The organism is Ideonella alba (assembly GCF_018069875.1).
Classification (GTDB): domain Bacteria; phylum Pseudomonadota; class Gammaproteobacteria; order Burkholderiales; family Burkholderiaceae_C; genus Ideonella; species Ideonella alba.
The window spans coordinates 169,514-225,475 of record NZ_JAGQDF010000008.1 but is presented as its reverse complement, the minus strand read 5'-3'; the positions used below and the strand labels follow the sequence as shown (position 1 = coordinate 225,475).

General features: G+C 70.5%; 51 protein-coding genes and 1 pseudogene (2 of these 52 only partly in view). 25 read left to right on the top strand and 27 right to left on the bottom strand.

Translation table 11 applies throughout. The annotated features are described in order from the left end of the window. Positions 1-482 carry the beginning of a YbdK family carboxylate-amine ligase gene (locus tag KAK07_RS15360; RefSeq protein WP_210861689.1) on the bottom strand. 634 nt of this gene lie to the left of the window's left edge, so only the first 482 of its 1,116 coding nucleotides appear in the window; its start codon is at positions 480-482; its stop codon lies beyond the left edge, outside the window. Between the two features lie 14 nt (positions 483-496). Next, the gene (locus KAK07_RS15355; protein ID WP_210861687.1) at positions 497-1,681 is read right to left on the bottom strand and encodes a cation:proton antiporter; all 1,185 of its coding nucleotides are present in this window, start codon (positions 1,679-1,681) and stop codon (positions 497-499) included. Positions 1,682-1,928: 247 nt separating this feature from the next. Between KAK07_RS15355 and KAK07_RS15350 the strand changes: the two genes are divergently transcribed. Further along, positions 1,929-5,528 (top strand): indolepyruvate ferredoxin oxidoreductase family protein, encoded by a 3,600-nt coding sequence (locus KAK07_RS15350; RefSeq protein WP_210861678.1) that lies wholly within the window; start codon positions 1,929-1,931, stop codon positions 5,526-5,528. 7 nt (positions 5,529-5,535) lie between these two features. On the opposite strand, the gene KAK07_RS15345 is transcribed toward KAK07_RS15350, so the two are convergent. Next, positions 5,536-6,135, bottom strand: coding sequence for a DJ-1/PfpI family protein (locus KAK07_RS15345; RefSeq protein ID WP_210861676.1), 600 nt, complete (start codon positions 6,133-6,135; stop codon positions 5,536-5,538). Positions 6,136-6,185: 50 nt separating this feature from the next. Beyond that, a complete protein-coding gene (locus KAK07_RS15340) occupies positions 6,186-7,925 on the bottom strand; it encodes a putative bifunctional diguanylate cyclase/phosphodiesterase (RefSeq protein WP_210861661.1) in 1,740 nt (579 codons plus the stop codon). Between the two features lie 188 nt (positions 7,926-8,113). Between KAK07_RS15340 and KAK07_RS15335 the strand changes: the two genes are divergently transcribed. Further along, a complete protein-coding gene (locus KAK07_RS15335; RefSeq protein WP_210861659.1) occupies positions 8,114-8,908 on the top strand; it encodes a CsgG/HfaB family protein in 795 nt (264 codons plus the stop codon). Between the two features lie 146 nt (positions 8,909-9,054). On the opposite strand, the gene KAK07_RS15330 is transcribed toward KAK07_RS15335, so the two are convergent. After that, complete coding sequence (locus tag KAK07_RS15330; RefSeq protein WP_210861657.1) at positions 9,055-10,443, bottom strand: TAXI family TRAP transporter solute-binding subunit; 1,389 nt, start codon at positions 10,441-10,443, stop codon at positions 9,055-9,057. Positions 10,444-11,107: 664 nt separating this feature from the next. Continuing rightward, positions 11,108-11,554, bottom strand: coding sequence for a hypothetical protein (locus KAK07_RS15325; RefSeq protein WP_210861655.1), 447 nt, complete (start codon positions 11,552-11,554; stop codon positions 11,108-11,110). A gap of 146 nt (positions 11,555-11,700) precedes the next feature. Between KAK07_RS15325 and yghU the strand changes: the two genes are divergently transcribed. Together yghU and KAK07_RS15315 are read left to right on the top strand one after the other, a co-directional pair. After that, entirely contained in the window at positions 11,701-12,561 is an 861-nt protein-coding gene (gene yghU, locus KAK07_RS15320; RefSeq protein ID WP_210861653.1) for a glutathione-dependent disulfide-bond oxidoreductase, read from the top strand. Then, positions 12,558-13,205, top strand: a complete 648-nt coding sequence (locus tag KAK07_RS15315; RefSeq protein WP_210861651.1) for a glutathione S-transferase family protein — start codon at positions 12,558-12,560, stop codon at positions 13,203-13,205. Before yghU ends, KAK07_RS15315 begins: the two co-directional genes overlap by 4 nt. A gap of 165 nt (positions 13,206-13,370) precedes the next feature. Here KAK07_RS15315 and KAK07_RS15310 read toward each other — a convergent pair whose 3' ends face one another. From KAK07_RS15310 to KAK07_RS15300, 3 genes are read right to left on the bottom strand one after another with little or no spacing between them, the layout of a single operon-like run. Further along, positions 13,371-14,492 (bottom strand): MFS transporter, encoded by a 1,122-nt coding sequence (locus KAK07_RS15310; protein ID WP_210861649.1) that lies wholly within the window; start codon positions 14,490-14,492, stop codon positions 13,371-13,373. After that, complete coding sequence (locus KAK07_RS15305; RefSeq protein WP_210861648.1) at positions 14,489-15,118, bottom strand: 3'-5' exonuclease; 630 nt, start codon at positions 15,116-15,118, stop codon at positions 14,489-14,491. The genes KAK07_RS15310 and KAK07_RS15305 overlap by 4 nt, the downstream gene beginning before the upstream one ends. Further along, positions 15,115-16,029, bottom strand: a complete 915-nt coding sequence (locus tag KAK07_RS15300) for an amino acid ABC transporter substrate-binding protein (RefSeq protein ID WP_210861646.1) — start codon at positions 16,027-16,029, stop codon at positions 15,115-15,117. Before KAK07_RS15300 ends, KAK07_RS15305 begins: the two co-directional genes overlap by 4 nt. Before the next feature lie 190 nt (positions 16,030-16,219). Here KAK07_RS15300 and KAK07_RS15295 point away from each other — a divergent pair, with 190 nt between their 5' ends. Then, positions 16,220-16,390: a hypothetical protein gene (locus KAK07_RS15295; RefSeq protein ID WP_210856901.1), complete on the top strand. Its 171-nt coding sequence runs from the start codon at positions 16,220-16,222 to the stop codon at positions 16,388-16,390. An 18-nt stretch (positions 16,391-16,408) separates the two neighbouring features. Here the strand turns inward: KAK07_RS15295 and KAK07_RS15290 are convergent, their stop codons facing one another. The 6 genes from KAK07_RS15290 to KAK07_RS15265 form a co-directional block, all read right to left on the bottom strand. Then, complete coding sequence (locus KAK07_RS15290) at positions 16,409-17,317, bottom strand: hydroxymethylglutaryl-CoA lyase (RefSeq protein WP_210856900.1); 909 nt, start codon at positions 17,315-17,317, stop codon at positions 16,409-16,411. 5 nt (positions 17,318-17,322) lie between these two features. After that, on the bottom strand, positions 17,323-19,347 hold the full coding sequence (locus KAK07_RS15285) for an acetyl/propionyl/methylcrotonyl-CoA carboxylase subunit alpha (RefSeq protein WP_210861639.1): 2,025 nt from the start codon (positions 19,345-19,347) through the stop codon (positions 17,323-17,325). Between the two features lie 10 nt (positions 19,348-19,357). Continuing rightward, positions 19,358-20,035 carry a DUF4126 domain-containing protein gene (locus tag KAK07_RS15280; RefSeq protein WP_210861637.1) on the bottom strand — a complete coding sequence of 226 codons (678 nt, stop codon included), beginning with the start codon at positions 20,033-20,035 and terminating at the stop codon, positions 19,358-19,360. After that, positions 20,026-20,805 (bottom strand): enoyl-CoA hydratase/isomerase family protein, encoded by a 780-nt coding sequence (locus KAK07_RS15275; protein WP_210861635.1) that lies wholly within the window; start codon positions 20,803-20,805, stop codon positions 20,026-20,028. The genes KAK07_RS15280 and KAK07_RS15275 overlap by 10 nt, the downstream gene beginning before the upstream one ends. A 112-nt stretch (positions 20,806-20,917) precedes the next feature. Next, complete coding sequence (locus KAK07_RS15270) at positions 20,918-22,540, bottom strand: carboxyl transferase domain-containing protein (protein WP_210861633.1); 1,623 nt, start codon at positions 22,538-22,540, stop codon at positions 20,918-20,920. Positions 22,541-22,552: 12 nt separating this feature from the next. Continuing rightward, the gene (locus KAK07_RS15265) at positions 22,553-23,725 is read right to left on the bottom strand and encodes an isovaleryl-CoA dehydrogenase (RefSeq protein WP_210856895.1); all 1,173 of its coding nucleotides are present in this window, start codon (positions 23,723-23,725) and stop codon (positions 22,553-22,555) included. A 149-nt stretch (positions 23,726-23,874) separates the two neighbouring features. Between KAK07_RS15265 and KAK07_RS15260 the strand changes: the two genes are divergently transcribed. Beyond that, on the top strand, positions 23,875-24,573 hold the full coding sequence (locus KAK07_RS15260) for a TetR/AcrR family transcriptional regulator (protein ID WP_210856894.1): 699 nt from the start codon (positions 23,875-23,877) through the stop codon (positions 24,571-24,573). A 7-nt stretch (positions 24,574-24,580) separates the two neighbouring features. Here KAK07_RS15260 and KAK07_RS15255 read toward each other — a convergent pair whose 3' ends face one another. Further along, a complete protein-coding gene (locus tag KAK07_RS15255) occupies positions 24,581-25,648 on the bottom strand; it encodes a calcium:cation antiporter (protein WP_210861631.1) in 1,068 nt (355 codons plus the stop codon). 64 nt (positions 25,649-25,712) lie between these two features. Here KAK07_RS15255 and KAK07_RS15250 point away from each other — a divergent pair, with 64 nt between their 5' ends. Next, a complete protein-coding gene (locus tag KAK07_RS15250; protein ID WP_210856892.1) occupies positions 25,713-26,558 on the top strand; it encodes an arylamine N-acetyltransferase family protein in 846 nt (281 codons plus the stop codon). 84 nt (positions 26,559-26,642) lie between these two features. Next, positions 26,643-28,013 carry a sensor histidine kinase gene (locus tag KAK07_RS15245; protein WP_210856891.1) on the top strand — a complete coding sequence of 457 codons (1,371 nt, stop codon included), beginning with the start codon at positions 26,643-26,645 and terminating at the stop codon, positions 28,011-28,013. Here the strand turns inward: KAK07_RS15245 and KAK07_RS15240 are convergent, their stop codons facing one another. Both KAK07_RS15240 and KAK07_RS15235 read right to left on the bottom strand, forming a co-directional pair. Further along, positions 28,014-28,202: a DUF2783 domain-containing protein gene (locus tag KAK07_RS15240; protein WP_210856890.1), complete on the bottom strand. Its 189-nt coding sequence runs from the start codon at positions 28,200-28,202 to the stop codon at positions 28,014-28,016. A gap of 23 nt (positions 28,203-28,225) precedes the next feature. Then, positions 28,226-29,923, bottom strand: a complete 1,698-nt coding sequence (locus KAK07_RS15235) for an FAD-dependent oxidoreductase (protein WP_210861629.1) — start codon at positions 29,921-29,923, stop codon at positions 28,226-28,228. 183 nt (positions 29,924-30,106) lie between these two features. Here KAK07_RS15235 and KAK07_RS15230 point away from each other — a divergent pair, with 183 nt between their 5' ends. From KAK07_RS15230 to KAK07_RS15155, 17 genes and pseudogenes are all read left to right on the top strand, one after another. Then, on the top strand, positions 30,107-31,147 hold the full coding sequence (locus KAK07_RS15230) for a TRAP transporter substrate-binding protein (protein ID WP_210861627.1): 1,041 nt from the start codon (positions 30,107-30,109) through the stop codon (positions 31,145-31,147). Positions 31,148-31,234: 87 nt separating this feature from the next. Beyond that, positions 31,235-32,266 (top strand): TRAP transporter substrate-binding protein, encoded by a 1,032-nt coding sequence (locus KAK07_RS15225; protein ID WP_210856887.1) that lies wholly within the window; start codon positions 31,235-31,237, stop codon positions 32,264-32,266. 9 nt (positions 32,267-32,275) lie between these two features. Beyond that, the gene (locus KAK07_RS15220; protein WP_210861625.1) at positions 32,276-32,815 is read left to right on the top strand and encodes a TRAP transporter small permease; all 540 of its coding nucleotides are present in this window, start codon (positions 32,276-32,278) and stop codon (positions 32,813-32,815) included. After that, positions 32,812-34,143: a TRAP transporter large permease gene (locus KAK07_RS15215; protein ID WP_210861618.1), complete on the top strand. Its 1,332-nt coding sequence runs from the start codon at positions 32,812-32,814 to the stop codon at positions 34,141-34,143. Before KAK07_RS15220 ends, KAK07_RS15215 begins: the two co-directional genes overlap by 4 nt. 7 nt (positions 34,144-34,150) lie before the next feature. Then, positions 34,151-34,633 carry a MarR family winged helix-turn-helix transcriptional regulator gene (locus KAK07_RS15210; RefSeq protein WP_210861616.1) on the top strand — a complete coding sequence of 161 codons (483 nt, stop codon included), beginning with the start codon at positions 34,151-34,153 and terminating at the stop codon, positions 34,631-34,633. Positions 34,634-34,661: 28 nt separating this feature from the next. Next, positions 34,662-36,686 carry a ribonuclease catalytic domain-containing protein gene (locus KAK07_RS15205; RefSeq protein ID WP_210861614.1) on the top strand — a complete coding sequence of 675 codons (2,025 nt, stop codon included), beginning with the start codon at positions 34,662-34,664 and terminating at the stop codon, positions 36,684-36,686. 5 nt (positions 36,687-36,691) lie between these two features. Beyond that, a complete protein-coding gene (locus tag KAK07_RS15200) occupies positions 36,692-37,573 on the top strand; it encodes an energy transducer TonB (protein ID WP_210861612.1) in 882 nt (293 codons plus the stop codon). A gap of 11 nt (positions 37,574-37,584) precedes the next feature. Continuing rightward, entirely contained in the window at positions 37,585-38,430 is an 846-nt protein-coding gene (aroE, locus tag KAK07_RS15195) for a shikimate dehydrogenase (protein ID WP_210861610.1), read from the top strand. Then, the gene (locus KAK07_RS15190; RefSeq protein ID WP_210861608.1) at positions 38,427-39,188 is read left to right on the top strand and encodes a transglycosylase domain-containing protein; all 762 of its coding nucleotides are present in this window, start codon (positions 38,427-38,429) and stop codon (positions 39,186-39,188) included. The genes aroE and KAK07_RS15190 overlap by 4 nt, the downstream gene beginning before the upstream one ends. Positions 39,189-39,207: 19 nt before the next feature. After that, positions 39,208-39,810, top strand: a complete 603-nt coding sequence (locus KAK07_RS15185) for a hypothetical protein (RefSeq protein WP_210861606.1) — start codon at positions 39,208-39,210, stop codon at positions 39,808-39,810. Then, complete coding sequence (locus tag KAK07_RS15180) at positions 39,807-40,319, top strand: TlpA family protein disulfide reductase (RefSeq protein ID WP_210861605.1); 513 nt, start codon at positions 39,807-39,809, stop codon at positions 40,317-40,319. Before KAK07_RS15185 ends, KAK07_RS15180 begins: the two co-directional genes overlap by 4 nt. A 338-nt stretch (positions 40,320-40,657) precedes the next feature. Further along, a complete protein-coding gene (gene accB, locus KAK07_RS15175; RefSeq protein WP_210856877.1) occupies positions 40,658-41,125 on the top strand; it encodes an acetyl-CoA carboxylase biotin carboxyl carrier protein in 468 nt (155 codons plus the stop codon). A gap of 124 nt (positions 41,126-41,249) precedes the next feature. After that, on the top strand, positions 41,250-42,599 hold the full coding sequence (gene accC / locus KAK07_RS15170) for an acetyl-CoA carboxylase biotin carboxylase subunit (protein WP_210856876.1): 1,350 nt from the start codon (positions 41,250-41,252) through the stop codon (positions 42,597-42,599). Positions 42,600-42,615: 16 nt separating this feature from the next. After that, the gene (gene prmA, locus KAK07_RS15165; protein WP_210861732.1) at positions 42,616-43,503 is read left to right on the top strand and encodes a 50S ribosomal protein L11 methyltransferase; all 888 of its coding nucleotides are present in this window, start codon (positions 42,616-42,618) and stop codon (positions 43,501-43,503) included. Positions 43,504-43,540: 37 nt separating this feature from the next. Continuing rightward, positions 43,541-43,606, top strand: a pseudogene (locus tag KAK07_RS25925) (zinc-ribbon domain-containing protein); the annotation flags it as partial. Between the two features lie 204 nt (positions 43,607-43,810). Beyond that, complete coding sequence (locus KAK07_RS15160; protein WP_247664390.1) at positions 43,811-44,620, top strand: DUF3426 domain-containing protein; 810 nt, start codon at positions 43,811-43,813, stop codon at positions 44,618-44,620. A 25-nt stretch (positions 44,621-44,645) separates the two neighbouring features. Continuing rightward, positions 44,646-45,551 carry a carbohydrate kinase family protein gene (locus tag KAK07_RS15155; RefSeq protein ID WP_210856874.1) on the top strand — a complete coding sequence of 302 codons (906 nt, stop codon included), beginning with the start codon at positions 44,646-44,648 and terminating at the stop codon, positions 45,549-45,551. A 1-nt stretch (position 45,552) separates the two neighbouring features. Here KAK07_RS15155 and KAK07_RS15150 read toward each other — a convergent pair whose 3' ends face one another. The 9 genes from KAK07_RS15150 to KAK07_RS15110 all read right to left on the bottom strand — a co-directional run. Then, positions 45,553-45,870 (bottom strand): DUF167 domain-containing protein, encoded by a 318-nt coding sequence (locus tag KAK07_RS15150; RefSeq protein WP_210856873.1) that lies wholly within the window; start codon positions 45,868-45,870, stop codon positions 45,553-45,555. 94 nt (positions 45,871-45,964) lie between these two features. Further along, complete coding sequence (locus tag KAK07_RS15145; RefSeq protein WP_210856872.1) at positions 45,965-46,471, bottom strand: histone; 507 nt, start codon at positions 46,469-46,471, stop codon at positions 45,965-45,967. Positions 46,472-46,696: 225 nt separating this feature from the next. Next, positions 46,697-47,899, bottom strand: coding sequence for a ribonucleotide-diphosphate reductase subunit beta (locus KAK07_RS15140; protein WP_210856871.1), 1,203 nt, complete (start codon positions 47,897-47,899; stop codon positions 46,697-46,699). 171 nt (positions 47,900-48,070) lie between these two features. Next, complete coding sequence (locus tag KAK07_RS15135; protein WP_210861601.1) at positions 48,071-50,986, bottom strand: ribonucleoside-diphosphate reductase subunit alpha; 2,916 nt, start codon at positions 50,984-50,986, stop codon at positions 48,071-48,073. Between the two features lie 513 nt (positions 50,987-51,499). Beyond that, entirely contained in the window at positions 51,500-52,084 is a 585-nt protein-coding gene (gene ampD / locus KAK07_RS15130; protein ID WP_210856869.1) for a 1,6-anhydro-N-acetylmuramyl-L-alanine amidase AmpD, read from the bottom strand. After that, positions 52,081-53,529: a sigma-54-dependent transcriptional regulator gene (locus KAK07_RS15125; RefSeq protein ID WP_210856868.1), complete on the bottom strand. Its 1,449-nt coding sequence runs from the start codon at positions 53,527-53,529 to the stop codon at positions 52,081-52,083. Before KAK07_RS15125 ends, ampD begins: the two co-directional genes overlap by 4 nt. Further along, positions 53,526-55,355, bottom strand: a complete 1,830-nt coding sequence (locus KAK07_RS25805) for a sensor histidine kinase (protein ID WP_210861599.1) — start codon at positions 55,353-55,355, stop codon at positions 53,526-53,528. Before KAK07_RS25805 ends, KAK07_RS15125 begins: the two co-directional genes overlap by 4 nt. Before the next feature lie 34 nt (positions 55,356-55,389). Next, positions 55,390-55,635: a PP0621 family protein gene (locus KAK07_RS15115; RefSeq protein WP_210861597.1), complete on the bottom strand. Its 246-nt coding sequence runs from the start codon at positions 55,633-55,635 to the stop codon at positions 55,390-55,392. Beyond that, positions 55,632-55,962: the 3' end of a cytochrome C assembly family protein gene (locus KAK07_RS15110; RefSeq protein WP_210861595.1), read on the bottom strand. It continues 467 nt past the right edge of the window; only the last 331 of its 798 coding nucleotides appear in the window; its start codon lies off the right edge, out of view — the gene reads right to left on this strand; its stop codon occupies positions 55,632-55,634. Before KAK07_RS15110 ends, KAK07_RS15115 begins: the two co-directional genes overlap by 4 nt.

Here is a 55,962-nt window from a genome sequence, read left to right as displayed (position 1 = left end):
AAATGCGGCACGTAGCGCGACAGCGCGTGCAGCAGGTACAGCGCATCGTCGCCGCTGGCGCAGCCCACGTGCACATGCTGGCCGAAGACCGTGAACTGCTTGGCCAGGTAGCCATACAGCGCGGACACCTCCAGGAAGCGCGGCTTGTCGAAGATGCGCCGCTCGCTCCACTGCTGGAAGGGGTGGGTGCCACCGCCACAGACGCCCACGTTGATGCGGTCGCCCACCGCCACCAGCCGGTCGCGGATGCGCTGCAGCTCCAGCAGCAGGCTGCCGTGCTCGTGGTGGATGCCGGTGGACACCTCGATCATGCTTTGCGTGATTTCGGGGACCACCTGGCCGGGCGGTGGGTCCTGGTGCAGCAGCATCAGCATGTCGGGGCTGGCGCTGACCAGGTCGTGGTCGCTCAGGCTCACCAGCTGCAGCTCAAGCTCCACGCCCAGGCTCAGGGCGCGCGAGGCAGCGAAGGGAGGCAGGGGCATGGACAGGCTCCGGTTCAGCGGCCCTCGGGCGGGGCCAGTTCATGGGCACGCTTGAGGGCCCAGCGGGTCAGCGCAGGGCCGGCGATCTCGAGCAGCCAGGTGGCGGCGGCCAGCGGGGCGATCGTGCCCAGCACATCCAGACCCATCACCCGCGCCTGCTCCAGCAGCAGGATCACGAAGACCGAGATCGGGGTCGACGCCACGCCCGCCAGCATCGCCTTGTGGCGCCCCAGGCCGTCACCGCGCGCGGCCACCCAGGCCACGCCCAGCTTCACCCCCAGGCGCAGCAGCACGATCAGCACGCCCACCCACCAGCCCTGCAGCACCAGGGTGATGTCCAGCGCCGCCCCGGCGAAGATGAACAGCAGCACCGCCATCACGTCGCCCAGCGCGCCGAAGTTGCGCTGCGCGCTGGTCAGGCCGATCCGCCGGTGGCGCGCGACCAGCCCGAAGACCAGCGTGGCCAGCACCGGCGACAGCGTCCAGGCCAGCGTCACCGACACCAGCAGCATCACGGCGATCGCATAGGGCAGCGTGGTGTCGGGCACCGGCGGGCCCAGGCGGTCGATCAGCCAGGGCAGCAGCACGCCAAAGCCCACGCCCAGCGCCGCCGAGCCCAGCAGCATGGCGCCGCTGTTCCACAGCGCCTGCCCCCAGTCGCCCAGGCTGCTGAGCGTCCACGCACCGGCAGCCAGCTTGAACAACAGCACCGCGATCACGCACTGCAGCGCCGAGCCGTGCAGCGCGCGTTCGGTGACGATGCCCGAGGCCCGGCCTTCGTTGATCACCCGCATCAGCCCGGCCGGCGAGCCACTGGCCGCCAGCGCGGCCACCATCCAGGACAGCAGCGGCTCCATGCCCAGCCAGCCGCAGGCCAGCCACACCAGCAGAAAGATCAGCAGCGACTCGATCACGCCCTGCGCGGTGAAGCCGGGGTTGCGCAGCAGCCAGTTCAGGTTGATGCGGTAGCCGAACTCGAACAGCGTCAGGCCGAAGGCCACATGCACCAGCCACAGCAGTTCGCGCTGGTGCACATCACCCAGCCAGCCCAACTGCGTGCCGCCCAGCAGGAATCCCAACAGGCCGTAGGCCGCCACCCGTGGCACGCCCCAGGCGCGGTAGGCCAGTTCGCCCACGACCCAGCCCAGCCCGATGGCCACGGGCCAGGTCAGCGATGACAGCAGTGGTATCGCGTCCATGTGCTTCCGTCCCCAGGCTTTGCTGGCCTGTCCGATGAGTCAAATACATTGGTACCAATGTAATTCACTGCCAGATCGGGATTACCCTGAAGCGCTGCACATTCGGAATCCAGACCGCTCAGGACCCCAGCATGAAGAACATCTGTTCTCCATTCGCAGGAAATGGAGAACGGGTCAGCGATTTCCCAGGGTTGACCCCGAACCAGCCAGGAAGATCATTCCTCTGCCCAGGCCCGAGGATCACGCCATGGACCACCCGATGCCCACCCCCGCCCTCGCCCGCCCCGACTACCAGCTCGCCGACGGCCTGTGGGCCGAGCGTGGCACCGTCTTCTTCAGCGGCACCCAGGCCCTGGTGCGGCTGTTGCACATGCAGCGCCAGGCCGACGCGGCCGCCGGGCTGAACACCGCGGGCTTCATCAGCGGCTACCGCGGCTCGCCGCTGGGCATGGTCGACCAGGCGGTGTGGAAGGCCGGCCGGCGGCTGGAGGACGCGGGCATCCGCTTCGTGCCCGCCATCAACGAGGAACTGGCCGCCACCCAGGTGCTGGGCACGCAGCGGGTGCAGAGCGACCCGGAGCGCACCGTGGAGGGCGTGTTCGCGCTGTGGTACGGCAAGGGCCCGGGCGTGGACCGCGCGGCCGATGCGCTCAAGCACGGCAACGCCTACGGCTCATCGCCGCTGGGCGGCGTGCTGGTGGTGGCGGGCGACGACCACGGCTGCGTCTCGTCGAGCATGCCGCACCAGAGCGAGCACGCGATGATCGGCTGGCAGATGCCGATCGTGGCACCCGCCGATGTGGCCGAGATCGTCGAGTTCGGCCTGTATGGCTGGGCGCTGTCGCGCTACAGCGGCGCCTGGGTGGGGTTGACCGCGCTGTCCGAGGTGGTGGAGAGCGCCGGCACGGTGGACCTGGACCTGATCGCCGCGCGCCGCGCCGCCTGGGTGGACGCCGACACCGTGCGCGCGCTGACCGGCCACCAGCCGCCGCCCGATGGTCTGCACTACCGCTGGCCCGACCTGCCCTCGCTGCGCATCGAGTCGCGCCTGGCCGACAAGCTGGCCGCGGTGGCCGCCTTCGCGCGCGTCAACACCATCGACCGCGAGGTCATCGCCAGCGTGGACGCCACCGTGGGCATCGTCACCTGCGGCAAGGCGCACCACGACCTGATGGAGGTGCTGCGCCGGCTGGAGATCACGCCGGCGATGCTGGCCGAGGCCGGCGTGCGCCTGTACAAGGTGGGCCTGTCCTGGCCGCTGGAAACCACGCGCCTGCGCCACTTCGCGCGTGGCCTGAAGGAGATCCTGGTCATCGAGGAGAAGGGCGCGATCGTCGAGCAGCAGCTGAAAGAGCTGTTCTACAACGCGCCCACCCACGCCCGCCCGGTGATCGTGGGCAAGCACGACCGCCAGGGCAAGCCGCTGGTGTCGGCGCTGGGCGAGCTGCGCCCCTCGCGCCTGATCGAGATCGTCGCGCACTGGTTCGCCGAACACTTCCCGCGCCAGGAGACCTTCCGCAACCACCTGCGCCACCTGATGCCGCACGTCCATGACTTCACGCCGCCGGCGCTGCTGTCCAACGTGGGCGACAGCGTCAAGCGTCTGCCCTACTTCTGCGCCGGCTGCCCGCACAACACCAGCACCAAGGTCCCAGAGGGCAGCACCGCCCGCGCCGGCATCGGCTGCCACTTCATGGCCAACTGGATGGACCGCAGCACCGCCGGCCTGATCCAGATGGGCGGCGAAGGCGTGGACTGGGTCTCGCACGCGATGTTCACCAGGACACCACATGTCTTCCAGAACCTGGGCGACGGCACCTATTACCACTCCGGCTACCTGGCGATCCGCCAGGCGGTGGCGGCCAAGGCCACGCTGACCTACAAGATCCTGTTCAACGACGCGGTGGCGATGACCGGCGGCCAGCCGGTGGATGGCGTGATCACCGTGGACGCGATCGCCCGCCAGGTGGAGAGCGAGGGCGTGAAGCGGGTGGTGGTGGTCAGCGACGACATCGGCAAGTACGACGCGATCAAGGACCGCTTCCCCGCCGGCACCCAGTTCCATCCCCGCGAGGCACTGGACGCCGTGCAGCGCGAGTTGCGCGAGGTGGCCGGTGTCACCGTGCTGATCTACGAGCAGACCTGCGCGGCCGAGAAGCGCCGCCGCCGCAAGCAGGGCAAGCTGGCCGACCCGCCCAAGCGCCTGTTCATCTACGACGCGGTCTGCGAAGGCTGCGGCGACTGCACCGTGCAGAGCAACTGCGTGGCCGTGCTGCCGCACGAGACCCCGCTGGGCCGCAAGCGCCGCATCGACCAGACCGCCTGCAACAAGGACTACAGCTGCGCCAAGGGCTTCTGCCCCAGCTTCGTCAGCGTCACCGGCGGCACGCTGCGCAAGCGCAGTGGTGCCATCTCATCCGACCCCGCCGCCTTCGATGCGCGCGTGGCCGCCCTGCCGCAGCCCGCTGCGCACACCTGGACCGGCCCTTGGGACCTGCTGGTCACCGGCGTCGGCGGCACCGGCGTGGTCACGGTGGGCGCGGTGATCGCCATGGCCGCGCACCTGCAGGGCCACCGCGCCAGCGTGCTCGACTTCATGGGCTTTGCGCAGAAGGGCGGCTCGGTGCTGAGCTTCGTGCGCCTGGCCGACACGCCCGAGCGGCTGCACCAGGTGCGCATCGACACCCAGCAGGCCGACGCCCTGCTGGCCTGCGACCTGGTGGTGGGCGCCAGCGCCGACGCGCTGCAGACCGTGCGCCACGGCCGCACCCGCATCCTGGCCAACACCCACCCGGTGCCGGTGGCCGAATCGCTGCGCGTGCCCGATGCGTCACTGCAGATCGACGCGCTGCTCGAGAAGATGCGCTTCGCGGCCGGCGACGAGCGCGTCGAGACCTTCGACGCGCAAAGCCTGGCCGAGGAGTTCCTGGGCGACACCGTCACCAGCAACATCCTGGCGATGGGTTGGGCCTGGCAGCGCGGTCTGGTGCCGGTGAGCCTGGGCGCGCTGACGCAGGCGATCCGCCTGAACGGCGTGGCGGTGGAGGCCAACCTGCGCGCCTTCGGCCTGGGTCGCCTGGCCGCCGCCGATCCCGCGGCGCTGGCGGCGCTGCGTGCTGCACCTGCCGCCGCGCCGCTGGACGACTCGCTGGACGCGCTGCTGACCCGTCTGCAAGCGCAGCTGAGCGCCTGGCAGAACCCCGCCTGGGCCGAGCGCTTCCGCGACCGCATCACCCGACTGCGCGCCGCCGAGGCGGGCCTGGGCCGCGACCCCGCGCTGCCGCTGACCCGAACCGCCGCCACCAGCCTGGCCCGGCTGATGAGCTACAAGGACGAGTACGAGGTGGCGCGCCTGTACAGCGACCCCGGCTTCGAGGCCGCGCTGCGCGAACAGTTCGACGGCGACCTGCAACTGGCCTTCCACATGGCCCCGCCGCTGCTGCGACCGCCGCGCGGTGGCGTGGCGCCGCGCAAGATCGTCATGGGCCCCTGGCTGCGCAGCGCGATGCGGGTGCTGGCCGGCCTGCGCGGTCTGCGCGGCAGCGCGCTGGATGTGTTCGGCCGCACCGAGGAGCGTCGCCTGGAACGGGCGTTGATCAGCGCCTTCGAGCAGCGACTGGACGAACTGGCCGCGGGCCTGAACGCCGATCGCCTGCCGCTGGCGCAGCAGATCGCCGCTCTGCCGCAGCAGGTGCGCGGCTTCGGCCATGTGAAGCTGGCCAACCTGGCGCTGGCGCGCGCGCGCGAGGCCGAGCTGATGCACCGCTGGGATCCGCAGCGCTACCCGCGGCCGCAGGGTCCGGCGCAGGCCGGGCAGCTCAAGGGCATTGCGGTGGTGGCCGGCTGACCCGATCTCAGGCCAGATAGGGCCCGATCGCCGCCATCGCCCGCTCGACGCTGGCCTCCTTCTCGCCCACCGGCGCCACGTAGTGCAGCGCCTGGCGCGCGGCGTCCAGGCCTTCGGTGCGCGCCAGCACCCAGGCCGCCAGGTAGACCGAGGCCAGGCAGCCGCCCGCGGTGGCCAGGTTGCCGGCGGCGTAGAAAGGCTGCTCCAGCACCTGGACGCCCGCCTCCTGCACCCAGGGCCTGGTGGTCAGGTCGGTGCAGGCCGGCACCGCGCCCAGCAGGCCCAGCCGCGCCAGCAGCAGCGTGCCCGAGCACTGCGCGCCGATCAGTTGCCGCGCCGGGTCCAGCCGCAGGCGGGCCAGCAGTGCCGGGTCGGCGCAGACCTCGCGGGTGCGCAGGCCGCTGCCGACCAGCACCACCTCGGCGTCGGCCGCTTCCTCCAGCATCGACTGCGCCTGCACCGTCACCCCGTTCATCGAAGTGACGCTGGCCTCGGGACAGCACAGGCTGACGCGCCAGTCGGGCCGCCGGATGCGGTTGAGCAAGCCCAGCGCAATCAGCGAGTCCAGCTCGTTGAAGCCCTGGAAGGTGAGGATGGCAATGTGCATCGCCCGATTGTGGCGGCTGTGCCCGTCGCCCGGCATCGCGCGCCCGCGCGTCAGGACGCCAGCGCAGGTTCGACCGCCGCCCCCGGCAGCAGCACCACGGCATCGGCCGGGACCGGACGACCCAGCAGGAAGCCCTGGCCGCAGTCGCAGCCCAGGTCACGCACATGCGCGCGCTGGGGCTCGGTCTCGATGCCTTCGGCGATCACCCGGCAGCTCAGCGCATGCGCCATGCCGATGATGGCGCGCACGATCGCGTCGGCACGCGGGTCGGTGCCCAGCGCGCTGACCAGCGAGCGGTCGACCTTCAGGATGTCCAGCGGCAGACGGGACAGCTGCGAGAGGTTCGAGAACCCGATGCCGAAGTCATCCAGCGCGATCATCACGCCGGCCGCGCGCAGGCGCGCCAGACGGGCCGCGGTGGCGGCAAAGTCGGTCATCGCCATCGACTCGGTGATCTCGATCGACAGCAGCTCGGCGGGAATGCCGGCCTGCTCGATCGCCTCGAGGACCTCGGTGCAGAAGTGCGGATCGCTGAACTGCGACGGCGACACATTGACCGCCACGTTCAGCGGCCGGCCCTGGACCATCCACTGGCGGCATTGCGCCACCGCCATCGTCAGCACCTGGCGCCCGAGCTCGCCCATCAGGCCGCTGCGCTCGGCAATGTCGATGAAGGCGCCGGGCAGCAGCAGGCCGCGGGTGGGATGGGCCCAGCGCACCAGCGCCTCGACGCCGCTGAGCTGGCCATCGCGCAGCTGGAACTTGGGCTGGAAGTGCAGGCGCAGCTGCCCCTGCTCCAGCGCCACACGCAACTCGGCCTCGATGCGGGTGGCGTCCAGCAGCGCCTGGCGGGCCTGCTGGTCGAAGAACTGGTAGCGCGACTTGCCGGCCTGCTTGGAGCCGTACATCGCCAGGTCGGCGAAGGCCAGGATCTCCTTCGGGTCCACCGAGTCGTCGGGCGTGATCGCAATGCCCAGGCTGGCGCCCACCGTCACCTCCTGACCCTGGACGCTGAAGGGCGCGGCCAGCGAGCGCACGATGCGCTCGCCGATCTCGGCCAGTTCGGCCCGATCGGTCGTGCCCGGCAGGATGGCCACGAACTCATCACCGGCGAAGCGGGCGAAGACGACATCGCGCGGCAGCCGGTCGCAGGGTGTGCCGAAGGCGTCCAGGCAGGTGTCGATGGTGTGCAGGTCGCGCCCCAGGCCCTGCTGCAGCAGGCGCTCGGCGGCCTGGGCCAGCAGGGCGTCGCCACCGGCGTGGCCCAGGGTGTCGTTGACCCGCTTGAAGCCGTCCAGGTCGATGAAGATGATCGCCGCGCGGTAGGTCTCGCTGCGCGACGGATCCAGCGCGAAGTTCAGCAGCCGGTCGACCACGCTGCGATTGGGCAGGCGGGTGATCGGGTCGGTGTAGGCCAGCAGGTTGATGCGCAGCACGTTGTCGTTGAGCCGGCTGCGCATGCGGCGGAAGCTGTTGGCCAGGCCGCCAATCTCGCAGGCGCAGTCCACCTCGACCGGGGCGCCGAAGTCGCCGTCGGCGATCGCCTCGGTGCTGCGGCGCAGCGCGTCGACCAGGTTGGTCAGCCGGCTGGCCATCCAGAAGATCGCCGCCCCGACGCCCACCGCCGCGCCCGCCACGACCGCCCAAGTACGCGGCTGACCCAGCGCCCCCCCGCCCAGCGCCGTGACACTGCCCAGGGCGGCCAGCGCGCCCAGCACGCCGCCCGCCAGCGCAAAGCGCCAGCGGATGCTGTTCAGACCCTGTCCGGGATCGAGAAGGCCCGTGGGCATGTGTGATGGAGTGAAGCGATCAGGCATGGCGCAACCGGCCGAAGGCCGCCGGCGTCAGCCGGTTCTTTCGGCCGTTCGGAGCCACAGTTAAGCGGCGCGATGCAGCGGCCCCGCCGGGCGGACTGCTACATTCATGACCGTTCGTGAGAGGTGCCGCCACAGGCGCCCGCGCACACCAGGGAGCCGACATGTCATCACCCCACTGGGGGCGCGCCGCAGGCGCCGCCCTTGTCATCATCGCGCTGGCCGGCTGCGGCAAGCAGGGCGTCGAGCTGGGCCAGGGTGGCTCGGTCGTCACCGGCAGCGGCGGGCCCACGGGCGCGCAGAACGCGGCGCGCGCCTTGCAGACCTGCGACGCGCCGATCGCCGTGGTCGCGCTGGAGGAGAACCAGAACGGCTACACCGGCGTCGGCCGCGGCGGCCTGCCCGAGTCGCCGCTGCCGCTGGTGCGCGTGGTGATGCAGCAAAGCGGCTGCTTTCGCATCGTCGACCGCAACGCCGGTCTGAAGGCCACCCGGCGCGAGCAGGAACTGAAGGACGCCGGCGTGCTGCGCGCCGACGGCGACGTCCAGAAGGGCCGCGGCCTGATGGCCCAGTACAGCGTGGTGCCCAGCCTGGTCTTCTCGGAGCAGGACGCCGGCCGCCAGATCGGCGGCATCCTGGCCATGATCCCGGTGCTCAACAGGCTGGCCGGCGCCGCCGAGCAGGTGCGCATCAAGGAAGCCCAGGTCGTGCTGCTGCTGACCGACAACGAGACCACCGAGCAACTCTCTGCCGCCACCGGGTCGGCCCGCACCACCGACCTGGGCCTGGGGGGACTGGTCGGCGGCCAGGGCGGCGGCATCGGCGCGCTGGGTTGGAGCAACACCAACGAAGGCAAGGTGATCGCCGCGGCCTTCCTGGATGCGCACAACGCGCTGGTGGGCCAGCTGCGCACGCTGGCGGCCAAGCCCCTGCCAGCGGGGGTGAAGACGAAGTCGTGAGTGACCGGGGAAACCAGGCGGCTTCAGCCTGAACTCAGAAGGTCGCCCTGCGACTCTGGCCGGCCGTTATCGGCCCGGAGCAGCCACACGGCGCGGTTGATGGCGGGCCGCCACCATGGACGCGGCGCCGGCTGATCGGGCGGCCGTCAACTTGATCCGTCAGCAGGCACCTCCGTTGGCCGGGATCGCTGGGCCAGCAGGCGCTTGCGCACCGCATGGATGTTGTTGCGCAGCGCGTACAGCTCGTCGGCATAGGACAGCGGCACCGCAATGCGGTGCGTGACACGGTCCAGTTCGTCCAGCTCGTCGAGCAAAGCATCGCGCTCGCCGGTGCCGGCTTCCAGTTTGGCTTCCACCTCGCGCAGTCGCGCATACCAGCGGAACACCCGCGAGCGCACGCGGAAGGTGTAGAGCGGCGGCACGACGCGCGACAGCGGAAGCATCAGCACCAGCAGGCCGCCGACCACCAGCCACATGCGTTCCAGCAGATTGCCGGCCCAGAAGGGCAGGTAGCGCGCCCAGGCCGGCGGCGTGCCGTTGATCGCGCGGTCGCCCTCGGCGCTGACCGGCAGCTCGCTGGTGCGGGTGTTGGGGAAATCGCGCGTGCCATTGAACCAGCCAGCCTCGCTGTGCAGGCTCAGGGCCGCCTGCGCGAACAGCTGGCGCAGCGCAGGGTGCGTCTGCTCGCGCGCCAGCAGTGCGGTCGTGGTGGCCAGCAGGGGCACGTCGTGACGCGGCACGTCGGCCCCCAGGTCCACCACACCGCGCGGCAGCGTCACGGTGGACAGGAAGGGCAGGTGGCGCGAATAGGCCTCGTTCTGCTCGAAGGCCATCAGCGCGATGGCCGGATCGCGCAGCAGCGCTCGGATCAGGCCGGCCTGCGGCGCCGAAATCAGCACCGCGGCGTCCAAGCGGCCCTGGCGCAGGGCCAGGCCGGCGGCGTCGGGCGCCAGATGGGACAGCCGCAGATCGGTCGGCTTGAGCTGGTTGAGCGCCAGCAGCTTCTCGACAATCTGGGGCACACCGCTGCCGTCCTGATCCACACTGACGCGCAGGCCGCGCAGCTGGGCCAGGCGCTGCAGTTCGCCGCCGGGCTGGCGGCGCGCGATGTCGAGATCGCGGCGATAGAAGATCCAGATCGGCTCGTAGAACAGGCTGCCCAGCGAGACGATGCCGGCCTCGGTGTCGGCCACCGGATCGGCCATGCCGCCACGGACAAAGCCCACATCGGCCGTCCCCGCGCGCAAAAGGGCCAGATCGTCCTGTGCGCCCTCGCTGGCGATCAGATCGACCTGGATGTGCTCGCGCGCCAGCGCTTTCGCATAGCCCTCACCGAAGCCGGCATAGGCACTTCCGGCCGGGCCGGTGGCCAGCCTCACCTGACGCGGCGGCTGCGGATCGAGCCACCAGTAGGCCGCCACCAGCAGGCCTCCGCCGAGCAGCAGCAGCGGGCCCAGCGACACCAACAGGTCGCGCAGCGTCTGGAGTAGCAGGCGCAGGCGGCGGGTGGCCTGCCAATGGTGAATCGGGGTCATGGCTGGCCATTCTTGCCGATCCACCGCCGGGGTTGGGCGCTTGGCCGATGGACGACCAACCCAACGTCTTCGAGACGCGCCCGACCCGTGCGCCCCTTGTGCTGGCAGCACTGCGCCGCACCAGGCGGAACCGGCGTTTGGCAGGGTGCTCTGCGCCAGACAGGAGGGGGGCTGACACCAGGGACCGATCGTCGGCGTTCATCGACCGCGCGGACGGAGGGCCGCCCGCACGGCAAGCTTTCACACACCGTCGCGGAACGACGGCTTCAAGGCATGCCTGCCGACCATGGTCGACTGAGCTTGGCTGAGCCCGGGTCTACGCTGAGCGTGCCGCGAGACGACGCAGGGCCGTGGTCCGTGACAGCTGGGAGACCTTGGCCTGGGTCAATAGCGAAGAGACGTGCCGTGAGAAGGCCTCGGTATCAACGTCCTTCGGTCTTCGCCTGCTCTGCCCGACATGGGCAATGGCCGACAGCCATGCCACTCGACAGGCCCGCAGTGGCGGTTGGGCGGTGAGCATGTGAATCTCTGCCCAGTCCACGGAGGTGCCGATGGCTGCGTCTCGAGACAGACCGCTCCGGGCGGCGCCAGCAGACCCGTCGACCACCTGGACCGACCGGCTGAAGCTGTTGCCGAACCGCCCTCGACGCCTACATTCCGGACATCAACGCAACCAGCCTGCCAATGCCCCCCGCCGCGCCCACCCCCACTGCAGCCCCGCCAGCACCACGATCAGCAGCGAGAACAGCATTGGCCCGGTGCCGCCCATGCCGGCCGGCGGCTGGGTCAGCAGGTGGTTCTGCACGAAGACCGCGGCCGACCCGGCCAGCGAGGCGGCGTAAGGCCACAGCGCCGCGCGGCGGCCGACCAGCATCAGCAGCGCACCGATCAGGCCACCCCAGGTGCCCACGCCCCAGGCCACATGCACCCAGCCGGGCAGGCTGTCGATGTAGGCCATCATCTCGGGCGGGAAGTCGGCCAGGTAGCTGGCGTTGCGCGTCTGGGTCATCGTGAAGTCCAGCGCGCCCACCGCGTTCCACAGCACGGCCAGCACGGCCAGGGGCACACGGCGGCGGCCGTACCAGGGCAGGTCAGACGGGGCGGGGCTCATCGGCGACTCCTGAGGAACCGGGGCGTGCCCGATTCTGTGGCGCGCCGCGCCGCGGGTCAGCCCCCCAGTTCCCGGGGGCGGCCCGGCGCCAGGGTCTTCCCGCGGGTGGGCGGCGCCAAGCGGCGTCACTGCCTACACTGGCCCGCATGAGTGAGCCCTACACCCCTCCCAAGGTCTGGACCTGGGACCGCGCCAACGGCGGTCGCTTTGCCAGCATCAACCGCCCGATCGCCGGGCCCACGCACGACAAAGACCTGCCGGTGGGCCGGCACCCGCTGCAGCTGTATTCGCTGGCCACGCCCAATGGCGTGAAGGTGACGGTGATGCTGGAGGAACTGCTGGCCCTGGGGCACACCGGCGCCGAGTACGACGCCTGGCTGATCCGCATCCAGGAGGGCGACCAGTTCGGCAGCGGCTTCGTCGAGGTCAACCCCAATTCGAAGATCCCGGCGCTGATGGACCGCAGCGGGCCGCAGCCGGTGCGGGTGTTCGAGTCGGGTGCGATCCTGCTGTACCTGGCCGAGAAGTTCGGCGCGCTGCTGCCCACCGGTGCGCAACGCGCCGAGTGCCTGTCCTGGCTGTTCTGGCAGATGGGCAGTGCGCCCTACCTGGGCGGCGGCTTCGGCCATTTCTACGCCTACGCGCCGGAGAAGTTCGAGTACGCGATCAACCGTTTCGCGATGGAGGCCAAGCGGCAGATGGATGTGCTGGACCGCCGCCTGGCGGAGAGCCGCTACCTGGCGGGTGACGACTACAGCATTGCCGACATCGCAGTCTGGCCCTGGTACGGTGCGCTGGCCAAGGGCCAGCTCTACGAAGCGGGCGAGTTCCTGTCGGTGCACGAGTACACCCATGTGATCCGCTGGGCCGATGAGATCGCCCAGCGGCCGGCGGTGCAGCGCGGGCGCATCGTCAACCGCACCTGGGGTGCGGCCGATGCGCAGCTGGCCGAGCGGCACGAGGCGGCCGACATCGACCGCGCGCGTCACCCGGGCAGCGCCACATGAGCCAGGGTGACCTGACGCTGTACGACTGCCTCACCGCGCCCAGCCCGCGCCGGGCGCGCATCCTGCTGGCCGAGAAGGGGGTGGCGCACACCACGGTGGCGGTGGACCTGCGCCAGGGTGAGCAGTTCACCGAGGCCTTCCGCGCCGTCAACCCGCTGTGCACGGTGCCGGCGCTGCGCATCGAGGGCGGACCGGTGTTGACCGACAACGCCGCGATCCTGGCCTACCTGGAGGCGCGCTTCCCCGAGCCGCCGCTGACCGGCCGCACGCCCGAAGAGAAGGCCGAGGTGGCGCACTGGCACTGGCGCGCCGAGTTCGAGGGCCTGCTGGCAGTGGCCGAGGTGCTGCGCAACAGTTCGCCCGCGATGCGCGGCCGCGCCCTGCCGGGTCCGGTGGACTACGCACAGATTCCCGAGCTGGCCGAACGCGGCGTGCTGCGCCTGCAGCAGTTCTTCACCGCGCTGGACACGCGCCTGGCCGACCGGCCCTGGCTGGCCGGTGAATCCTTCAGCGTGGCCGACATCACCGCGGTGGTGGCGGTGGACTTTGCGCGGGCGGCCAGACAGCGGCCCGATGAGCGCCACCCGCACCTGCTGCGCTGGCGCGCCAGGCTGGCCGAGCGGCCGGCGATCGGACCGGCCTGAGGCGACGCTGAACAAGTCGCCGCGGATGGGCGCGCCCTGATTCGGGATGGGCTGCAAGGCGCACACCACAGCCATAGCCTGGGCTATGGCGAGGATGTGTAACGCAGCAGACCGCCTGAAGCAGGGATGCGCACGCCGCGAGGGACTTGTTCAGCGTTGCCTGGTTCACCGGGCGGCCCGCGCGCCCGGCACCAGCGCCAGCGCCGCCAGCACCACCGCGACCAGCGCCAGCCGCAGCCCCCAGGCCTCGGCCAGCGCACCGATCAGCGGCGGGCCGCCGACAAAGCCGATGAAGCTGACCGCCACCACCGCCGAGATGCCGGCGGCCGGCGTGACCCCGGGCTGCTGGCTGGCCACGCGGTAGATCAGCGGCGCGATGTTGGCCAGGCCCAGGCCCACCACCGCCAGGCCCAGCAGCGCCGGCCACGGCGACTGCATGGTCAGCACCGCAGCCATCGCCACCGCCGCCAGCAGGCCGTGTGCGGCCAGCAACTGATGCGCCGGCCAGCGCTGGCGCAGCCAGTCGCCACCGAAGCGGGCCGCGGCCATCGCGCCGGCAAAGGCGGCGTAGCCCAGCGCGGCGATGTCGGGCGGGGCCTGCATCACGTCGCGCATCAGCACCACACTCCAGTCGTACATCGCGCCCTCGGCCAGGAAGCCGGCGCCTGCCAGCAGGCCCAGCGCCAGCAGCCGCCCGCGCGGCCATTGCCAGCGCGCGTGCTCGGCACTGCCATGGCCAGGCTGCGAGAGCATGGCGCCACAGGCCCAGGCCATCGCCGCCCACAGCAGCGCCGGCAACAGCAGCAACTGCGCGCCGGGCGACACGGCGGCGCGCAGCAGCAGCGCCACCGCGCCGGCGGCGGCCATGCCGCCCACGCTGAACATGGCGTGCAGGCCGATCAGGCAGGGGCGGCCCAGGCGCTCCTCGATCAGCACCGCCTCGGCGTTGACCGACACGTCCAGCAGCGAGGCCCCGGCACCCAGCGCCGCCGCCAGCAGCGCCAGCGGCACCATGCCGGGCGCATGCAGCAGAAGCGCCATGGCCCCTGCGATGACGCTGGCGCTGACCCGTGCCATCTGGCGCGGGCCCAGGCGGTGCACCAGCGGCGCGGTAAAGGGCAGCATCGCGGCTGAGCCCAGCGCCGCGCACAGCAGCACCGCGCCCAGCTGACCGTCGCTCAGCGCGTGCGCGCTCTTCAGGCTGGGCACGTGCGCCCCCCAGGCGCCCATGAAGCCGCCCAGCGCCAGGAACTGCACCCGGCTGGCGCGCAGTGCGGCGGGTGTCATGCCTGGGCGATGCAGCGGGCCAGCTGCTGGCGCTGGGCGCGCTGCAGGCGCTCCAGCAGCGCGTGGTCCACCGCGCGCTCGCCCAGCTCGGCGGCAAAGCGGCGCTCCACGTCGCGCTGCAGGCGGATCAGCAGCTGCGCGGTGAGGTCGGCGTCGGACATCGCGCGGTGGGCGCGGCCGTCGCGCTCCAGCCCCAGCCAGTCGCCCAGCGCCCCCAGCTTGCGGCTGGGCGCCTCGGGGTACAGGCGGCGCGACAGCAGCACGGTGCAGGCGAAGGCATGGGCCGGGTCGGGCGGCACGTCAGCGCGCGCCATCTCGGCCTGCCAGAAGCCGCGGTCGAAGGCGGCGTTGTGGGCCACCAGCGGCAGGCCACGGGTGAAGACGGCCACCTCGCGCATCACCTGCTCGGCGGGCGGCGCGTCCTGCAGCATGGCGTTGGTGATGCCGGTCAGCTGCACGATGAACGAGGGGATGTAGACGCCGGTGTACATCAGGCTCTGGTAGCGGTCGACGATGCGGCCATCCTGCACCAGCACCACCGCGATCTCGGTGGCGCGCGCGCCCTGGGCGGGGCCCATGCCGGTGGTCTCGAAGTCGACCACGGCGATCGGCGTGTCGGGGCTCATTGGTAGGCCGCCGCGTCGGCGGTGTCGGTGGGATGGCGCACGACGCGGCGCAAGGCCTCGCTCATCGGCATCTTCAGCGTGATGCCGCGCGGCTCGATCGGCTGCTCGAACCAGCGCTGGTAGATGGCCTCGATCTCGCCACTGCGGTACAGGCGCGCCAGCACGCCATCGACCAGCTGCTTGAAGGCCGGGTCGTCCTTGCGCAGCACCAGCGCATAGGGCTCGGTGGTGAGGGCAAGCGGCGCAATGCGCAGGCTGGCGGCTGCGGGGTGGGTGGCCTTCATGCTGTAGAGCAGCACGTCGTCCATGGCATAGGCCACGGCGCGGCCGTTGAGCACCATGCGCATGCCCTCGACATCGTCCAGGCCGGCCAGGATGCGCATCTCCAGCTGGCGCGACTGGTTGAGCTGGTGCAGGAACTGGATGCTGGTGGTGGCCAGCGTCGAGGCCACCGGCTGTTCGCGCAGGTCCTCGATGCTGCTGATCGACGAGTCCTCGCGCACCAGCAGCCGGCTGGCGGCGACAAAGGTGGTCAGCGAAAAGGCCACGCTGCGCTGGCGCTCGGCGGTGTTGGTGGTGACGCCGCATTCGATGTCCACCGTGCCGTTGGCCACCAGCGGAAAGCGGGTGGCCGAGCTGACCAGCATGTGGCGCACCTCCAGGTCGGGCAGCTTCAGGCGCTGGCGCACCGCCGCCACCACGTGGTGGCACAGGTCCAGCGAGTAACCCACCGGGCGACGCTTGGCGTCCAGGTACGAGAACGGCACCGACGCATCGCGGTAGCCCAGCGTGATCAGACCGGTGTCGCGGATCTTGCGCAGCGTGGGCGAGCTGGCGTCGTCGGCCGCGGTGGCGGCGCCGGCCGTGAGCAGCACAGCAGCACAGGCGAGGACCAGGCGGGAGGAGCGCATGGCGCGGATTGTCTCAGGCGGGCCGGTGGGGGATGCGCCCCGGCCCGGTGGGGCAAATGCCCCGATGCAAGCCCGCATATCGATGCAAGTGCTTGATTCTCCAGTGAATGTGCATTTGGCACATCTTCTGCATTGTCTTTGGCACGGACCACCAGCCCGGTGGACCGATCACCCACCTGGAGTTCTTGCCATGTTCCAACGCATCGTCGGCCTGCTGGCCGTGTCCGCCACCCTCGTCGGCCTGCTGAGCGCCCCCACCGTCCACGCCCGCGAGGGCAACAGCATGGGCCACGGCATCAAGTGCTACTGGGTGATGGGCAACGACGGCGTGTACCACCAGGTCTGCCGCAAGGGCATCTGAGCGGCGAGCCGGGCGGCCTCAGGCCGCCCGCCTGGCCAGCAGCGCCCGGGCCACCCGCGAGCCATTGGGCTGGCCCAGCGCGCCGCGGATGAACTGCCCGGCGTCGATCAGCGCATCCAGGTCGATGCCGGTGTCGATGCCCAGTCCATGCAGCAGGTACACCACGTCCTCGGTGGCCACATTGCCGGTGGCGCCCTTGGCATAGGGGCAGCCACCCAGGCCGCTGACGCTGGTGTCAAAGGTGCGGATGCCCAGCTGCAGGCTGGCGTGCACGTTGGCCAGCGCCATGCCGTAGGTGTCGTGGAAATGACCGCTGACCTCGTGCAGCGGGTAGTGCTGCAGTGCCGCTTCGAGCGCACGCTGCACCTTCAGCGGCGTGCCCACACCGATGGTGTCGGCCACGCCCACATGCTGCACGCCGATCTGCGCCATCAGCCGCGCCACCAGGGCCACCCGCTCAGGCGCGATCTCGCCCTCGTAGGGGCAGCCCACCGCGCAGGAGATGGCGCCGCGCACCTTGACGCCCGCCGCCCGCGCGGCATCGACCACCGGCGCGAAGCGCTCGATCGACTCGGCGATGCTGCAGTTGATGTTCTTCTGGCTGAAGGCCTCGGAGGCGGCGCCGAAGACGACGATCTCGTCAGGCCGCGTGACGGCCGCCGCTTCCCAGCCCTTGAGGTTGGGCGTCAGCACGCTGTAGCGCACGCCGCTCTGGCGGGTGATGCCGGCCATCACCGCGGCGTTGTCGGCCATCTGCGGCACCCACTTGGGGCTGACGAAGCTGGTGGCCTCGATCTCCTTCAGGCCGGCGGCCTGCAGGCGGTGGATCAGCTCGACCTTGACGGCCGTGTCGACCGCCTGCTTCTCGTTCTGCAGGCCGTCGCGCGGGCCGACCTCGACGATCGTCACATGGCTGGGCAGGCTCATCGTGCTCACTCCTCGGCCAGCTTCAGCAGCTCGGCGCCTTCGGCGACCTGGTCGCCCACCGCGTAGAGCAGCTCGGCCACCACACCGTCGCGCGGCGCGGCCAGCGTGTGTTCCATCTTCATGGCCTCCATCACCGCCAGCGCCTGGCCGGCCTTGACGGTGTCGCCCGCCTTCGCGTGCAGCGCAATCACCTTGCCGGGCATCGGCGCGGTCAGGCGGCCGCCTTCGCCCGCGTGGTCGCCGGCATGGGCGATCGGGTCGATGTCCAGCAGCTCCAGGTGGCCGCTGTCGGCGAACACGGTGGCGCGCTCGCCCTGGCGGTAGACGGTCAGCGTGTGGCGCTGGCCGCCCAGCAGCACGTCGTAGCGGTGCTCGCCCAGCGGCTGGGCGCTGAAGGACCAGAATTCGCCGCCCACGCCCAGGCGCAGTGCGCCGTCGTGCAGGCGCTCCAGCGTGGCGCGGTGGGCGGTCTTGCCCACCAGCAGGTCGAAGCGCCGGCGCGCGCCGCCGTGCAGACGCCAGCCGTTGCGCTGGCTCCAGGGGTCGGCGTCCTCGGCGGCCACCTCGGTGGCCAGCGCCTGCGCGGCCACGCCGGCGGCCGCCAGCGGCAGCGCCAGGCCGGGCTGGTTCAGCACCTGGGCGCGTTCGCGCTCGATCAGCGCGGTGTCCAGATCGGCGGTGGCAAAGGCCGTGCTGTTCACCACCCGGCGCAGGAAGGCCACGTTGGTGGCCGGGCCGACGATGTGGGTGGCTTGCAAGGCCGCATCCAGCCGGGCCAGCGCCTGCGCGCGGTCCTCGCCCCAGACGATCAGCTTGGCGATCATCGAGTCGTAGAAAGGGCTGATCGCGTCGCCCTCGCGCACGCCGGCGTCCACGCGCACCGCGGCGGGCGCGCCGCCGTCCTGCTGCGCGTTGCGCTGGAAGGCCACATGGGCCGGCCAGCGCAGCACGGCCAGGCGGCCGGTGGCGGGCAGGAAGCCAGCGTCGGGGTTTTCGGCACAGATGCGCGCTTCGATGGCATGGCCGTGGATGCGCAGCTCGTCTTGCCGCGCCGGCAGCGGCTGGCCGTCGGCCACGCGCAGCTGCCACTCCACCAGGTCGTGGCCGGTGATGGCCTCGGTCACCGGGTGCTCCACCTGCAGCCGGGTGTTCATCTCCATGAAGTAGAAGCGAAGATCACCATCGTCCAGTTCCTCGGCGATGAACTCCACCGTGCCAGCGCCGACATAGCCCACCGCCTGGGCCGCCGCCACCGCGGCCTGGCCCATCTCGGCGCGGCGCGCGGCGCTCATGCCGGGCGCGGGGGCTTCTTCCAGCACCTTCTGGTGGCGGCGCTGCACCGAGCAGTCGCGCTCGAACAGGTAGACGCAGTTCCCGTGGGCGTCGGCGAAGAGCTGGATCTCGATGTGGCGCGGGCGGGTGACATAGCGCTCGACCAGCACATGGTCGTCCCCGAAGCTGGCCTTCGCCTCGCGCTGGCAGCTGGCCAGCGACTCGAGGAAGTCCTCGGCGCGGTCCACCCGGCGCATGCCGCGGCCACCGCCGCCGGCGCTGGCCTTGATCAGCACCGGGTAGCCGATGCGCTGGGCTTCGCGCGCCAGCAGCGCGGGGTCGTTGTCACGGCCGTGGTAGCCCGGCACCAGCGGCACGCCGGCCTGCTCCATCAGCGCCTTGGCGGCCGATTTGGAGCCCATCGCGGCGATCGCCTCGGGCGGCGGGCCGATGAACACCAGGCCGGCCGCCGCACAGGCGCGGGCGAAGTCCTCGTTCTCGCTCAGGAAACCGTAGCCAGGGTGCACCGCCTGCGCGCCGGTGGCCTGGGCGGCATCCAGGATGCGCTGCCACTGCAGGTAGCTGTCCTTGGCGGCGTTGCCGCCGATGTGCACGGCCTCGTCGCAGGCGCGCACATGGGCGGCGTCGGCGTCGGCATCGGAGTAGACGGCCACGGTGCGCACGCCCAGGCGACGCGCGGTCTGCGCCACCCGGCAAGCAATCTCTCCCCGGTTGGCAATCAGGATCTTCTTGAACACAGCTCTCTCCTCAGGCCCGCGCAGCAGGCGGGCTCAGCATCTGGCGCACACGGCCGAAGGCGCGGCGGGCGAATCGCATCAGCAGCACGGTCATCACGGCCATCACCAGCACCACCAGCGTCAGCACGATCAGGAAGGCGCCGGGGTGGCTCCAGGCCATCCACAGCATCGCCGGCACGGCGGCATCGCCCAGCAGCGACAGGGCGATGTTGGAAAAGGGCTCGGGCGAGGTGTTCACCGCGGCGCGGGTGGTGGCCTTGGCGACGTGGGCGGTGGCGGCCAGCGTGCCGCCCAGCAGCGCGGCGATGAGCTGCCACTGCCCGGCGTCGGCACCGATCACCCCGGCCGCCAGCGCGGCACCGGCGGGAATGCGGATCACGGTGTGCACCGCGTCCCAGGCCGAGTCGACCCAGGGAATCTTGTCGGCCAGGAACTCGACCACCAGCAGCACGCCGGCCACGCCCAGCACCAGCGGCTGCTGCAGCAGCTGCAGCCCTTCCGGCAGCGGCACCCAGCCCAGGCGGCCGGCCAGGCCGGTCAGGAAGACCACGGCGTACAGGCGCAGTCCGCTGGCCCAGCCCAGCGCCGCAGCCAGGGCCACCAGGTGGCTGGTATCCCAGGTGGCGGTGGCCTGACCGACGCCGGAGGCGACGGCCGAGGCGGCAGCGGTGACCGGACTCAGGTCCATGCGGGGGCGCGGCGCTGCAGGAAGGACGAGACACCTTCCTTGCCCTCGGGGCTGGAGCGGATGTCGGCAATGCGGCGCGCGGTGTCCTCGCGCAGCGCGGGCGTGATGGGCGTCCCCGCCAGGTCCTGCACCAGGCGCTTGCAGGCCTTCACGGCGGCGGGGCCGTTGGCGCTGATGGCCGCGACCAGCGCGGCCACCCGCTCATCCAGCTGCTCGGCGGTGCACAGCTCATGCACGAAGCCCAGGCGGTGCGCCTCGGCGGCACTGAAACGCTCGGCGGTGGTGAAGTAGCGGCGCGCCGCGGGCTCGCCCAGCGCCCGGATCACATACGGGCCGATGGTGGCGGGCAGCAGGCCCAGCTTGGCCTCGCTGAGGCAGAAGCCCACGTTGTCAGAGGCCACCAGCACATCGCACACCGCGGCCAGGCCCACACCGCCGGCATAGCAGTCGCCGTGGATGCGGCCGATCACCGGCACCGGGCAGCGGTAGATGGTCCATAGCATGTCGGCCAGGGCCTGTGCATCGGCCTTGTTCTGGTCCCAGCTGTAGTCGGCCATGGCGCGCATCCAGTTCAGGTCGGCGCCGGCGCAGAAGGCCTTGCCGCGGCCGCCCAGCACCACCGCGCGCAGCTCGGTGTCCTGCGCGAAGCCCGCAAAGGCCGCGGTGAGCTCGGCGATCACGCCGTCGTTGAAGGCGTTGCGAACGTCCGGGCGGTCGAGCCAGACCTCGGCCACGTGGGGCGACGGCCTGCGGATCTCCAGCGTATTCATGGGCACGTGCTCAGCAGTGAATGTCAAGGGATTGGCGCGGATCCGGCTCCGCCGGTCCGCTGCCAAAGCCCCCTCGGGGGGCAGCGACCGGCAGGGAGCGTGGGGGCTTGGTTCACATTCTGAAGACGCCGAACTTGGCGTCAGGGATGGGCGCGTTCAGCGACGCCGACAGGCCCAGCGCCAGCACGCGGCGGGTGTCCTGCGGGTCGATCACGCCGTCGTCCCACAGCCGGGCGCTGGCGTAGTACGGATGACCCTGGACCTCGTACTGCTGGCGGATCGGCGCCTTGAAGGCCTCTTCCTCGTCGGCGCTCCAGGCGCCGCCCTTGGCCTCGATGCCGTCGCGGCGCACCGTGGCCAGCACGCTGGCCGCCTGCTCGCCGCCCATCACGCTGATGCGCGCGTTGGGCCACATCCACAGGAAGCGCGGGCTGTAGGCGCGGCCGCACATGCCGTAGTTGCCGGCGCCGAAGCTGCCGCCGATGATGACGGTGAACTTGGGCACGTTGGCGCAGGCCACCGCGGTCACCATCTTGGCGCCGGCGCGGGCGATGCCCTCGTTCTCGACCTTGCGGCCGACCATGAAGCCGGTGATGTTCTGCAGGAAGACCAGCGGCACCTTGCGCTGGCAGCACAGCTCGATGAAGTGCGCGCCCTTTTGCGCGCTCTCGGTGAACAGGATGCCGTTGTTGGCGACGATGCCCACCGGCATGCCCTCGATGTGGGCAAAGCCGCAGACCAGGGTGCTGCCGTAGCGCGCCTTGAACTCGTCGAAGTCGGAGCCGTCGACGATGCGGGCGATGATCTCGCGCACATCGAAGGGCTTGCGGGTGTCGGTGGGGATCACCGCCAGCAGTTCCTCAGATGGGTACTTCGGCGGCTGCGCCGGCTGCAGCTTCACCGGCACCTCCTTGCGCCAGTTCAGCGTGCCCACCACCTGGCGCGCCAGCGCCAGCGCGTGCAGGTCGTTCTCGGCCAGGTGGTCGGCCACGCCGGACAGCCGCGTGTGGACGTCGCCACCGCCCAGGTCCTCGGCGCTGACCACCTCGCCGGTGGCGGCCTTCACCAGCGGCGGGCCGCCCAGGAAGATCGTGCCCTGGTTCTTGACGATGATGGTCTCGTCGCTCATGGCCGGCACGTAGGCGCCGCCGGCCGTGCACGAGCCCATGACCACCGCGATCTGCGGAATGCCCTGGGCGCTCATGTTGGCCTGGTTGTAGAAGATGCGGCCGAAGTGGTCGCGGTCGGGGAAGACCTCGTCCTGGTTGGGCAGGTTGGCGCCGCCCGAATCCACCAGGTAGACGCAGGGCAGGCGGTTCTGCTGCGCGATCTCCTGCGCCCGCAGGTGCTTCTTGACGGTCAGCGGGTAGTAGGTGCCGCCCTTGACGGTGGCGTCGTTGCAGACGATCACGCATTCCACGCCACCCACCCGGCCGATGCCGGCGATCATGCCGGCGCAGGGCGCCGCATCGCTGCCGTCCTTCTCGGGGTACATGCCCAGCGCGGCCAGTGGCGCGATCTCCAGGAAGGGCGTGTCGGGGTCGAGCAGCATCTCCACCCGCTCGCGCGGCAGCAGCTTGCCGCGGCCCAGGTGCTTGGCGCGAGCGGCCTCGCCGCCGCCTTCGGCGATTTTGGCGAGCCTGGCGTTGAGGTCGTCGACCAGCGCGCGCATCGCGGCGGCATTGGCCTGCGCGTCGGCGCTGCGGGCGTTGAGCTTGGTCTGGATGATGGCCATGGTGCCGCTGCCTCAGCAGGTTTCGGAGAACAGCTCGCGGCCGATCAGCATGCGGCGGATCTCGCTGGTGCCGGCGCCGATCTCGTAGAGCTTGGCGTCGCGCCACAGGCGGCCGGTGGGGTATTCGTTGGTGTAGCCCACGCCGCCCAGCGCCTGGATCGCCTCGCCGGCCATCCAGGTGGCCTTCTCGGCGGTGTAGAGGATCACGCCGGCGGCGTCCTTGCGCAGCGTGCGGCTGTGGTCGCCGCGGTCGCAGGCCTGGGCCACCGCGTAGCCATAGGCGCGGCAGGCCTGGAAGGTGGAGTACATGTCGGCCAGCTTGCCCTGCATCAGCTGGAACTCGCCGATGCTCTGGCCGAACTGCTTGCGCTCGTGGATGAAGGGCACGACCACGTCCAGGCACGCCGCCATGATGCCCAGCGGGCCGCCCGACAGCACCACGCGCTCGTAGTCCAGGCCGCTCATCAGCACCTTGGCGCCGTTGCCCTCGCCGCCCAGCACGTTCTCCTCGGGCACCTCGCAGTTGTCGAAGAACAGCGGGTAGGTGTTGGAGCCACGCATGCCCAGCTTGTCGAGGTGCTCGCCCTTGGAGAAGCCCTTGAAGCCCTTCTCGATGATGAAGGCGGTCATGCCGCGCGCGCCCATGGCGGGCTCGGTCTTGGCGTAGACCACCAGGGTGTCGGCGTCGCCGCCATTGGTGATCCACATCTTGCTGCCGTTGAGCACGTAGCGGTCGCCCTGCTTGTCAGCGCGCAGCTTCATGCTGACGACATCCGAGCCGGCGCCCGGCTCGCTCATCGCCAGCGCGCCCACGTGTTCACCGCTGATCAGCTTGGGCAGGTACTTCTGCTTCTGGGCCTCGCTGCCGTTGCGCTTGATCTGGTTGATGCACAGATTGGAGTGGGCGCCGTAGCTCAGGCCCACCGAGGCGCTGGCGCGCGAGATCTCTTCCATGGCCACCATGTGGGCGACGTAGCCCATGGCCATGCCGCCGTATTCCTCGGGCACGGTCAGGCCGTGCACGCCCAGTTCACCCAGCTTGCGCCACAGGTCGGCCGGAAAGAGGTTGTCCTTGTCGACCTGCGCGGCGCGCGGCGCGATCTGCTCCTGCGCGAACACGCGGACCGCCTCGCGCAGCGCGGCGATGTCCTCGCCCAGGGGGAATTGGAAGGTGGATTCGAACATCGCTGTCTCCGCGGTGGGGGCTCTGGCTTGAGCCTTACTCAATACAAACCCTGAGCCGCCGTGGGTGATCCATCCCGCAGCAGCAAACCGGCGAAATCTACCAGCGGTAGACTTGCCTCGCAAGCATTTTTTGAGTCATACTCAATTTCATGAACACCGCCGCCGCTCCCGCACGCCGTGCCGCCGCCAGCGCCAAGAGCGAACAGCGCATCCGCGACATCCTGCGCGTGGGCCGCGAGGTCTTCGCCGAGAAGGGCTATGAGCGGGCCACCACGATCGAGATCGCCCAGCGCCTGGGCATCTCCGAGGCCACGGTGTTCACCTACTTCAGCGGCAAGCGCGAGCTGTGCGTGCGCGTGCTGGGCGACTGGTACGACGAGATCATCGCCGCGATGCAGGCCAACCTGCCGCGCGAACGCAGCGTGCGCGAGCAGCTGATGGTCTTTGTCGAGACCCACCTGCGCCTGTTCCTGATCCACGGCACCGGCCTGTGCGCGCTGGTGCTGAGCGAGGGCCGCAGCCGCGGCCAGGCGCTGGGCGAGAGCTTCCTGCCGCTGCAGCGCCGCTACACCGCGCCGCTGATGGACCTGCTGGCGCGCGGCCAGGCCAGCGGCGAGGTCCGCGCCGACGTGCCGCTGCGCCTGCTGCGGCCGATGGTGCTGGGCCCGATGGAGCACATCCTGTGGGAGGTGGTGGGCCAGCCCGACAAGCCGCTGGACCTGGCCGCCACCGCGCGCGCCGTGGGCGAGATGGCCTGGAGCGCGATCGCCGCGCCCGAGGCCGAGCTGGCGGCGCTGCGGGCGCTGCGCAGCGAACTGCGCGACGCGCTGGCCCGCAGCGGGGCTTGAGGCGTCCTCAAGGCACCAGCGCCAGGAACAGGAAGGCCGCGAAGATCACCAGGTGCACCGCGCCCAGCATCAGGTGGCTGCGGCCCGAAGCCAGCGTGACCGCCGAGACCAGGAAGGTCAGCACCAGCAGCGCCAGGTCCTTCGGGCCCAGGCCCAGGGTCAGCGGCAGACCCAGCCACAGCGAGGCCACCGCCACCACCGGGATGGTCAGGCCGATGCTGGCCAACGCCGAGCCGAACGCCAGGTTCATGCTGGTCTGCAGGCGGTTGGCCAGTGCGGCGCGCAGCGCGGCCACGGTTTCAGGCAGCAGCACCAGCATCGCGATGACGATGCCGATCACCGCCCGCGGGGCACCGGCGGCGCGCACCGCCGATTCGATCGCCGGCGAGAGCTGCTTGGCCAGACCGACCACGCCCACCAGCGCCACCAGCAGCAGCGCAAAGCTGAGCCAGGCGGCGCGCGTGCTGGGGGGAGCGGCATGGGCATGGGGGTCGTCGCGCACATCGCCGGGCGGCAGGAAGTAGTCGCGGTGGCTGATCGTCTGCACGAAGACCCAGACCAGCCACAGCACCAGCGAGGCCACCGCCGCAAAGCCCAGCTGCGAGGCGGTGTAGGTGGCGCCGGCCGAACTGGTGGTGAAGGTGGGCAGCACCAGGGTCAGCGTGCACAGCGCGATCAGCGCCGCCAGGCCGGCGTTGGCGCCCTCGATGCGGAACTGCTGCTCGTGGTGGCGCCAGCCGCCGGCCAGCAGACACAGGCCCACCACGCCGTTGCAGATGATCATCACCGCCGAGAAGATGGTGTCGCGGGGCAGCTCGGCCTCGGCGCCGCCGCCGGCCAGCATCATCGTCACGATCAGTGCCGCCTCGATCACCGTCACCGCCAGCGCCAGCACCAGCGTGCCCAGCGGCTCGCCCACGCGGTGGGCCACGACCTCGGCGTGGTGCACCGCAGCCAGCACCGCGCCCATCAGCGCCACGGTGGGCAGCAGCAGCCAGCCGCCGCTCAGCCACGCGGCGGGCAGCGCCAGCAGGGCCACCGCCAGTGGCGGCAGGACGTGGGTCCACAGGTGCATCAGGGGGCACTCCGGTTCGAGGGATGGCCCATGTTAGTGTGCGAGGACCAACATGGCGGCACCGATGGACAAGACCCTCAGCACTCTGCTCGACAGCCCGACCAGCTTCGACGCGCCGGCCTACCAGGCGCGGCTGGGCGTCGAGCCGCCGCAGGACTGCTCGCTGGGCACGCTGGCGCAGCTGCTGCTGGCCCACATGCGCAGCATCCCCTTCGAGAACCTGGACGTGCTGCTGGGCCGCCCGCCGCGGCTGGATCTGCCCTCCTTGCAGGACAAGCTGGTGACCCGCCGCCGCGGCGGCTACTGCTTCGAGCACAGCGCGCTGCTGGGCGCGGCGCTGCGCTACTACGGCTTCGCGGTGCGTGACCACCTGGCACGGGTGATCGTCGAGCGCCCGCGCGAGCAGGCCGGACGCACCCACCACTTCCTGGTGGTGTCGCTGACCAGCGGGCCGGTGATCGTGGATGCCGGCTTCGGCGGCCTGGCGCCCCAGGTGCCGGTGCCGCTGGTCGACGGCGCGCGGGTCCGCGGCGGCGGTGTGACCCACCACCTGCGCCGCGAGGGTCGCTGGTGGACGCTGTCGGCCCAGGCCCCGGACCTGGCGGGCGAGCGCCCGATGTGGACCACCGCGCTGGAGGAATGCTGCCCGCCTGATTTCGAGATGGGCAACCACTTCACCGCCACCCACCCCAGCTCACCGTTCCGGCGCCGGCTGTCGATGCGTGCGCTGATCGATGGCGGCCGGGTCTCGGTGCTCAACCGCGAGGTCACGCTGCGCCAGGGCCGGGTGGTCCAGCGCTGGACGCTGCGCCACCGCGCCGCGCTGCAGGCGCTGCTGCGGCGGCAGTTCGGCATCGACTTGCCCGAGGTGCAGCAGCTGGTGGTGCCCGACATTCCTGGTTGGGAGTGAGTTGCGTTCGCAGATTGATGCGAATCAAGGCGTGAAGGGCCGCGGGCTGGTGCAATCGGGGCCCTTTCAGCGGTAGCCGTCCGCATGCCTCACCAGGTCGACGATGCCTTGTCCAGCGCCCGTGCCGCGTGGCGCGTGAGCCTGGCCTATGTGCTGTTCGGCGTGGCCTGGATCATGGGCTCGGACGCCCTCGTCCACGCCGTCTCCGGCGACCCCGACTGGCTGGACACGGCGCAGCAGCTCAAGGGCCTGGCCTTCATCGCGCTGACCGGTGTCGGCCTGTTCCTGTTCCAGCGCCACGAGTACCGCCGCATGCGCGACGCGCTGGCGCTGCAGCAGCGGCAGTTCCGCCAGTTGCACGAGAGCCTGGGCGAGGTGCTGTGGATCGGCAGCCCGGACGGGAGCCGGCTGCACTATGTGAGCCCGGCCTTCGAGCAGATCTATGGCCGGTCGGTGCCCGAGATCCTGCGCCGCCCGGCGTTGTGGCGTGAATCGGTGCATCCTGACGATCTGGCCGCGGCCTGGGCGCTGGATCCGCGCCTGGCCGATGGCCAGATGGTCAGCTGCGAGTACCGCATCGTGCGGCCTGACGGCAGCGTGCGCTGGGTCGAGGACCGCAAGCGCATGATCCTGGACGCCCGCGGGCAGCCGGTGCTGATGGGCGGCATTGCGGAGGACATCACCGCCCGGCGGGAGCGCGACGCTGTCCAGGACACGCTGCGCAGCGAGCTGCAACGCCTGGTGGATGAGCGCACCGCCGAGTTGCAGGCCACCAACCTGGAGCTGGAGGCCTTTTCGCGCACCGCGGCGCACGACCTGAAGAGTCCGCTGTCGGGCATCGCCGGGCTGTCTCAGCTGCTGAGGACCCGGCATGCCCAGGGCATGGACCCCGCTGGCCTGGCCTTCCTGGAGCAGATCGAGCGCTCGGCACGTGACATGTCGGAGCTGGTCAATGACCTGCTGGTGCTGTCGCGCGCCGGCAGCGTGCCGCTGGCCTGCCAGTGGAACGACCTGGCCCCGCTGGCCAGCCAGGTGCTGGACGATCTGCAGCGACTGGAGCCCTGGCGGCAGGTGACGCTGCAGCTGCCGCCCGAGATGCCCGCCTGGTGCGACGCCGGCCTGATGCGCTCGGTGCTGGCCAACCTGCTGGGCAACGCCTGGAAGTACAGCGCGCGCCGCGAGCCGGCCCGCATCACCGTGGCTTGGCAATCCACCGACCAGGGCACGGAACTGACGGTGACCGACAACGGCTCGGGCTTCGACGCCGCGCGGGTCGAGGGCGGCGTGTTCCGTCCATTCCAGCGCTTCCACACCCAGGCGCAGTTCCAGGGCTCCGGCCTGGGCCTGGTGACCTGCCAGCGCATCGCCCAGCGCCATGGCGGCCGGCTGGAGGTGCAGTCGGCGCCGGGCGAAGGCACGCGCGCCAGCCTGTGGCTGCCGCTGCCGCCGGCCTGATCAGGCGGGCGCGAGGTCGCGCAGCGCGTCGCCAATCAGCGCCTCGACCCGCTCGCGCTGGCCCAGCTCGCGCGCCATCAGCAGCGCCAGCTTCACCAGCATCAGTTCGCTGTGGCCCTCGGCCTGGTCGATCGCCTCGGCCAGCCGGTCGTAGACCTGCTCCAGGTCGGCGGTACTGAGTTCGGACATCGGTGCTTCTCCGCGGGCGGGGTTCATCGGGCGGTGGCGCGGCACAGCGCGCGCTCCAGGCGGCGGGCGTCCAGCGACAGCCAGCGCGCACAGACATGCTGGTCGGGGCGCAGCAGGTAGCAGCTGCCGGACTGGCGCACACCGTAGCGGCCATGCACCTGGCCCGCGCGGTCGTCGATCACCCGGTCGGCGCCTTCGGCGGCGCCGCCGCCGCTGCGCACCGCCACGATCTGCAGCGGCACGCCACGTTCGCGCCAGCGTTGCGCCTCGGCCTGCAGGGCCGGCGGAACGCCGCCCTCGCGGTGGAAGTGCAGCAGCCAGAAGGCCGGGCCGAAGTGGTCCATCAGGTGCTCGTCGGGGCCCAGGCGGACATTGGGCATGGGCGCGCCATCACGCGGGCCTGTCTGGAACAGCGCGTCGTCATCGTCGTGGCTGTTCAGCGGCGAGTCGGCGTAGTCGTGCGGCCGCGAGGTGCGCCAGTGGAACAGCGGGCCCACGAAAGGCTGGGACAGCGACAGGCTCAGCACCGCGTCGCGCAGCAGCCGGAAGCCCCGGCTGGGCGGCGTCATGAAGCGGGTGCTCTTGCTGGCCTCGTCGATGATCTCGCGCGCCGCGGCCACCCGTTCGTGGCTGTAGCTGTCCAGCAGCGCCGGGCCGCTCAGGCCCTTGAGCACGAAGGCCAGCTTCCAGCCCAGGTCGTGCGCGTCCTGCCAGCCGGTGTTGGCGCCGCGCACGCCGAAGATCGGCAGCATGTGCGCCGCGTCGCCGCAGAACAGCAGGCGGTGGTGGCGGTAGTCGGGCAGGGTCATCGCGCGGGCCGAGTAGACCGAACACCAGTCCATCTCCCAGGAGGTGCCGGCGTGTCCGATCATCGCCAGCTGGGCGTCGATGCGGGCCTTCAGCGACTCGGGCGACAGCGCCTGCTCGGGCGTCTCGTCGGCGGGCAGCTGGTAGTCGATGCGCCAGATGCCGTGCGGCTCGCGGTGCATCAGCACGGTGTTGCCGGGGTTCCAGGGCGGGTCGAAGAAGGCCAGGCGCTCGGTGGGCAGCGGCAGGTCGACACGGATGTCGGCGATGACGAAGCGGCCTTCGTACGAAGCGCCTTCCATGCGCAGGCCGCACATCTGGCGCAGTTCGGAGCGCGCGCCATCGCAGGCCACCACCCACTCGGCGTCCTGCTCATAGACGCCGCCCGGGGTGTCGACCTCCAGGCGCGCCCCGACGCCGTCCTCGTTGCGCAGGATGCGCGTGACCTTCTGGCCCCAGCGCATCTCCACCAGCGGCTGCGCGGCGATCTGGTCGAGCAGCGCCTCCTCCAGGTAGGGCTGCTGCAGGTTGATCATCGGGTGGAAGCGGTCGTTGTCGTCGTGCGGCGCCTCCATGCGGAAGACCCGCTGGCCGCGGAAGAAGGAGTTGCCGCTGCGCCAGGGCAGGCCGGCAGCGGTGATCGCGCGGTCGGCGCCCACCTGCTGCAGGATCTCCATCGAGCGCCGGGTGAAGACGATCGCCCGGCTGCCTTCGGAGACCTGCTGCTGCGCCTCGAGCAGCAGCACCGGCACGCCATGGCGCGCCAGGTCCAGCGCCAGCGCCATGCCGATCGGCCCGGCGCCCACCACCACCACGCGCGCCGGCGGGCTGCCCAGCGACGGCGGCGTCCAGGCCGGGTGGACGCGGTAGTCGTAGTAGATGGAGCGGCGTGGGGTGGTGTCGGGCTGGTGCATGGTGTGGGTGCGGGCGCATTTGGTTGCACGCGCAACCATTGTTGCCACCCACCCCCGATCCCGGCAATGGGGTTTCCGATAGTTGAGCGCGCAACCGTTGATCTATATGGTTGCAGCCGCAACAGAAAGTGTGCTGATGAATTCAGGCACACCCGCCCCCTGGCCACCCGTCTGGAGACAACGATGAAGATCCGCCTTGGCGCCCTCGCCTGTGTCGCTGCCACCCTGCTGATCGGCGCCCTGCCCGCGCAGGCCCAGGTCACGACGATCAAGTTCTCGCACTTCCTGGCACCCAACTCGAACTTCCACAAGAACGTGGCCGAGCCCTGGTGCGCGGCGATCGAGAAGGACTCGGGCGGCAAGCTCAAGTGCCAGATCTACCCGGCGCTGCAGCTGGGCGGCACGCCGCCGCAGCTGGCCGACCAGGTGAAGAACGGCGTGGCCGACGTGGTCTGGACCTCGCCGAGCTACTCCACCGGCCGCTTCCCGCGCACCGAGGCGCTGGAGCTGCCCTTCTCGCTGCCGCCGGGCGGCCTGGCCGGCTCCAAGGCCATGTGGGAGTACTACCAGAAGCACGGCCAGGAAGACTTCAAGGACTTCAAGGTGCTGGCCATCTTCAGCGCCTCCAACGTGGTGATGAGCACCGCCAGCAAGCCGATCCTGACGGTGGATGGTTTCAAGGGCGTGAAGCTGCGCAGCCCCTCGCGCTTTTCGTCGCTGTTCCTGACCGCGCTGGGCGGCACGCCGGTGAACATGCCGATCGCCCAGGTGACCGAATCGGTCAGCAAGGGCGTGATCGACGGCGCCATGGCGCCGTGGGAAGTGCTGCCCGCGACCAAGATCGACGAGGTCACCAAGTACCACATGGAAGGCCAGCCCAACCAGCCCGGCTTCACCCAGACCCCGATGGCCGTGCTGATGAACAAGGCCAAATTCGAATCGCTGTCGCCCGAGCTGAAGGCGGTGATCGACAAACACAGCGGCGCCGCCCTGGTGGAGCTGACCGGCAAGGTCTGGGACCAGGGCAACGACGACGCCCGCAAGAAGATGACCGCCCAGGGCAACAAGGTCCTGGTGATCAAGGACGCCGACTACGCCGCAATGCAGAAGGCCGCCGCCTCGGTCGAGGCCGACTGGATCAAGCAGGCCACCGACAAGGGCCTGGACGGCAAGAAGCTGGCGGCCGAAGTGCACGCCATCGGCGCCAAGTACATGAGCAAGTAAGCCGCTTCAACGGCCCGCTCCGGCCCCTTGCCGCGCGCCTGTACGAGGACGTCGCGCGGGGCCTTGTCTTCCCTGAAAGGTCTGCCCATGAAGCCCGCCCACCTCCTCGCCGCGCTGCCGCTGGCCCTGGCCGCCGCCACCGCCAGCGCCCAGGTCACGACGATCAAGTTCTCGCACTTCCTGCCCTCCACCGGCAACTTCCAGCGCTTCATCGCCGAGCCCTGGTGCGCCAGCATCGAGAAGGACTCGGGCGGCAAGCTCAAGTGCCAGATCTACCCGTCGCTGCAGCTGGGCGGCACGCCGGCGCAGCTGATCGACCAGGTGAAGAACGGCGTGGCCGACGTCATCTGGACCTCGCCGTCCTTCGCCACCGGCCGCTTCCCGCGCACCGAGGCGCTGGAGCTGCCCTTCACGATGCCGCCGCAGGGCCTGGCGGGCTCGAAGGCGATGTGGGAGTACTACCTGAAGAACGGCCAGGAGGACTTCAAGGACTTCAAGGTGCTGGCCATCTTCAGCGCCTCGAACGTGGTGATCAGCACCGCCAGCAAGCCGGTGCTGACGGTGGACGGCTTCAAGGGCCTGAAGCTGCGCAGCCCCTCGCGCTTCTCGTCGCTGTTCCTGCAGTCGCTGGGCGCCACGCCGGTGAACCTGCCGGTGGCGGCCATCACCGAATCGATCAGCAAGGGCGTGATCGACGGCGCGATGGCGCCCTGGGAGATCCTGCCGACCACCAAGGTCGACGAGGTCACGAAGTACCACATGGAAGGCCTGCAGAACCAGCCCGGCTTCACCCAGACGCCGATGGCCATCCTGATGAACAAGCAGAAGTACGAGTCGCTGCCGGCCGACCTGAAGGCCGCGATCGACAAGAACAGCGGCAAGGTGCTGTCCGAGCTGGCTGGCTCGGTCTGGGACCAGGGCAACGAGGCCGCGCGCAAGAAGATGACCGCCCAGGGCAACAAGATCCTGGTCATCAAGCCCGAGGACTACGCGGCGATGCAAAAGGCCTCGGCCGGCGTCGAGGCCGAGTGGATCCAGCAGGCCGCCGCCAAGGGCCTGCCGGCCAAGCAGCTGGCCGCCGACGCGCGCGCCATCGGCGCCAAGTACCTGCCCAAGTGAGCACCTGAGATGGCTGAACTGGTTCCCGACGACGCCAACGTCGACACCCCGCCCACCGGCGGCGTGCTGGGCCTGCTGAGCACCGTGGTCACCGGCTGGGCCATGGCCGGCGGCATGGTGTTCTGCGCGCTGGTGGTCATGTCCATCGTCTCCATCGTCGGCCGCAAGCTCTTTGCCACGCCGATCCAGGGCGACATGGAGATCCTGATGATGGGCGCGGCGATCGGCTCGGCGGCGTTTCTGCCGGTGTGCGAACTGCATGACCACCACATCAAGGTCGACGCCCTGACCACCTGGATGAGCGAGCGCGCCCGCGCCGCGCTGGATGCGCTGGGCCACGGCCTGCTGCTGGGCGCCGCGGTGCTGCTGACCTGGCGCACCGGCCTGTACGTGGAAGAGGCCAAGGAGAGCATGGAGGTGTCGCCGCTGCTGCTGATCCCGATCTGGTGGTGCGTGCTGCTGATCGTGCCCAGCTTCGTGCTGCTGGCGCTGACGGCGCTGCACCGCACGATGCACTCGCTGAATATCGCGATGGGGGTGAAAGCATGAGCGGCATGGCCATTGGGCTGTGGATCTTTGCGGGGCTGCTGGCCCTGCTGGCGATCCGCGTGCATGTGGGCGTGGGCATGCTGATCGGCGGTGCGGCGGGCTTCCTGGCGATGAACGCCGGCGACCCCAACGCGCTGCTGTTCACGATGAACCACCTGGCCTATGCGCGCTTCTCGAACTACGACCTGGCGGTGATCCCGCTGTTCATGCTGATGGGCCAGTTCGCCACGCATGGCGGGCTGAGCAAGGCGCTGTTCCGCTTCGCCGCGGCCTTCCTGGGCCACTGGCGCGGCGGCCTGGCGATGGCCGCCACCGGTGCCTGCGCCGGCTTCGGGGCGATCTGCGGCTCCTCGCTGGCCACCGCGGCCACGATGGCCCAGGTGGCACTGCCCGAGCTGCGCCGCCACGGCTATTCGGGCCGGCTGTCCACCGGCACGCTGGCCGCCGCCGGCACGCTGGGCATCATGATCCCGCCGTCGGTGCCGCTGGTGATCTATGCGGTGCTGACGCAGGAGTCGATCGGCAAGCTCTTCGTCGCGGCGATGATCCCCGGCCTCATCGCGATGCTGGGCTACATGGTGGTGATCCGCATCCTCGTCACGCTGAACCCCAACGCCGGTCCGGCCGGCGACCAGGCCAGCTGGTCCGAGCGCATGGCCGCGACAGTGGCGGTACTGCCGGTGATGGGCGTGTTCGTGGTGGTGATCGTCGGCATCTACGGCGGCTGGGCCAACCCCACCGAAGCGGCCTCGATCGGCGCCGCCGCCTGCGGCGCGCTGGCCGTCGTCAAGGGCGGCATGCGCTGGGCGGGCATCAAGGCCAGCCTGATCGGCACCGCCCACGCCACCGCGATGATCTTCCTGGTGCTGCTGGGCGCCGACCTGCTGAACTCCGGCCTGGCCATCACCCAGCTGCCCACCGAGCTGGCCGACTGGGTCAAGAACAGCGGCCTGCCGCCGCTGCTGGTGCTGATCGCGATCCTGGTGGTCTATGTGCTGCTGGGCTGCGTGATGGATTCGCTGGCGATGATCCTGCTGACCATCCCGATCTTCTACCCGATGATCATGGGCCTGGACTTCTACGGCATGTCGGCGGGTGACAAGTCGGTGTGGTTCGGCATCCTGGCGCTGATGGTGGTGGAGATCGGCCTGGTGCACCCTCCCGTGGGCATGAACCTGTTCATCATCCAGAAGATGGCCAAGGACGTGCCCTACCTGGAGACCGCCAAGGGGGTGATGCCCTTCCTGGCCTCCGACTTCATCCGCATCGGCTTCCTGGTGGCCTTCCCGGCGCTGTCGCTGTGGCTGGTCCACACGATGGCGGGCTGAGCAGCGCATGAACAGCGGCCGCTTCAACCGGACCGCCGGGAACCTGCCCACGCTGGACCGGTTCCTGACCTACCGGCTGCACATGCTGCACAAGCTCAGCGACCGGGCCAGCCATGAGCTCTACCTGGCCGAGAGCGGGCTGGGCCTGGGCGAGGCGCGCTGCCTGGCCGCGGTGGGGTCGTTCGACGCGCTGTCGGTGAACCGCCTGGCCTTCGAGGCCAACCTGGACAAGGGCCAGGCCAGCCGGGCGGCGCAGTCCCTGGTCGACCAGGGACTGATCAGCAAGAGCCCCAGCGAGAACGACGCCCGCAGCGTCGACCTCAAGCTGACCGAAGCGGGCCGCCAGCGCTGGACCCAGGTCATGGACCTGATCAACCGGCGCAACCACGAGATCTTCGGCTGCCTGAGCCTGGAGGAGCGCCGGCTGCTGGGCGACCTGTTCGACCGCCTGATCGACCACGCCCGGGGCCTGAACCAGCCCGAGGCCTGAGCCCGCCATCGGCGACAATCCGCCGGTGATGTATGCCCTGTTCGATGATGCTGGCAAGTTCCTCGCCGGCCGTGTGATGTCCGAGGCCGACAGCTCGATGCAGATCGAGCTGGATTCGGGCAAGCGCGTCAAGGTGAAGACCGCCAACGTGCTGCTGCGCTTTGACAAGCCGCAGCCGGCCGAGCTGGTCGCGTCCGGCCAGGCGCAGGCCGCCGGCATTGACCTGGACCTGGCCTGGGAGTTCGCCCCCGAGGGCGAGTTCGGCTTTGCCGACCTGGCGCGCGACTATTTCTCGGCCAGCGCCGGCCCGGAGCTGCAGGCGGCCATGCTGTTCAAGCTGTTCGAGGCGCCGCACTACTTCCGCCGCGCCGGCAAGGGCCAATTCAGGAAGGCCCCTGAAGACACGGTCAAGGCCGCCCTGCTGGCAATCGAGCGCAAGGCCCAGCAGGCCGCACAGATCGAGGTCTGGGCCACCGAGCTGGCCGCTGGCGCCTGCCCGCCGCCGATCGCCGAGCAGCTCTACCGGATCCTGTTCCGCCCCGACAAGAACGCGCCCGAGTACAAGGCGGTGGTCGAGGCCGCGCGCCGCAGTCAGCGCGCTCCGCTGGACCTGCTGAAGGAGGCCGGCGCGATCACCAGCCCCTACCAGTTCCACTGGCGCCGCTTCCTGTTCGAGCAGTTCCCCAAGGGCCACGGCTTCCCGCCGCTGGACGCGCCGCAGATCAAGGACGAGCTGCCCCTGGCCGCGGTGCAGGCCTTCTCGATCGACGACTCGCAGACCACCGAGATCGACGACGCGCTGTCGGTCACCGGCCTGGGCAGCGGCAGCGTGGTGTTGGGCATCCACATCGCCGCGCCGGGCCTGGCGATCACACCCGATTCGGCGGTCGACAAGGTGGCCCGTGAACGCCTGTCCACCGTCTACATGCCGGGCTGGAAGATCACCATGCTGCCCGATGCGGTGGTGCAGGCCTACACGCTGGACGAGGGCCGCGACTGCCCCGCGGTGAGCCTGTACGTGACGCTGGACGAGGCCACGCTGGCCGTCACCGCCACCGAGACGCGCCTGGAGCGCGTGCCGATCGCCGCCAACCTGCGCCACGACCAGCTCGACGAGGTCATCACCGAGGCCAGCCTGACCGGCGAGGCCGTGGCCGAGTACCCGTTCGCGCCCGAGCTGGCCTTCTGCTTCCGCCTGGCGCGGCACCTGAAAGCGGCGCGCGAAGTGGTGCGCGGCAAGCCCGAGTTGTTCAACCGCCCCGACTACAGCTTCAAGCTCGACGGTGCGGGCCGTGAGCCGCAGGGCGACGAGACGGTGCGCATCACCGAGCGCCGCCGCGGCGCGCCGCTGGACCTGGTGGTCTCCGAGGCCATGATCCTGGCCAACAGCACCTGGGGCGGCTGGCTGGCCGAGCTGGGCGTGCCCGGCATCTACCGCAGCCAGGCCAGCCTGGCGCCGGGCGTGAAGGTTCGCATGGGCACCAAGCCGGCGCCGCACGCCGGCATGGGCGTGGCGCAGTACACCTGGGCCACCTCGCCGCTGCGCCGCTACACCGACCTGGTCAACCAGTGGCAGATCATTGCCTGCGCGCGACATGGCCGCACTGCGGCACTGGCCGCGCCCTTCAAGCCCAAGGACGCCACGCTGTTCTCGGTGATCTCGGCCTTTGACGGCGCCTACTCGGCCTACAACGGCTTCCAGCAGGCGATCGAGCGCTTCTGGACAATGCGCTGGTTGGCGCAGAACGGTGTGACCGAGCTGGACGCGGCGGTGATGAAGGACGGCCTGGTGCGTGCCGAGACGCTGCCGCTGGTCTTCAAGGCCCTGGGCTGCGAACCGCTGCCGCGCGGCACCCGCGTGCGGGTGCGCGTGACCGGGCTGGACCTGCTGACGCTGGAGGTGCATGCCAGCCTGCTGACCCGCCTGGATGCCACCGCTGGTGCCGACCAGGCTGCGGAAAATGACGACGGCGACGAGGACGAGGCCCCCACCGCCAGCCTGTCGCTGGCGATCGACCTGGCTGACGCCGAACCGCCGCCCGCCACCGCCTGAACACGATGCGGCGGATCGCCCTGCCCGGCTGGACACGGCGCCTGAGTGCGCTGCAGTGGGCGCTGCTGTGTTCGCTGGCCGTGCATGGCGCGCTGCTGGCCGTGCGCTTCGTCGACCCCGAGGGTTTCAACCGCCTGTTCGAGGACACGCCGCTGGAAGTCATCCTGGTCAACGCGCGCTCCGACGAGAAGCCGCAGAAGGCCCAGGCGATCGCCCAGGCCAACCTGGCCGGCGGCGGCGACAACGAGGAGGGCCGCGCCACCACGCCGCTGCCGCCCTCGGCCTTCCAGCAGCCGGGCGACGACCTGGAGGAAGCGCGCCGCCAGGTCAATGCGATGCAGGACATCCAGCAGCAGCTGCTGGCGCAGATCCGCCGCGAGATCGCCCTGCTGCCGCCGCCCGACCCCAGCAAGGCCGCCACCTCGCCCGAGGAGCAGCAGCGTGAGGAGCGCCGGCGCCAGATGCTGCGCATGCTCGCCGAGATCGAGAAGCGCATCAACGAAGAGAATGCGCGACCCAAGAAGCGCTACATCAGCCCGGCCACGCGCGAAGAGGTCTACGCGATCTACTACGACAACCTGCGCCGGCGCATCGAGGACCGTGGCACCCGCGACTTTCCCGAGCTGGCCGGCAAGAAGCTGTACGGCGAGCTGACGATGAACATCACCATCGATGCCACCGGCCGGGTGATCGAGGCCGAGATCGTGCGGCCGGCCAAGTCGGCGGTGCTCAACCGGCGGGCGCTGGCCATCGTCCACGCCGCCGGCCCGTTCGGCGCGTTCAACGAGGCGATGCGCCGCCAGGCGGACCAGATCGTGGTCACCTCGCGCTTTCGCTTCACGCGCAGCGATGGGCTGGAGACCAGCCTCAGCAACAACGCTCCCTGACCTGCTCTTGCATGAGTTCCCCTGACCGTTATGCCGTGGTCGGCCACCCCGTCGAGCACAGCCGCTCACCCGCCATCCACGCCGCCTTTGCGGCGCAGACCGGCCAGGTGCTGACCTACGAGCGCCTGCTGGCGCCGCTGGACGGCTTTGCCGACACCGTGCGCCGCTTCGCCGCCGAGGGCGCGCGCGGCTGCAATGTCACCGTGCCGTTCAAGTTCGAGGCGCTGGCCCTGGCCGCCCGCGCCACGCCGCGGGCCACGCTGGCCGGCGCGGCCAACACGCTGCGCTTCGATGCCGACGGCTGGCTGGCCGACAACACCGACGGCATCGGCCTGATGCGCGACATCGCGCAGGGCGCCGGCCGGCCGCTGGCCGGGCAGCGCGTGCTGCTGGTGGGTGCCGGCGGCGCCGGCGCCGGCGTGCTGGGCCCGCTGCTGGAGGCCCGGCCCGCCCAGGTGGTGCTGGCCAACCGCACGCTGCAGCGGGCCGAGGAACTGGTGAAGCGCCATGCGGCGCTGGCGCGGGCCCAGGGGGTGGCGCTGTCGGCCAGCGGTCTGGAGGCCCCGGGCGACGCTTTCGACCTGGTGATCAACGCCAGCGCCTCCAGCCTGGGCGGTGCGGCCGCACCGGTGCCGGCCGCCACGCTGCGGCCGGGCGCACTGGCGGTGGACCTGATGTATGGCGCCGCCGCCCGTCCCTTCCTGGACTGGGCCAGGGCCCACGGTGCCGAGAACCGCGACGGCCTGGGCATGCTGGTCGAGCAGGCGGCCGAGGCCTTTGCGCTGTGGCGCGGTTGCCGTCCCGAGACCGCGCCGGTGCTGGCCGCGCTGCGCGCCAGCCTGGCGGGCGCGGCATGAAGCGTCTGGTGCTGCGCCTGCTGGCGCTGCTGCTGCTGTCGGCCCTGTCGCTGCAGCTGTTCTTCCTGGCGCGCATCGCGCTGATGGTGGTGGTCGACCCGCAGTCCACCGCCTTCCAGCGCTCGGAAGCCTGGCGGCTGCTGGTCGAGAAGCACGAGCTGGCCTGGAGCCAGGAGTGGTCGGACCGGGTCTCGCCCCACCTGGGCCGGGCGGTGATCGCCAGCGAGGACGCCGGCTTTGCCGAGCACGGCGGCGTGGAATGGGACGCGATCGAGAAGGCCTGGGAGCGCAACCAGAAGTCCGAGGCGCGCGCCGAGAAGCTCAACGAACAGGCCGAGAAACGCGCCGCCAACGGCAAGGTGGCCACGCCAGCGCGCAAGGTCGAGGCCAAGGTGGTGGGCGGCTCCACCATCAGCCAGCAGCTGGCCAAGAACCTCTTCCTGTCGGGCGAGCGCACCGCGCCGCGCAAGGCGCAGGAATTCCTGATCACCTTCATGCTGGAAGCCCTGCTGGGCAAGCAGCGCATCCTGGCGATCTATCTGAACAGCGTGGAGTGGGGCGAAGGGGTGTTCGGCGCCCAGGCAGCCGCACGGCACTATTTCCGTGTCGATGCGGCGCAGCTGGGCCCGGCCCAGGCGGCCCGGCTGGCGGTGATGCTGCCGGCGCCCAAGCGCTTTGAGAAGAACCCCGGCTCGGCCTATGTGGCCGGGCGCTCGGCCACCATCCAAGCCCGCATGGGCGCTGTGGAACTGCCCTGATCAGGCACACTGCCACACCGTGAGCGCATTGACCGACGAGATCGCCCAGGCCGCCGCCCGGCTGGTGGTGGACGAGGGCATGGACTACCCCGGCGCCAAGCGCCGTGCCGCCGCCGACCTGGCGCGCCATGGCGTGGGCCGGGCCGAGCTGCCCAGCAACGAGCTGGTCGAGGACGCGGTGCGCGAACACCTGGCACTGTTCCACGCCGACACCCAGCCGCAGGAGCTGCGCGCGCTGCGCCGCCACGCGCTGACCTGGCTGGAGCGCCTGGCCGAGTTCCGCCCGCACCTGGGCGGCGCGGTCTGGCGCGGCACCGCCACGCGGCTGTCGCCGATCGTCATTGACCTCTACGCCGACGACCCCAAGGCACCCGAGATCAGCCTGCTCAACCGCGGCATCGACTACGACAGCGCCGGCGACGAGGATGCCCAGGTGCTGTCACTGGCCGACCGCTGTCCCGGCCTGGCCCCGCCCGGCCCGAAACCGGACGACTGGATCACGCTGCACCTGGTGGTGCACGACCACGACGCGCTGCGTGGTGCGCTCAAACCCGACAGCCGCGGCCAGTCCTGGCGCGGCGATGCGCGGGCGCTGCGCGCCCGCCTGGAGGATCCGGCATGAACCGCCGCCACGCCTGGCTGGCCGGGGGTGGCCTGGGCCTGGCCGCCGCGGCCGGCGCCGGCTGGTGGTGGCGCCAGCGGCAGGACCCGGCCGATCTGGCGCTGGCCGAGTTCCTGCAAGGCCAGTGGCCAGGGCCGGACGGCCAGCCCCGATCGCTGGCGGCGTTCGCCGGCCAGCCGCTGCTGCTGAACTTCTGGGCCACCTGGTGCCCGCCCTGCGTCCGGGAACTGCCCGAACTGGACCGATTCGCCAAGGAGTGGTCGAATGCGGGTGGACGCGTGCTGGGCGTGGCGGTGGACCGCGACGCCGCGGTGCGTGACTTCCTGGTCCGCACGCCGGTCGAGTTCCCGATGGTGGTGCCGGGCTTTGCCGCGATGCCCTGGCTCAGCCGCCTGGGCAATGGCGGCGGCGCCCTGCCCTTCACCCTGCTGGCCGGCGCCGACGGCCGCATCCGCCAGCGCCGCCTGGGCGCCACCTCGCTGGAGGAACTGCGCGGCTGGGTGGCCTGAGCGGGGCGTCCCGGCCCGGACGCTTGCCAGCCCGGCCGAAAGATGTCAAGGCGACTTGACCTACGCGAAGTTGTCGCGAAAAGGTTTCGATCTTGACGCATTTCGTCGTAAAGTGCGCCCCTGACCTGATGAAGCCAGCCTCGCCTTGAGGTGTGGCGGGGTAGCCGCTCCCCAGCCAGAAGGAACGGCACCCGGTCGTTGGTTCCTGCGGATAGTCGCTAGATACGACACGATGCCGGCAAAACGCCGCACATCCGCAGGAGAGTTCCCTGCCAGTCGTTCGACTGGCGCGGAAGCGCCTGATCCAGGCGCTTCCACTGTCCAGACGAGGAGAAGCCATGGACCTGCGCAAGCTGAAGACCCTGATCGACCTGGTGTCGGAGTCGAACATTTCCGAGCTCGAGATCACTGAGAACGAGGGCAAGGTGCGCATCGTCAAATCGGCTGGCGTGGCCATGACCGCGCCGATGATGGCCATGCAGGCCGCCCCCACGATGATGGCCGCCCCGGCGCCCGCCGCGGCCGCCGCCCCGGCCGCCGAAGCAGCCGCCGCGCCCGCCGCCGAGCCGACGGGTCATGTCGTCAAGTCGCCGATGGTCGGTACCTTCTACGCCTCGTCCACCCCGGGCGGCAAGCCCTTCGTCGACGTCGGCAGCGTGGTCAAGGAGGGCGAGGCCCTGTGCATCATCGAGGCCATGAAGATCATGAACGAGATCGAGGCCGACAAGTCCGGCACGGTCACCAAGGTGCTGGTCGAGAACGGCCAGCCGGTCGAGTTCGGCCAGCCGCTGTACGTCATCGAGTGATCGGCGGCTTGCGATGTTCAAGAAAATCCTGATCGCGAACCGGGAGGACCAGGCCGCAGGCCTGGCGGCGCAGCCACTTTGCCCCGCGGGCGCAGCCCGCCAGGGCGATTGAGCCGAGGCACCCATGTTCAAGAAAATTCTCATTGCCAACCGAGGCGAAATCGCCCTGCGGATCCAGCGAGCCTGTCGCGAGATGGGCATCAAGGCCGTGGTGGTCTATTCCGAGGCCGACCGCGACGCCAAGTACGTGAAGCTGGCCGACGAGGCGGTGTGCATCGGCCCGGCCCAGTCCAGCCACAGCTACCTCAGCATGCCGGCCATCATCTCCACCGCGGAGGTGACCGATGCCGAGGCCATCCACCCCGGCTACGGCTTTCTCAGCGAGAACGCCGACTTCGCCGAGCGGGTGGAGCAGAGCGGCTTCACCTTCATCGGCCCGACGCCCGAGTCGATCCGCATCATGGGCGACAAGGTCTCGGCCAAGCAGGCCATGATCAAGTCGGGCGTGCCCTGCGTGCCGGGCTCCGAAGGCGCGCTGCCGGACGACCCGAAGGAGATCATCCGCCAGGCCCGGGCCATCGGCTACCCGGTGATCATCAAGGCCGCTGGCGGCGGCGGTGGCCGCGGCATGCGCGTGGTCCACACCGAGGCGGCCCTGATCAACGCGGTGCAGATGACCAAGGCCGAGGCCGGTGCGGCCTTCGGCAACCCGGCCGTCTACATGGAGAAGTTCCTCGAGAACCCGCGCCATGTGGAGATCCAGATCCTGGCCGACGAGCACCGCAATGCCGTCTGGCTGGGCGAGCGCGACTGCTCGATGCAGCGGCGCCACCAGAAGATCATCGAGGAAGCGCCGGCGCCGGGCATTCCGCGCCGCGTGATCGAGAAGATCGGCGACCGCTGCGCCGCCGCCTGCAAGAAGATCGGCTACCGCGGTGCCGGCACCTTCGAGTTCCTCTATGAGAACGGTGAGTTCTACTTCATCGAGATGAACACCCGGGTGCAGGTGGAGCATCCGGTGACCGAACTGGTCACCGGCATCGACATCGTGCAGATGCAGATCCGTATCGCCGCCGGCGAGAAGCTGCCCTTCTCGCAGCGCCAGATCGCGATGCGCGGCCATGCGATCGAGTGCCGCGTCAACGCTGAGGACCCCTGGAAGTTCACCCCCTCGCCGGGCCGCATCACCATGTGGCACCCGCCGGGCGGCCCAGGCGTGCGCGTGGACAGCCACGCCTACACCAACTACTTCGTGCCGCCCAACTACGACTCGATGATCGGCAAGATCATCGTCCACGGCGACACCCGCGAGCAGGCGCTGGCGCGCATGCGCACGGCGCTGGCCGAGACCGTGGTCGAGGGCATCCAGACCAACATCCCGCTGCACCGCGAGCTGATGGTGGACAAGGGTTTCTGCAGCGGCGGCACCAGCATCCACTACCTGGAAGGCTGGCTGGAACACCACCGCCGCTGAGGATCCCCCGATGGCCCTGTACGAGCTGGTGCTGACCGCACCGCAGGCGCTGGTCGAGCCGGTGTCCGAGGCGCTGATGGACGAGCTTGACGCGCTGTCGGTCTCGGTCGAGGACGCCGACGCTGACACCGAGGCCGAGCACGCGCTGTTCGGCGAGCCCGGCATGCCGGCGCCGCGGCCGGGCTGGGACCGCTCGGTGATCAAGGCCCTGTTCGCCGATGAGCCCGCCGCCCAGCAGGCGCTGACGCTGCTGCTGGCCCAGGACTGGACGACCGGCCTGCACCCGCAGGGCCTGACCGCCATGGAAGATCAGGACTGGGTGCGGCTGACGCAGTCACAGTTCGCCCCGGTGCCGGTGACCGAGCAGTTCTGGATCGTGCCCACCTGGCACGAGGTGCCCGCCGGCGCCACCCGCGTGATGCGGCTGGACCCGGGCCTGGCCTTCGGCACCGGCACCCACCCGACCACCCGGATGTGCCTGCGCTGGATCGCCCAGCACGCCACGCCCTGGTCGCGCGTGCTGGACTATGGCTGCGGCTCGGGCATCCTGGCGATCGGTGCTGCGCTGCACGGTGCCCAGGCGATCGACGCGGTCGACATCGACCCGGCCGCGGTGGAGTCCACCCGCGCCAATGCCACCGCCAACGGGGTGAGCCTGAACGCCGGCCTGCCTGAGGCCGCCCAGGGCAGCTACCCGCTGGTGCTCGCCAACATCCTGGCCACGCCGCTGAAGCTGCTGGCGCCGCTGCTGTGCGCCCACCTGGCGCCGGGGGCCCATCTGGTGCTGGCCGGCATCCTGGCCCGGCAGGCTGACGAGCTGCGCGCGGCCTACGCGCCCTGGCTGGCACTGGAGGTCAGCGACGAGGACGACGGCTGGATCCTGATGACCGGCCGCCGCGCCTGAGTCCGCCGCTGCGGCGGCTGTGGCATCATCGTCCGACATGAGTCTCGCCACCCGTTGCCCCGCGTGCGGCACGGCCTTCCGCGTGGTGCAGGACCAGTTGCGGGTGTCCGGCGGGTGGGTTCGTTGCGGCATGTGCCAGCAGGTCTTCAACGGCCTGGAGGCCTTGATCGCCGAGCCGCCGGAATCCGCGCCACCGCAGGCGCCCCCCCGGCCGCCTGTGGCTCAGCCGCCCGCCGCAGTGGCAGCCCCGCCTGCGATCGCCCCCGCACCGGCGCCGCAACCGCGCACTGAGCCGGCCCCTGAGCCCATGCGCAGCGTGATCCCCACCGGCGAGGCCTGGGAGGCCGACGCCGGGTGGTCGATGTTCGGCCCCGGCGTGGGGGTCGGTGCCACCGGCACGGCCGCCGGTGACAGCCTGTCGGCGCCCTCGCTGCCCCCGTCGGATTTCGATCCGGTGCTGCGCGGCGTCACGCTGCCGCCCGGTCACAGCGGCATCAGCACCTTTGGCGAGGTCACCGCCGCCACCGCCCAGCGCCAGCCGGTGACCCGGCCACCCAAGGACCTGCGCGTCGACCCACCGCCCTCGGGCCGGCGGCGGCGCCGCAAGCCCGGCTTTGTGCGCCAGGCCGAGCGTGAAGCCCAGTGGCGCACCCCCGCGATGCGGGCGGTGCTGGGCGGCACCGCTGCCCTGCTGGGCGGCGTGCTGCTGCTGCAGGTGGCCCACCATGAACGCGACCGCCTGGCCGCCCACTGGCCCGCCAGCGTGCCCGTGCTGCAGGCCTGGTGCGAGCTGGCGCGCTGCCGGCTCGAACCCATCCGCGCGATCGACCAACTGGCAATCGACAGCAGCACCCTGCAGCGCACTGCCGCGCCCGACGTGCTGCGCTTCGAGGCCGAACTGCGCAACCAGGCCGCCCACCCGGTGCGCGCGCCGGATCTGGAGCTCAGCTTCACCGACAATCAGGGCCGCCTGCTGGCGCGGCGCGTGCTGCCGGCCGCATCGCTGGACGCACCGGCCGCCGGCATCGCGGCCGACGCGCACTGGTCGGTGCGCACCGAACTGCGCGTGCGCGACCTGCCCGTGACCGGCTTCAGCGCCGAATTGTTCTACCCCTGACACGGGCCTGAGAGCCCGCACCGCCATGGCCAGTCTCGTCTGCGGCTCTCTTGCCTTCGACACCATCACCACCTTCGGCGGCCGCTTCGCCGAACAGATCCTGCCCGAGCAGGTGCACATCCTGAACGTGTCCTTCCTGGTGCCCACGCTGCGCCGCGAATGGGGCGGCTGCGCCGGCAACATCGCCTACACCCTCAAGGCCCTGGGCGGCGAGCCGGTGGTGATGGCCGCCCTGGGCAACGACGGCGCCGACTACCTGGCGCGCTTCCAGCAGCTGGGCATCGACACCTCCTGCGTGCTGCAGGTGGAAGACACCTACACCGCGCAGGCGATCATCATCACCGACGCCGACAACAACCAGATCACCGCCTTCCATCCCGGCGCGATGCAGCAGGCGCACCAGATCGAGCTGCCGGCGCGCAGCGACCTGCGCCTGGCCATCATCGGCCCCGACGGCCGCGAGGCGATGATCAAGCGCGCGCGCGACCTGGCCGCGGCCGGCATTCCCTTCGTCTTCGACCCGGGCCAGGGCCTGCCGATGTTTGACGGCGCCGAGCTGCGCGCCTTCATCGCCCAGGCGAGCTGGGTGGCGGTCAACGACTACGAAGGGCGCATGCTGTGCGACCGCACCGGCCAGAGCCTGGCCGAGCTGTCGCGCTCGCACCTGAAGGGCGTGGTCGTGACGCTGGGTCACGAGGGCTGCGATGTGTGGGTGGGTGGCGAATGCACCCGCGTGAGCGGCGTGCCGGCCAGCGCGGTGGTCGACCCCACCGGCTGCGGCGACGCTTTCCGCGGCGGCCTGCTCTACGGCCTGGAGGCCGGCTGGGACCTGGTGCGCTGCGTCACGCTGGGCAACAAGCTGGGGGCGCTGAAGATCGCCCAGCGCGGCGGCCAGAACCACCAGATCGACCGCGCCGCACTGGGCCTGTGAGTCAGGCGCTGCCCAGGCAGCGCACCAGCCACGCCTGAACGTCGGTCAGCGGCAGGTCGATCTCGAGCTGCTTGCTGCGCGAGGCCGGCCCGCGCTTGAGGCGCACCGCGCGCCGCGGCAGGCCCAGCTCGGCGGCCACCCAGGCCACCAGCGTGTCATTGGCCTTGCCATCCACCGGTGGCGCGGCCAGGCGCACGCGCAGCGCGCCATCGTGCAGACCCACCGCCTCGGTCTTCTTCGCGTTGGGCACGACCGAGGCATCAAGCAGGCAGCGCGTCGCGCCATCGGCGCGGGCACAGGGCCAGGGATCAGGGCTCATGGCGCGCAGGCGTTCACTCGGACAGCAGGCAGAAAAAAGCCCGGCCGGGGCCGGGCTGCGATCGTCGGGCCGCGGTCATCCGCGGCCGTCAGACTCAGGGCTTGTTGCCCGTCGGGAACGGCCAGGCGGCCGCCGGGCTCAGCGCGGTTTTCGCCGCAGGCGCAGGCGCAGGCGCAGCAGCAGGGGCAGGCGCAGCGGCCTTCTTGGCCGCCTTCTTCGCCGCCGGCTTCTTCGCCGCAGGCTTGGCAGCGGCCTTCTTCGGCGCGGCCTTCTTGGCAGCAGCGGCCTTCTTCGGCGCGGCAGCCTTCTTCGGGGCAGCAGCCTTCTTCGGGGCCGCGGCCTTCTTCGCCGGAGCGGCCTTCTTCGCCGGAGCAGCCTTCTTGGCCGGAGCGGCCTTCTTCGCCGGAGCGGCCTTCTTGGCCGGTGCCGCCTTCTTCGGGGCAGCCTTCTTCGCCGGAGCGGCCTTCTTGGCCGGTGCCGCCTTCTTCGGGGCAGCGGCCTTCTTCGCCGGAGCAGCCTTCTTCGCAGCGGCCTTCTTCGGGGCGGCGGCCTTCTTCGGGGCGGCAGCCTTCTTCGGGGCGGCCTTCTTCGCAGTTGCCATATCAAACTCCTTGATCAAGTTGCAAGAACACCGGACCGCTCGATACAGCCCGGCGATTCACCGACCGGAGGTGGGGAGGTGGCTGAACCACCGACCGTCCCCCGTACCGATGAATGGGGTTTGGCACGGACAGCTGCTTCGCTTGGCAGCCTGATCCCGCGCCGGGAATCTCGATCCATCACCTGCTGGAGCCCGGGACTGCGGCCACCGAAGGCCGCATGCCACTCAGTCCCAGCTCAGCGCACCACCGGATTGGTATTCGATGACGCGCGTCTCAAAGAAATTGCGCTCCTTCTTCAGGTCGATCATTTCGCTCATCCAGGGGAACGGGTTTTCCTCGTTCGGGAAGAGCGGCTCCAGGCCGATCTGCGTGGCCCGCCGGTTGGCGATGTAGCGCAGGTAGCCCTTGAACATCGAGGCGTTCAGGCCCAGCACGCCACGCGGCATGGTGTCCTCGGCGTAGCGGTACTCGAGCTCGACGGCCTTCTCGAACAGGGCGCGGATCTCGGCCTTGAACTCGGGCGTCCACAGCTGCGGGTTCTCGAGCTTGATCTGGTTGATCAGGTCGATGCCGAAGTTGCAGTGCATCGACTCGTCGCGCAGGATGTACTGGTACTGCTCGGCCGCGCCGGTCATCTTGTTCTGCCGACCCAGTGCCAGGATCTGCGTGAAGCCGACGTAGAAGAACAGGCCTTCCATCAGACAGGCGAAGACGATGATCGAGCGCAGCAGCGTCTGATCGGCTTCGAGCGTGCCGGTCTTGAAGTTCGGGTCCATGATCGCGTCGATGAACGGGATCAGGAACTCGTCCTTCTCGCGGATGGACGCGACTTCGTGGTACGCGTTGAAGATCTCGCCCTCGTCCAGACCCAGCGACTCGACGATGTACTGGTAGGCGTGGGTGTGGATCGCCTCTTCGAAGGCCTGGCGCAGCAGGAACTGGCGCGCCTCGGGGGCCGTGATGTGGCGGTAGGTGCCCAGCACGATGTTGTTGGCGGCCAGCGAATCGGCGGTGACGAAGAAGCCGAGGTTGCGCTTGATGATGCGGCGCTCGTCTTCGGTCAGGCCGTTGGGGTCCTTCCAGGTCGCGATGTCACGCGACATGTTCACCTCTTGCGGCATCCAGTGGTTGGCACAGGTGGCGAGGTACTTCTCCCAGGCCCACTTGTACTTGAACGGCACCAGCTGATTGACATCGGTCTGGCCGTTGATGATGCGCTTCTCGGCCACGTTGACGCGGCGCTCGCTGCGCGCGACCACCGACGAGGCCGCCGAGGGTTCGCCGTGCAGCGCCGCAGTGGCCGTGACCGCGGGGGCTTGAACAGAAGGAGAGGAGACCGCGGCCCGCGCGCTGCCGAGAGCTTGTTCGGGCGCGGTGCGAGGGACAGGTGTCGGGACGGTGCGAGAGTCGTCTTCCCAGACCAGCATGTGCGTGTTTCCTATGGGTGCGAATTATCGGAGTGTTGTGTTCAAACACCAAGCACTTATTGACATCGTCGCGACATCGTTGTTGCCGATGTGCATCGTGCTCGGTGTCTGTTCACGCGATGCGCTGCATCGCGATGCGTGCATCGACGCAGTCGATGCACGCACGCATGGTCACTGACAGGCCTCGCAGGTCGGATCGTCGACGCCGCAGAACTTGATGTCGGTGGCCGGCGATGCATCGGCCGCGAGCATGGCCTGCGCCTGCTGCGCTGCCGCCTCGAGCGCGGAGAGTCCGCCCACGCCGCCACTGCTGGGCACGGCGTTGAGCGCACCGGCGCTGATGGTCGACTTCTCGGCGTGCGTGGCCGCCATCGTGCGCAGGTAGTAGGTGGTCTTCAGACCGCGCACCCAGGCCAGCTTGTAGGTGTCGTCGAGCTTCTTGCCCGACGCACCAGCGATGTAGATGTTCAGCGACTGGGCCTGGTCGATCCACTTCTGGCGGCGCGACGCAGCCTCGACGAGCCAGTGCGCCTCGACCTCGAAGGCGGTGGCATAGAGCGACTTCAGCTCCTCGGGCACGCGGTCGATGCGGCGCAGCGAACCGTCATAGTGCTTGAGGTCCATCACCATCACCGAGTCCCACAGGCCCAGCTTCTTCAGGTCGCGCACCAGGTACTCGTTGACCACGGTGAACTCGCCCGACAGGTTGGACTTGACCGACAGGTTGCCGAAGGCCGGCTCGATCGAGGCGTCGACACCGATGATGTTGGAGATGGTGGCGGTGGGGGCGATCGCCACGCAGTTGCTGTTGCGCATGCCGTGGGCGGCGATGCGCTGGCGCAGTGCGTCCCAGTCCATCGTCATGCTGCGGTCGACATCGACGTAGCCGCCGCGCTGCTCGGCCAGCAGGTCCAGCGAGTCGATCGGCAGGATGCCGCGGTCCCACAGCGAGCCGCGGTAGCTGCTGTAGCGACCCCGCTCGGCGGCCAGCTCGGTCGAGGCCCAGTAGGCGTAGTAGCAGACCGCTTCCATCGAGCGGTCGGCGAACTCCACCGCCGCCTGGCTGGCGTAGGGCGTGCGCAGCTGGTAGAGCGCGTCCTGGAAGCCCATGATGCCCAGGCCCACCGGGCGGTGGCGCAGGTTGGCGTCACGCGCCTTCTTGACCGCGTAGTAGTTGATGTCGATGACGTTGTCGAGCATGCGCATCGCCACGCTGATCGTCTTCTTCAGCTTCTCGTGGTCGATCTGGCCGTCCTTCAGGTGCTGCGCCAGGTTGACCGAGCCGAGGTTGCACACCGCGATCTCGTCGTCGCCGGTGTTCAGCGTGATCTCGGTGCACAGGTTGGACGAATGCACCACGCCCACGTGCTGCTGCGGCGAGCGCACGTTGCAGGCGTCCTTGAAGGTGATCCAGGGATGACCGGTCTCGAACAGCATCGAGAGCATCTTGCGCCACAGGTCCTTGGCCGGCATGCGCTTGAAGAGCTTGATCTCGCCGCGGTCGACCTTGGCCTCGTAGGCGGTGTAGGCGCGTTCGAACTCGACACCGACCAGGTCATGCAGGTCGGGGCAGGTGCTGGGGCTGAACAGGGTCCAGTCGCCGCCCTCGATGACGCGCTTCATGAACAGGTCCGGAATCCAGTTCGCGGTGTTCATGTCGTGGGTGCGGCGGCGGTCGTCGCCGGTGTTCTTGCGCAGCTCCAGGAACTCTTCCAGGTCCAGGTGCCAGGTCTCCAGGTAGGCGCAGACCGCGCCCTTGCGCTTGCCGCCCTGGTTGACCGCCACCGCGGTGTCGTTGACCACCTTCAGGAAGGGCACGACACCCTGGCTCTTGCCGTTGGTGCCCTTGATGTAGGAGCCCAGCGCGCGCACATTGGTCCAGTCGTTGCCCAGGCCGCCGGCGAACTTGGACAGCAGCGCGTTCTCCTTCAGCGCCTCGTAGATGCCGTCCAGGTCATCGGCCACGGTGGTCAGGTAGCAGCTGCTGAGCTGCGAGCGGCGGGTGCCGGCGTTGAACAGCGTGGGCGTGCTCGACATGAAGTCGAAGCTGGAGAGCACCTGGTAGAACTCGATGGCGCGGGCTTCGCGGTCGATCTCGCCCAGCGCCAGGCCCATGGCCACGCGCATGAAGAAGGCCTGCGGCATCTCGATGCGCTGCTCGTCGATGTGCAGGAAGTAGCGGTCGAACAGGGTCTGCAGGCCCAGGTAGTCGAACTGCAGGTCGCGGCTGGCGTCCAGCGCGGCACCCAGCTTGGCCAGGTCGTACTGCAGCAGCTTGTCGTCCAGCAGTTCGGCCTGCACGCCCTTCTTGATGAACTTGGGGAAGTACTCGGCGTAGCGGGTGGCCATCTCGGCCTGGGTGACTTCCTCGCCCAGGATCTCACGGCGGATGGTGTGCATCAGCAGGCGCGCGGTGGCCCGGGTGTAGGCGGGCTCCTGCTCGATCAGCGTGCGGGCGGCCAGGATCGCGGCCTTGTAGACCTCGTCGATCGGCACGCCGTCATACAGGTTGCGGCGGGTCTCGGCCAGGATGGGCTCGGGGCGCACATCGGCGCCCAGGCCGGCACAGGCGGATTCGACCAGCGACTGCAGTGCGGCCTCGTCCAGCGGCACGCGCTGGCCCTTGTCGGTGACGCTGAGCTGGTGCGAGATCGCGGCCTCGGCCACCTGGCCCTGCTTCAGGCGCTCCTGCGAGCGGCGCTCACGGTAGAGCACATAGGCGCGCGCCACTTCGTGGTGGCCACCGCGCATCAGGCCCAGCTCGACCTGGTCCTGCACGTCCTCGATGTGGAAGGTGCCGCCGCCCGGGCGCGAGCGCAGCAGGCCGCGCACCACCAGCTCGGTCAGGCCGTCCACCGTCTCGCGCACGCTGGCCGAGGCGGCGCCCTGGGTGCCATGCACCGCCAGGAAGGCCTTCATCAGCGCGATCGCGATCTTGTTGGGCTCGAACGAGACCACCGCGCCGTTGCGGCGGATGATCTGGTAGCCCTGGTAGGCGCTGGCGGCGGCCTGGCTGCTGGTGGCGGCAGGCGTGGCCAGGCGCGCGGCGGCGCCGGTGTCGGTCAGGCTGGACGGGACAGCTTGCATGGATTCCCCTCAGTTGGATGTGTCGGTGTGGAGGGCGCGAGGTCGCGCTTGGAAGGAGCCGTTGGGAGGCCGCCGGCGAGGCCGCCAATCGCTCAGGTCGGTGACCCGAGGCGTCGGTGCCGGCGTCTCATCGTCGTCGAAGGCCACGGGCGCCCGCAGGGGGCGGCGCGCTGTCCTGTGGGGCCCCCGGGCGACGTGCGCGGCACGCGGCGACAGGGTGGACAGGCAGGGCGAGGTGGCTCATCGACGTTTGGCTAGAGGCCGAAGGTTAGCACAAGCAGACACTATATCTGGGGCCCCAGAGCACCTCAAGCACTACCGATAGCGTGCTTCCTCGCCCTTGACGACGGCCGCGAAATGCCCTTGCGATCGCCGCATCCGGGTGCTCACACCGCGCATCGGCGTCTCGCGCGCACCGTCTGCGGTGCAGCGCTCACGCAGCCAGTCCCGGCGCGGCCTGCACCGCGAAATGCGGCGCCGAGCCTTGCGTCACGCGGGTCTGCGACGGCCGCGTCAAGCCTGGCCAAGGATCTCCGGCGCAACCTGCGCGCGGCAGCCCGCCAGGCTTGCGTTCAGGCGGACCCAGTCGAAGCCCGGACCCGGGTCCGCCTTGCGGCCCGGCGCCACATGTTCATGGCCGACCACGTCGGCAATCGGGTGATGCCGCGCCAAAGTCCTGATCAAGGTCGCCAGAACCGTGTACTGGTACGTTTCGAAACACTCTCCTTCGAGGCCCTCGAGCTCGATGCCGATCGACCAGTCGTTGCAGTTCTCGCGCCCACGCCAGCTCGATCGGCCGGCATGCCAGGCGCGCTCGGTGGTGGCCACGAACTGCAGCAACTCACCGTCGCGCCGCAGCAGGAAGTGCGCCGACACCTGCAGGCCGCGCAGCGCGTCGAAATACGGGTGGGCGTCGCAGTCCAGGCGGTTGGTGAACAGGCGCTCGATCGCATCGCCGCCGTACTGTCCCGGCGGCAGGCTGATCGAGTGCAGCACCAGCAGGCTCGGGGCGACCTCGGCCGGCCGGGGTCCGAAGTTGGGTGAGTCGACGCGGCGCGCCCCGCCCCACCAGCCGTCCCGCCAGCGGCCGGCGCTCACCGCTCGCCGGCCTCGTCGCCCGAGGCGCCTTCGGAGATGCCCAGCCGGGCCATGCGGTAGCGCATCTGCCGCAGCGACAGGCCCAGGCGCGCGCCGGCCGCGGTGCGGTTGAAGCCGTGCTGGTGCAGCGCGCGCTCGAGGATGCGCCGCTCGACCTCGTCCAGATGGCGCGCCAAGTCGCTGGGCAGCGACTCATCGTGGGTGGCCGCAGCCGCGGCGGCGCCCGGGGGCAGGCTGGCCTCGGCCTCGTCGTCCAGCAGCGAGCGGCCCACCAGCTGCTCGGGCAGGCCCAGGTCCTGCGGCGTGATCTCGTCACCGGCCGACAGCGCCACCGCGCGGTGCAGCAGGTTCTCCAGCTCGCGCACATTGCCCGGGAAGGCGTAGCTGGCCAGGCGCTCACGCGCCGCCAGCGCCAGCACCGGAGGCGGGCTGACGCCGGCCTCGTTGGCGATGCGCTCGAGCAGCACGTCGCAGATCAGCACCAGGTCCTCCATGCGCTCGCGCAGCGGCGGCACCGGGATGCGGATCACGTTCAGCCGGTAGAACAGGTCCTGCCGGAAGCGGCCCTGCGCCACCTCCTGCGCCAGGTCCTTGTGGGTGGCGCTGACCAGGCGCACATTGGTGGGTTGCTCGGCGGTGGCGCCCACCGGCCGCACCGCGCGCTCCTGGATCACGCGCAGCAGCTTGCTCTGCATCGCCAGCGGCAGGTCACCGATCTCGTCCAGGAACAGCGTGCCGCCTGCAGCCGCCTGGAAGAAGCCTTCGCGGTCTTCGGTGGCGCCGGTGAAGGCGCCCTTGCGGTAGCCGAAGAATTCGGCCTCCAGCAGGGCCTCGGGGATGGCGCCGCAGTTGACCGCGACAAAGGGCCCGGCAGCGCGCGCGCTGACCTCGTGGATGCCGCGGGCCACCAGCTCCTTGCCGGTGCCCGACTCGCCGTGGACCAGCACCGGCGCCATGCTGCGCGCCACCTTCTCGACCAGTTCGCGCACCTGCTGCATGCCGCTGGAGCGGCCTGCCAGGCGATGCAGCGGCCCGCCGCGCGACGGCGCCGCCCCGGCGGCGGTGGGCGCGACGCGACCCATGGCCGAGGCCACGACGGTGCGGAACTGCCGCAGGTCCACCGGCTTGGTGAGGTAGTCGAAGGCGCCCACCTTCAGGGCCTCGACCGCGTTCTCGGCCGAGCCGAAGGCGGTGACGACGATCGCCTTCTCGTTGCGCCGTTGCTTGTCCAGCCAGCGCAGCAGGTCCATGCCGCTGCCGTCGGGCAGGCGCATGTCGGTGATCACCAGGCGGAAGGTCGACTGGGTCAGCGCCTCCAGGGCCTCGGCCACGGTGGACGCGGTCTCAACGCTGTGGCCTTCGCGCAGCAGTGTCAGTTCGTAGAGGGTCAGCAGGTCCGGCTCGTCGTCGACCACCAGCACCCGCCCGGCAGCGGCATCGTTCATAGGTAGAGGCGGCCGCCGGCATCGATCGGCGCGCTGCGCATCACCACCTGGAACACATTGGCGTGGCGGTCACCGGCGCGGCGCAGGTAGTCGATGCTGGCGCCGTGGCGCTCGCAGAGTTCGCGGCAAATATACAGGCCCAGCCCGGTGCCGCGGCTGCGTGTGCTGTGGAAGGGTTCGAACAGGTGCGCCTCGACCTCGGGGGCGATCGGCTCGCCATCGCTGGCCACGCTGATGCGCACCAGCGCGTCGCCCAGCGGCTCCAGGCTCAGGCGCACCGCGCCGGGCTCGCGGCTGGCGTGGCGCAGCGCGTTCTCCAGCAGGTTGATCAGCACGCGGCGCAGGTGGTCGGAATCGAACATGCCGCCCATCGGCTCACCCGGCAGGCGCACCTGCAGCCGGCTGTCGCTGCCCAGCACCACGCCGGCGGTGCGCGCCCATTCGCCACAGATGGCGGCCACCTCGGCGCACAGGTCGATCACGCGCGAGGGCACCGGCGCCGACGGCGCCACCTCCATGACGTCATCGACGATGCGCTTGAGGCGCTCGACGTTGTCGCTGACGATGCGCGCCAGGCGCTGCTGGTCGGGCGGCAGGTTGTCCTCCTGCAGCAGCGCATTGGCCTGCGAGATCGCCGCCAGCGGGTTGCGGATCTCGTGCGCAATGCCGGCCGAGATGCGGCCCATGGCCACCAGGCGCTCCTGGCGCTGGCGCGCCAGCACGTTCTTCAGCTCCTCGACGAAGAGCACCGCCAGCACTTCCTCGGAGCCCCCATGGCCGTCGCCGGCGCGGCGGGTGAAACGCGCGCGCACCCGCACCGAGCGCGGCGACTCGCGGTCGAAGGCCAGCGTCAGGTCCATGCCGCCGGCCGGCCACTGGCCGTTCTCGTAGGCCGATTCGATCGCCCCCAGCAGCGGCAGCCAGCCCCGCTGGCCGTGCAGCGAGAACGGCGCGCGCGGGCAGCGGTCGCCCTCGGCCAGCAGGGCCCGCGCAGCCGGGTTGGCCGCGCGCACGCCGCCGCGGCCGTCGACCACCAGCACGCCATCGGCCATCTCGTCGATCACCAGGCGGTTCAGCTCGGCCTGCTGCAGCGCCAGCGACAGGTTGTGGCGCGCCGAACGTTCCTGGCGCGCCAGCCGGGTGGCCAGTTCGCCCGCCAGGATGACGATCATGAACAGGCCGATGCCCACCAGGCCCGCCTGCGACAGCAGCCCCGGCAGTTCCCCGACCGGCGCCTTCAGCGCCGTGGCCGCCAGCAGACCCAGCGCGGCCAGCGCGGCCGTGGCCAGCGCCGTGGTGCGGCTGCTGAGAATGCCCGACATCAGCGCGGGCAGCACCAGCAGCGCCGCGTGGCTGAGACTGCCGACCGGCGCCAGCCAGTGCATCGCGCCGAAGGCCGCCAGGTCCCAGGCCACCGTGGCCCACCACAGCCAGCGGTTGTTGACCACATGGGTCAGGCTGCGCACGCGCGAGCGCAGCCATTGCCAGCACAGCGCCGCCTCCAGCAGGTTGGCCAGCACCAGCACCAGCGGCAGGTAGCGCAAGGAGCCGTTGTCGATCACCGCGATCTGCGTGAGCAGCAGCGCCACGCCAATCACCACGCGGGCCGCGGTGTAGCTGCGCAGCACCCGCAGGCGCGTGCCGGCCTGCTGCAGATCGGCGCCCGCGCCAGGATCGCCGGCCTGGGCCAGACCGCTGAGCTGGCTGCTGTCGCCGAAACCCGGCCCGAAGCCCGTCAGCCCATCCTCGGCCAGGTCCGGGCCCAGGCCCAGCGCGCCCAGGCGCGAGTCGTCGCGGTTGACCGGCGCGCTGCGCGAACGGCTCACCACGCGCTCCCGGGCCGGCCGGGCGGCCAAGCGGTCATGGGCGCGGGCCCAGGTGGCGGTGCTCGGCACCGCAGAAGGCGCGGCCTTGCTCGTCGCGCCAGGCCTCGCCCACCGGCAGCATCAGGCCGCAATGCGCGCAGGCGCACATCGGCGTGGGCGCCGGCGCCTGCGTCGGCGCGGCGGGCGCGGGGGGCGGCACCGGCCGCGCCGAGCGCTTCTGGCGCGACAACCACCATTTCAGCGCGATCACCAGGACCGCCAGTGTCAGCAGGAACTTCATGTCACCGGGCGGTGCAGCAGCACCTCCAGCACGAAGCGCGAGCCCACGTAGGCCAGCAGCAACAGCAGCGTGCCAGCATACAGCCAGCGCGTGGCCTGGCGGCCGCGCCAGCCGCGCCACAGGCGCCCGGCGATCAGGGCCGCGAAGGTGGCCCAGCCCAGCAGCGACAGCACGGTCTTGTGGTCGCGCCAGCTCCAGTTCGGCGAGGCCAGGCCCAGCACCAGAGCCAGCGTCAGCACGACGAAGCCCGCCTCGACGAAGCGGAAGGTCAAGCGCTCCAGCTTCAGCAGCGGCAGCCCCAACGCCGTGGCCGGCCCCGGGCCCTTG

What these genes read in the sequence shown, in the direction of transcription:
- KAK07_RS15355 (WP_210861687.1), bottom strand. Translation starts at nt 1,681, where the DNA reads ATGGACGCGATACCACTGCTGTCATCGCTGACCTGGCCCGTGGCCATC.
- KAK07_RS15350 (WP_210861678.1), top strand. Translation starts at nt 1,929, where the DNA reads ATGGACCACCCGATGCCCACCCCCGCCCTCGCCCGCCCCGACTACCAG.
- KAK07_RS15345 (WP_210861676.1), bottom strand. Translation starts at nt 6,135, where the DNA reads ATGCACATTGCCATCCTCACCTTCCAGGGCTTCAACGAGCTGGACTCG.
- KAK07_RS15340 (WP_210861661.1), bottom strand. Translation starts at nt 7,925, where the DNA reads ATGCCCACGGGCCTTCTCGATCCCGGACAGGGTCTGAACAGCATCCGC.
- KAK07_RS15335 (WP_210861659.1), top strand. Translation starts at nt 8,114, where the DNA reads ATGTCATCACCCCACTGGGGGCGCGCCGCAGGCGCCGCCCTTGTCATC.
- KAK07_RS15330 (WP_210861657.1), bottom strand. Translation starts at nt 10,443, where the DNA reads ATGACCCCGATTCACCATTGGCAGGCCACCCGCCGCCTGCGCCTGCTA.
- KAK07_RS15325 (WP_210861655.1), bottom strand. Translation starts at nt 11,554, where the DNA reads ATGAGCCCCGCCCCGTCTGACCTGCCCTGGTACGGCCGCCGCCGTGTG.
- yghU (WP_210861653.1), top strand. Translation starts at nt 11,701, where the DNA reads ATGAGTGAGCCCTACACCCCTCCCAAGGTCTGGACCTGGGACCGCGCC.
- KAK07_RS15315 (WP_210861651.1), top strand. Translation starts at nt 12,558, where the DNA reads ATGAGCCAGGGTGACCTGACGCTGTACGACTGCCTCACCGCGCCCAGC.
- KAK07_RS15310 (WP_210861649.1), bottom strand. Translation starts at nt 14,492, where the DNA reads ATGACACCCGCCGCACTGCGCGCCAGCCGGGTGCAGTTCCTGGCGCTG.
- KAK07_RS15305 (WP_210861648.1), bottom strand. Translation starts at nt 15,118, where the DNA reads ATGAGCCCCGACACGCCGATCGCCGTGGTCGACTTCGAGACCACCGGC.
- KAK07_RS15300 (WP_210861646.1), bottom strand. Translation starts at nt 16,029, where the DNA reads ATGCGCTCCTCCCGCCTGGTCCTCGCCTGTGCTGCTGTGCTGCTCACG.
- KAK07_RS15295 (WP_210856901.1), top strand. Translation starts at nt 16,220, where the DNA reads ATGTTCCAACGCATCGTCGGCCTGCTGGCCGTGTCCGCCACCCTCGTC.
- KAK07_RS15290 (WP_210856900.1), bottom strand. Translation starts at nt 17,317, where the DNA reads ATGAGCCTGCCCAGCCATGTGACGATCGTCGAGGTCGGCCCGCGCGAC.
- KAK07_RS15280 (WP_210861637.1), bottom strand. Translation starts at nt 20,035, where the DNA reads ATGGACCTGAGTCCGGTCACCGCTGCCGCCTCGGCCGTCGCCTCCGGC.
- KAK07_RS15275 (WP_210861635.1), bottom strand. Translation starts at nt 20,805, where the DNA reads ATGAATACGCTGGAGATCCGCAGGCCGTCGCCCCACGTGGCCGAGGTC.
- KAK07_RS15270 (WP_210861633.1), bottom strand. Translation starts at nt 22,540, where the DNA reads ATGGCCATCATCCAGACCAAGCTCAACGCCCGCAGCGCCGACGCGCAG.
- KAK07_RS15265 (WP_210856895.1), bottom strand. Translation starts at nt 23,725, where the DNA reads ATGTTCGAATCCACCTTCCAATTCCCCCTGGGCGAGGACATCGCCGCG.
- KAK07_RS15260 (WP_210856894.1), top strand. Translation starts at nt 23,875, where the DNA reads ATGAACACCGCCGCCGCTCCCGCACGCCGTGCCGCCGCCAGCGCCAAG.
- KAK07_RS15255 (WP_210861631.1), bottom strand. Translation starts at nt 25,648, where the DNA reads ATGCACCTGTGGACCCACGTCCTGCCGCCACTGGCGGTGGCCCTGCTG.
- KAK07_RS15250 (WP_210856892.1), top strand. Translation starts at nt 25,713, where the DNA reads ATGGACAAGACCCTCAGCACTCTGCTCGACAGCCCGACCAGCTTCGAC.
- KAK07_RS15245 (WP_210856891.1), top strand. Translation starts at nt 26,643, where the DNA reads ATGCCTCACCAGGTCGACGATGCCTTGTCCAGCGCCCGTGCCGCGTGG.
- KAK07_RS15240 (WP_210856890.1), bottom strand. Translation starts at nt 28,202, where the DNA reads ATGTCCGAACTCAGTACCGCCGACCTGGAGCAGGTCTACGACCGGCTG.
- KAK07_RS15235 (WP_210861629.1), bottom strand. Translation starts at nt 29,923, where the DNA reads ATGCACCAGCCCGACACCACCCCACGCCGCTCCATCTACTACGACTAC.
- KAK07_RS15230 (WP_210861627.1), top strand. Translation starts at nt 30,107, where the DNA reads ATGAAGATCCGCCTTGGCGCCCTCGCCTGTGTCGCTGCCACCCTGCTG.
- KAK07_RS15225 (WP_210856887.1), top strand. Translation starts at nt 31,235, where the DNA reads ATGAAGCCCGCCCACCTCCTCGCCGCGCTGCCGCTGGCCCTGGCCGCC.
- KAK07_RS15220 (WP_210861625.1), top strand. Translation starts at nt 32,276, where the DNA reads ATGGCTGAACTGGTTCCCGACGACGCCAACGTCGACACCCCGCCCACC.
- KAK07_RS15215 (WP_210861618.1), top strand. Translation starts at nt 32,812, where the DNA reads ATGAGCGGCATGGCCATTGGGCTGTGGATCTTTGCGGGGCTGCTGGCC.
- KAK07_RS15210 (WP_210861616.1), top strand. Translation starts at nt 34,151, where the DNA reads ATGAACAGCGGCCGCTTCAACCGGACCGCCGGGAACCTGCCCACGCTG.
- KAK07_RS15205 (WP_210861614.1), top strand. Translation starts at nt 34,662, where the DNA reads ATGTATGCCCTGTTCGATGATGCTGGCAAGTTCCTCGCCGGCCGTGTG.
- KAK07_RS15200 (WP_210861612.1), top strand. Translation starts at nt 36,692, where the DNA reads ATGCGGCGGATCGCCCTGCCCGGCTGGACACGGCGCCTGAGTGCGCTG.
- aroE (WP_210861610.1), top strand. Translation starts at nt 37,585, where the DNA reads ATGAGTTCCCCTGACCGTTATGCCGTGGTCGGCCACCCCGTCGAGCAC.
- KAK07_RS15190 (WP_210861608.1), top strand. Translation starts at nt 38,427, where the DNA reads ATGAAGCGTCTGGTGCTGCGCCTGCTGGCGCTGCTGCTGCTGTCGGCC.
- KAK07_RS15180 (WP_210861605.1), top strand. Translation starts at nt 39,807, where the DNA reads ATGAACCGCCGCCACGCCTGGCTGGCCGGGGGTGGCCTGGGCCTGGCC.
- accB (WP_210856877.1), top strand. Translation starts at nt 40,658, where the DNA reads ATGGACCTGCGCAAGCTGAAGACCCTGATCGACCTGGTGTCGGAGTCG.
- accC (WP_210856876.1), top strand. Translation starts at nt 41,250, where the DNA reads ATGTTCAAGAAAATTCTCATTGCCAACCGAGGCGAAATCGCCCTGCGG.
- KAK07_RS15160 (WP_247664390.1), top strand. Translation starts at nt 43,811, where the DNA reads ATGCGCAGCGTGATCCCCACCGGCGAGGCCTGGGAGGCCGACGCCGGG.
- KAK07_RS15155 (WP_210856874.1), top strand. Translation starts at nt 44,646, where the DNA reads ATGGCCAGTCTCGTCTGCGGCTCTCTTGCCTTCGACACCATCACCACC.
- KAK07_RS15150 (WP_210856873.1), bottom strand. Translation starts at nt 45,870, where the DNA reads ATGAGCCCTGATCCCTGGCCCTGTGCCCGCGCCGATGGCGCGACGCGC.
- KAK07_RS15145 (WP_210856872.1), bottom strand. Translation starts at nt 46,471, where the DNA reads ATGGCAACTGCGAAGAAGGCCGCCCCGAAGAAGGCTGCCGCCCCGAAG.
- KAK07_RS15140 (WP_210856871.1), bottom strand. Translation starts at nt 47,899, where the DNA reads ATGCTGGTCTGGGAAGACGACTCTCGCACCGTCCCGACACCTGTCCCT.
- KAK07_RS15135 (WP_210861601.1), bottom strand. Translation starts at nt 50,986, where the DNA reads ATGCAAGCTGTCCCGTCCAGCCTGACCGACACCGGCGCCGCCGCGCGC.
- KAK07_RS15125 (WP_210856868.1), bottom strand. Translation starts at nt 53,529, where the DNA reads ATGAACGATGCCGCTGCCGGGCGGGTGCTGGTGGTCGACGACGAGCCG.
- KAK07_RS15115 (WP_210861597.1), bottom strand. Translation starts at nt 55,635, where the DNA reads ATGAAGTTCCTGCTGACACTGGCGGTCCTGGTGATCGCGCTGAAATGG.